The sequence below is a fragment of the Scopulibacillus darangshiensis genome (assembly GCF_004341035.1).
GTDB lineage: Bacteria > Bacillota > Bacilli > Bacillales > Sporolactobacillaceae > Scopulibacillus > Scopulibacillus darangshiensis.
Window position 1 is genome coordinate 64,929 of record NZ_SLXK01000005.1, and the last position, 57,671, is coordinate 122,599.

63 protein-coding genes (1 of these 63 only partly in view) are annotated in these 57,671 nt (G+C 41.6%); 26 read left to right on the forward strand and 37 right to left on the reverse strand.

Annotation, left to right across the window (positions count from 1 at the left end):
• The 6 genes from EV207_RS05525 to EV207_RS05550 all read right to left on the reverse strand — a co-directional run.
• Positions 1-340, reverse strand: the beginning of a protein-coding gene (locus tag EV207_RS05525) for a hemolysin family protein (RefSeq protein ID WP_132744485.1). 947 nt of this gene lie to the left of the window's left edge; the window shows 340 of its 1,287 coding nt (coding positions 1-340); the start codon lies at positions 338-340; its stop codon lies off the left edge, out of view.
• Between the two features lie 118 nt (positions 341-458).
• On the reverse strand, positions 459-701 hold the full coding sequence (locus EV207_RS05530; RefSeq protein ID WP_132744487.1) for a YkuS family protein: 243 nt from the start codon (positions 699-701) through the stop codon (positions 459-461).
• Positions 702-761: 60 nt separating this feature from the next.
• Positions 762-1,877: an N-acetyldiaminopimelate deacetylase gene (locus tag EV207_RS05535; protein WP_132744489.1), complete on the reverse strand. Its 1,116-nt coding sequence runs from the start codon at positions 1,875-1,877 to the stop codon at positions 762-764.
• Positions 1,878-1,901: 24 nt separating this feature from the next.
• On the reverse strand, positions 1,902-3,089 hold the full coding sequence (locus tag EV207_RS05540) for an aspartate aminotransferase family protein (RefSeq protein ID WP_132744491.1): 1,188 nt from the start codon (positions 3,087-3,089) through the stop codon (positions 1,902-1,904).
• A gap of 14 nt (positions 3,090-3,103) precedes the next feature.
• Positions 3,104-3,823, reverse strand: coding sequence for a 2,3,4,5-tetrahydropyridine-2,6-dicarboxylate N-acetyltransferase (gene dapD, locus EV207_RS05545; RefSeq protein WP_132744493.1), 720 nt, complete (start codon positions 3,821-3,823; stop codon positions 3,104-3,106).
• Positions 3,824-3,902: 79 nt separating this feature from the next.
• Complete coding sequence (locus EV207_RS05550) at positions 3,903-4,760, reverse strand: LysR family transcriptional regulator (protein WP_132744495.1); 858 nt, start codon at positions 4,758-4,760, stop codon at positions 3,903-3,905.
• Positions 4,761-4,931: 171 nt separating this feature from the next.
• Between EV207_RS05550 and EV207_RS05555 the strand changes: the two genes are divergently transcribed.
• Entirely contained in the window at positions 4,932-5,324 is a 393-nt protein-coding gene (locus EV207_RS05555) for a VOC family protein (protein ID WP_132744497.1), read from the forward strand.
• Here EV207_RS05555 and EV207_RS05560 read toward each other — a convergent pair.
• Both EV207_RS05560 and cbpB read right to left on the reverse strand, forming a co-directional pair.
• A complete protein-coding gene (locus EV207_RS05560; RefSeq protein ID WP_243646957.1) occupies positions 5,321-6,814 on the reverse strand; it encodes an MDR family MFS transporter in 1,494 nt (497 codons plus the stop codon). The genes EV207_RS05555 and EV207_RS05560 overlap by 4 nt on opposite strands.
• Positions 6,815-6,953: 139 nt before the next feature.
• Positions 6,954-7,421, reverse strand: coding sequence for a cyclic-di-AMP-binding protein CbpB (cbpB, locus tag EV207_RS05565; protein ID WP_341539793.1), 468 nt, complete (start codon positions 7,419-7,421; stop codon positions 6,954-6,956).
• 276 nt (positions 7,422-7,697) lie between these two features.
• Here cbpB and EV207_RS05570 point away from each other — a divergent pair, with 276 nt between their 5' ends.
• On the forward strand, positions 7,698-7,892 hold the full coding sequence (locus EV207_RS05570) for an aspartyl-phosphate phosphatase Spo0E family protein (protein ID WP_132744499.1): 195 nt from the start codon (positions 7,698-7,700) through the stop codon (positions 7,890-7,892).
• Between the two features lie 30 nt (positions 7,893-7,922).
• On the opposite strand, the gene EV207_RS05575 is transcribed toward EV207_RS05570, so the two are convergent.
• Positions 7,923-8,843, reverse strand: a complete 921-nt coding sequence (locus EV207_RS05575; protein ID WP_243646958.1) for a 5'-3' exonuclease — start codon at positions 8,841-8,843, stop codon at positions 7,923-7,925.
• A gap of 119 nt (positions 8,844-8,962) precedes the next feature.
• Between EV207_RS05575 and EV207_RS05580 the strand changes: the two genes are divergently transcribed.
• Complete coding sequence (locus EV207_RS05580; protein WP_132744501.1) at positions 8,963-9,160, forward strand: hypothetical protein; 198 nt, start codon at positions 8,963-8,965, stop codon at positions 9,158-9,160.
• A 166-nt stretch (positions 9,161-9,326) separates the two neighbouring features.
• On the forward strand, positions 9,327-10,244 hold the full coding sequence (locus EV207_RS05585) for a nuclease-related domain-containing protein (protein WP_243646959.1): 918 nt from the start codon (positions 9,327-9,329) through the stop codon (positions 10,242-10,244).
• Positions 10,245-10,708: 464 nt separating this feature from the next.
• Here the strand turns inward: EV207_RS05585 and EV207_RS05590 are convergent, their stop codons facing one another.
• From EV207_RS05590 to EV207_RS05600, 3 genes are all read right to left on the reverse strand, one after another.
• Positions 10,709-11,707, reverse strand: a complete 999-nt coding sequence (locus tag EV207_RS05590) for an inorganic phosphate transporter (RefSeq protein WP_132744503.1) — start codon at positions 11,705-11,707, stop codon at positions 10,709-10,711.
• A 16-nt stretch (positions 11,708-11,723) separates the two neighbouring features.
• Positions 11,724-12,344, reverse strand: coding sequence for a DUF47 domain-containing protein (locus EV207_RS05595; RefSeq protein ID WP_132744505.1), 621 nt, complete (start codon positions 12,342-12,344; stop codon positions 11,724-11,726).
• A gap of 203 nt (positions 12,345-12,547) precedes the next feature.
• Positions 12,548-13,120 carry a hydrolase gene (locus EV207_RS05600; protein WP_132744507.1) on the reverse strand — a complete coding sequence of 191 codons (573 nt, stop codon included), beginning with the start codon at positions 13,118-13,120 and terminating at the stop codon, positions 12,548-12,550.
• A 160-nt stretch (positions 13,121-13,280) separates the two neighbouring features.
• On the opposite strand from EV207_RS05600, the gene EV207_RS05605 reads away from it, so the two are divergent.
• The 3 genes from EV207_RS05605 (at position 13,281) to EV207_RS05615 (ending at position 17,306) form a co-directional block, all read left to right on the forward strand.
• Complete coding sequence (locus EV207_RS05605; protein WP_132744509.1) at positions 13,281-13,547, forward strand: sporulation protein; 267 nt, start codon at positions 13,281-13,283, stop codon at positions 13,545-13,547.
• Between the two features lie 151 nt (positions 13,548-13,698).
• The gene (locus EV207_RS05610; protein WP_207902924.1) at positions 13,699-14,169 is read left to right on the forward strand and encodes a MarR family winged helix-turn-helix transcriptional regulator; all 471 of its coding nucleotides are present in this window, start codon (positions 13,699-13,701) and stop codon (positions 14,167-14,169) included.
• Complete coding sequence (locus EV207_RS05615) at positions 14,166-17,306, forward strand: MMPL family transporter (protein ID WP_132744513.1); 3,141 nt, start codon at positions 14,166-14,168, stop codon at positions 17,304-17,306. The genes EV207_RS05610 and EV207_RS05615 overlap by 4 nt, the downstream gene beginning before the upstream one ends.
• 45 nt (positions 17,307-17,351) lie before the next feature.
• Here the strand turns inward: EV207_RS05615 and EV207_RS05620 are convergent, their stop codons facing one another.
• From EV207_RS05620 to EV207_RS22955, 4 genes are all read right to left on the reverse strand, one after another.
• Positions 17,352-18,728, reverse strand: a complete 1,377-nt coding sequence (locus EV207_RS05620) for a HAMP domain-containing sensor histidine kinase (RefSeq protein ID WP_132744515.1) — start codon at positions 18,726-18,728, stop codon at positions 17,352-17,354.
• Positions 18,725-19,417 carry a response regulator transcription factor gene (locus EV207_RS05625; protein ID WP_132744517.1) on the reverse strand — a complete coding sequence of 231 codons (693 nt, stop codon included), beginning with the start codon at positions 19,415-19,417 and terminating at the stop codon, positions 18,725-18,727. Before EV207_RS05625 ends, EV207_RS05620 begins: the two co-directional genes overlap by 4 nt.
• 29 nt (positions 19,418-19,446) lie before the next feature.
• Positions 19,447-20,706 carry a hypothetical protein gene (locus tag EV207_RS05630; RefSeq protein WP_132744519.1) on the reverse strand — a complete coding sequence of 420 codons (1,260 nt, stop codon included), beginning with the start codon at positions 20,704-20,706 and terminating at the stop codon, positions 19,447-19,449.
• Positions 20,707-20,812: 106 nt separating this feature from the next.
• Entirely contained in the window at positions 20,813-20,983 is a 171-nt protein-coding gene (locus EV207_RS22955; protein ID WP_165886841.1) for a hypothetical protein, read from the reverse strand.
• A 208-nt stretch (positions 20,984-21,191) separates the two neighbouring features.
• On the opposite strand from EV207_RS22955, the gene EV207_RS05635 reads away from it, so the two are divergent.
• Entirely contained in the window at positions 21,192-21,557 is a 366-nt protein-coding gene (locus EV207_RS05635) for a DUF3888 domain-containing protein (protein ID WP_132744521.1), read from the forward strand.
• Positions 21,558-21,614: 57 nt separating this feature from the next.
• Here the strand turns inward: EV207_RS05635 and EV207_RS05640 are convergent, their stop codons facing one another.
• The 5 genes from EV207_RS05640 to EV207_RS05660 form a co-directional block, all read right to left on the reverse strand.
• On the reverse strand, positions 21,615-23,381 hold the full coding sequence (locus EV207_RS05640; protein ID WP_132744523.1) for a CocE/NonD family hydrolase: 1,767 nt from the start codon (positions 23,379-23,381) through the stop codon (positions 21,615-21,617).
• Between the two features lie 63 nt (positions 23,382-23,444).
• A complete protein-coding gene (locus EV207_RS05645) occupies positions 23,445-24,134 on the reverse strand; it encodes an ABC transporter permease (RefSeq protein ID WP_132744525.1) in 690 nt (229 codons plus the stop codon).
• Positions 24,135-24,148: 14 nt separating this feature from the next.
• Positions 24,149-25,069, reverse strand: a complete 921-nt coding sequence (locus tag EV207_RS05650; RefSeq protein ID WP_132744527.1) for an osmoprotectant ABC transporter substrate-binding protein — start codon at positions 25,067-25,069, stop codon at positions 24,149-24,151.
• A gap of 19 nt (positions 25,070-25,088) precedes the next feature.
• Complete coding sequence (locus tag EV207_RS05655) at positions 25,089-25,742, reverse strand: ABC transporter permease (RefSeq protein WP_132744529.1); 654 nt, start codon at positions 25,740-25,742, stop codon at positions 25,089-25,091.
• A 10-nt stretch (positions 25,743-25,752) separates the two neighbouring features.
• Positions 25,753-26,898, reverse strand: coding sequence for a betaine/proline/choline family ABC transporter ATP-binding protein (locus EV207_RS05660; RefSeq protein WP_132744531.1), 1,146 nt, complete (start codon positions 26,896-26,898; stop codon positions 25,753-25,755).
• Between the two features lie 329 nt (positions 26,899-27,227).
• On the opposite strand from EV207_RS05660, the gene EV207_RS05665 reads away from it, so the two are divergent.
• The 4 genes from EV207_RS05665 to EV207_RS05680 are packed head-to-tail and all read left to right on the forward strand — an operon-like array spanning position 27,228 to position 30,153.
• Positions 27,228-27,770 carry a GbsR/MarR family transcriptional regulator gene (locus tag EV207_RS05665; protein ID WP_132744533.1) on the forward strand — a complete coding sequence of 181 codons (543 nt, stop codon included), beginning with the start codon at positions 27,228-27,230 and terminating at the stop codon, positions 27,768-27,770.
• 41 nt (positions 27,771-27,811) lie between these two features.
• The gene (locus tag EV207_RS05670; RefSeq protein WP_132744534.1) at positions 27,812-28,693 is read left to right on the forward strand and encodes a beta-keto acid cleavage family enzyme; all 882 of its coding nucleotides are present in this window, start codon (positions 27,812-27,814) and stop codon (positions 28,691-28,693) included.
• Positions 28,694-28,708: 15 nt separating this feature from the next.
• Positions 28,709-29,674 carry an L-carnitine dehydrogenase gene (locus tag EV207_RS05675; protein ID WP_132744536.1) on the forward strand — a complete coding sequence of 322 codons (966 nt, stop codon included), beginning with the start codon at positions 28,709-28,711 and terminating at the stop codon, positions 29,672-29,674.
• Entirely contained in the window at positions 29,674-30,153 is a 480-nt protein-coding gene (locus EV207_RS05680; RefSeq protein ID WP_132744538.1) for a thioesterase family protein, read from the forward strand. Before EV207_RS05675 ends, EV207_RS05680 begins: the two co-directional genes overlap by 1 nt.
• Here EV207_RS05680 and EV207_RS05685 read toward each other — a convergent pair.
• Together EV207_RS05685 and EV207_RS05690 are read right to left on the reverse strand one after the other, a co-directional pair.
• The gene (locus EV207_RS05685; protein ID WP_132744540.1) at positions 30,150-30,464 is read right to left on the reverse strand and encodes a hypothetical protein; all 315 of its coding nucleotides are present in this window, start codon (positions 30,462-30,464) and stop codon (positions 30,150-30,152) included. The two genes, EV207_RS05680 and EV207_RS05685, sit on opposite strands and share 4 nt — an antisense overlap.
• 339 nt (positions 30,465-30,803) lie before the next feature.
• The gene (locus tag EV207_RS05690; protein ID WP_132744542.1) at positions 30,804-31,805 is read right to left on the reverse strand and encodes a S8 family peptidase; all 1,002 of its coding nucleotides are present in this window, start codon (positions 31,803-31,805) and stop codon (positions 30,804-30,806) included.
• A gap of 370 nt (positions 31,806-32,175) precedes the next feature.
• On the opposite strand from EV207_RS05690, the gene brnQ reads away from it, so the two are divergent.
• The 7 genes from brnQ to EV207_RS05725 all read left to right on the forward strand — a co-directional run bounded on the left by brnQ (position 32,176) and on the right by EV207_RS05725 (position 37,805).
• Positions 32,176-33,510: a branched-chain amino acid transport system II carrier protein gene (brnQ, locus tag EV207_RS05695; RefSeq protein WP_132744544.1), complete on the forward strand. Its 1,335-nt coding sequence runs from the start codon at positions 32,176-32,178 to the stop codon at positions 33,508-33,510.
• A 280-nt stretch (positions 33,511-33,790) separates the two neighbouring features.
• Positions 33,791-34,564: a hypothetical protein gene (locus tag EV207_RS05700; protein WP_132744545.1), complete on the forward strand. Its 774-nt coding sequence runs from the start codon at positions 33,791-33,793 to the stop codon at positions 34,562-34,564.
• Complete coding sequence (locus EV207_RS05705) at positions 34,564-34,950, forward strand: GntR family transcriptional regulator (RefSeq protein WP_132744674.1); 387 nt, start codon at positions 34,564-34,566, stop codon at positions 34,948-34,950. The genes EV207_RS05700 and EV207_RS05705 overlap by 1 nt, the downstream gene beginning before the upstream one ends.
• Complete coding sequence (locus EV207_RS05710; RefSeq protein WP_132744547.1) at positions 34,947-35,636, forward strand: ABC transporter ATP-binding protein; 690 nt, start codon at positions 34,947-34,949, stop codon at positions 35,634-35,636. The genes EV207_RS05705 and EV207_RS05710 overlap by 4 nt, the downstream gene beginning before the upstream one ends.
• A gap of 19 nt (positions 35,637-35,655) precedes the next feature.
• On the forward strand, positions 35,656-36,615 hold the full coding sequence (locus tag EV207_RS05715; RefSeq protein WP_243646960.1) for an ABC transporter ATP-binding protein: 960 nt from the start codon (positions 35,656-35,658) through the stop codon (positions 36,613-36,615).
• Positions 36,608-37,561 (forward strand): ABC transporter permease, encoded by a 954-nt coding sequence (locus EV207_RS05720; protein WP_132744549.1) that lies wholly within the window; start codon positions 36,608-36,610, stop codon positions 37,559-37,561. The genes EV207_RS05715 and EV207_RS05720 overlap by 8 nt, the downstream gene beginning before the upstream one ends.
• Positions 37,562-37,706: 145 nt before the next feature.
• Positions 37,707-37,805: a YjcZ family sporulation protein gene (locus tag EV207_RS05725; RefSeq protein ID WP_132744551.1), complete on the forward strand. Its 99-nt coding sequence runs from the start codon at positions 37,707-37,709 to the stop codon at positions 37,803-37,805.
• 24 nt (positions 37,806-37,829) lie between these two features.
• Here the strand turns inward: EV207_RS05725 and EV207_RS05730 are convergent, their stop codons facing one another.
• The 8 genes from EV207_RS05730 to EV207_RS05765 form a co-directional block, all read right to left on the reverse strand.
• On the reverse strand, positions 37,830-38,282 hold the full coding sequence (locus EV207_RS05730) for a DinB family protein (RefSeq protein WP_165886842.1): 453 nt from the start codon (positions 38,280-38,282) through the stop codon (positions 37,830-37,832).
• 192 nt (positions 38,283-38,474) lie between these two features.
• Entirely contained in the window at positions 38,475-39,407 is a 933-nt protein-coding gene (locus EV207_RS05735) for an LCP family glycopolymer transferase (RefSeq protein ID WP_243646961.1), read from the reverse strand.
• Between the two features lie 239 nt (positions 39,408-39,646).
• On the reverse strand, positions 39,647-41,572 hold the full coding sequence (locus EV207_RS05740; protein ID WP_132744555.1) for an FtsX-like permease family protein: 1,926 nt from the start codon (positions 41,570-41,572) through the stop codon (positions 39,647-39,649).
• Positions 41,559-42,326 (reverse strand): ABC transporter ATP-binding protein, encoded by a 768-nt coding sequence (locus EV207_RS05745; protein WP_132744557.1) that lies wholly within the window; start codon positions 42,324-42,326, stop codon positions 41,559-41,561. The genes EV207_RS05740 and EV207_RS05745 overlap by 14 nt, the downstream gene beginning before the upstream one ends.
• A gap of 155 nt (positions 42,327-42,481) precedes the next feature.
• On the reverse strand, positions 42,482-43,516 hold the full coding sequence (locus tag EV207_RS05750) for a sensor histidine kinase (RefSeq protein WP_132744559.1): 1,035 nt from the start codon (positions 43,514-43,516) through the stop codon (positions 42,482-42,484).
• On the reverse strand, positions 43,513-44,187 hold the full coding sequence (locus EV207_RS05755) for a response regulator transcription factor (RefSeq protein ID WP_132744561.1): 675 nt from the start codon (positions 44,185-44,187) through the stop codon (positions 43,513-43,515). The genes EV207_RS05750 and EV207_RS05755 overlap by 4 nt, the downstream gene beginning before the upstream one ends.
• A gap of 51 nt (positions 44,188-44,238) precedes the next feature.
• On the reverse strand, positions 44,239-44,838 hold the full coding sequence (locus EV207_RS05760; RefSeq protein WP_132744563.1) for a Uma2 family endonuclease: 600 nt from the start codon (positions 44,836-44,838) through the stop codon (positions 44,239-44,241).
• A 54-nt stretch (positions 44,839-44,892) separates the two neighbouring features.
• The gene (locus EV207_RS05765; RefSeq protein WP_165886843.1) at positions 44,893-45,762 is read right to left on the reverse strand and encodes a Cof-type HAD-IIB family hydrolase; all 870 of its coding nucleotides are present in this window, start codon (positions 45,760-45,762) and stop codon (positions 44,893-44,895) included.
• Positions 45,763-45,923: 161 nt separating this feature from the next.
• Between EV207_RS05765 and EV207_RS05770 the strand changes: the two genes are divergently transcribed.
• On the forward strand, positions 45,924-46,352 hold the full coding sequence (locus tag EV207_RS05770) for a DUF2935 domain-containing protein (protein WP_132744567.1): 429 nt from the start codon (positions 45,924-45,926) through the stop codon (positions 46,350-46,352).
• A 54-nt stretch (positions 46,353-46,406) separates the two neighbouring features.
• Here the strand turns inward: EV207_RS05770 and EV207_RS05775 are convergent, their stop codons facing one another.
• Positions 46,407-47,231: a DUF2935 domain-containing protein gene (locus tag EV207_RS05775; RefSeq protein WP_132744569.1), complete on the reverse strand. Its 825-nt coding sequence runs from the start codon at positions 47,229-47,231 to the stop codon at positions 46,407-46,409.
• 143 nt (positions 47,232-47,374) lie between these two features.
• Between EV207_RS05775 and EV207_RS05780 the strand changes: the two genes are divergently transcribed.
• Positions 47,375-47,584, forward strand: coding sequence for a DUF3311 domain-containing protein (locus tag EV207_RS05780; protein WP_132744570.1), 210 nt, complete (start codon positions 47,375-47,377; stop codon positions 47,582-47,584).
• Between the two features lie 2 nt (positions 47,585-47,586).
• Complete coding sequence (locus EV207_RS05785; RefSeq protein ID WP_132744572.1) at positions 47,587-49,047, forward strand: sodium:solute symporter family protein; 1,461 nt, start codon at positions 47,587-47,589, stop codon at positions 49,045-49,047.
• Positions 49,048-49,121: 74 nt separating this feature from the next.
• Here EV207_RS05785 and EV207_RS05790 read toward each other — a convergent pair whose 3' ends face one another.
• Positions 49,122-49,748: a histidine phosphatase family protein gene (locus EV207_RS05790; protein WP_132744574.1), complete on the reverse strand. Its 627-nt coding sequence runs from the start codon at positions 49,746-49,748 to the stop codon at positions 49,122-49,124.
• Positions 49,749-50,163: 415 nt separating this feature from the next.
• Here EV207_RS05790 and EV207_RS05795 point away from each other — a divergent pair, with 415 nt between their 5' ends.
• On the forward strand, positions 50,164-50,760 hold the full coding sequence (locus EV207_RS05795) for a GNAT family N-acetyltransferase (protein ID WP_132744576.1): 597 nt from the start codon (positions 50,164-50,166) through the stop codon (positions 50,758-50,760).
• A gap of 21 nt (positions 50,761-50,781) precedes the next feature.
• Here EV207_RS05795 and EV207_RS05800 read toward each other — a convergent pair whose 3' ends face one another.
• Positions 50,782-51,621 carry an alpha/beta hydrolase gene (locus EV207_RS05800; RefSeq protein WP_132744578.1) on the reverse strand — a complete coding sequence of 280 codons (840 nt, stop codon included), beginning with the start codon at positions 51,619-51,621 and terminating at the stop codon, positions 50,782-50,784.
• Positions 51,622-51,914: 293 nt separating this feature from the next.
• Here EV207_RS05800 and EV207_RS05805 point away from each other — a divergent pair, with 293 nt between their 5' ends.
• Together EV207_RS05805 and EV207_RS05810 are read left to right on the forward strand one after the other, a co-directional pair.
• Positions 51,915-52,574: a hypothetical protein gene (locus tag EV207_RS05805; protein ID WP_132744580.1), complete on the forward strand. Its 660-nt coding sequence runs from the start codon at positions 51,915-51,917 to the stop codon at positions 52,572-52,574.
• Between the two features lie 56 nt (positions 52,575-52,630).
• Positions 52,631-54,163: a glycine betaine uptake BCCT transporter gene (locus EV207_RS05810; RefSeq protein WP_132744582.1), complete on the forward strand. Its 1,533-nt coding sequence runs from the start codon at positions 52,631-52,633 to the stop codon at positions 54,161-54,163.
• Between the two features lie 46 nt (positions 54,164-54,209).
• Here the strand turns inward: EV207_RS05810 and EV207_RS05815 are convergent, their stop codons facing one another.
• Complete coding sequence (locus EV207_RS05815; RefSeq protein ID WP_165886844.1) at positions 54,210-55,523, reverse strand: C40 family peptidase; 1,314 nt, start codon at positions 55,521-55,523, stop codon at positions 54,210-54,212.
• A 355-nt stretch (positions 55,524-55,878) separates the two neighbouring features.
• Here EV207_RS05815 and EV207_RS05820 point away from each other — a divergent pair, with 355 nt between their 5' ends.
• Entirely contained in the window at positions 55,879-56,388 is a 510-nt protein-coding gene (locus EV207_RS05820) for a hypothetical protein (RefSeq protein ID WP_132744586.1), read from the forward strand.
• 50 nt (positions 56,389-56,438) lie between these two features.
• Here the strand turns inward: EV207_RS05820 and EV207_RS05825 are convergent, their stop codons facing one another.
• Together EV207_RS05825 and EV207_RS05830 are read right to left on the reverse strand one after the other, a co-directional pair.
• A complete protein-coding gene (locus EV207_RS05825) occupies positions 56,439-56,849 on the reverse strand; it encodes a FixH family protein (protein WP_132744588.1) in 411 nt (136 codons plus the stop codon).
• Positions 56,850-56,858: 9 nt separating this feature from the next.
• Entirely contained in the window at positions 56,859-57,419 is a 561-nt protein-coding gene (locus EV207_RS05830) for an SCO family protein (RefSeq protein ID WP_132744680.1), read from the reverse strand.
• Positions 57,420-57,671: the final 252 nt, after the last annotated feature.

A 57,671-nucleotide genomic window follows, 5' to 3' on the forward strand; every position in this document is an offset into this window, starting at 1 on the left:
TAATCGTAATGACCACGAACGCCAATACCACAGATAAAGTTAAGGCGATAGCATCACTCAATGGGAAATAACCGAATAAAAGTTCAAGATAATGGCCTATGGTCGGTTCCCCTAACCAGCCGATCCCCAAAGCGGTCATCGTAATCCCTAATTGACATGCTGATAAATAGGCATCAAGTTTGTTTAATACCTTTTGTGCGGCAATTGCTTTTTTGTCCCCTTCTTCTGCAAGGGTATCAATTTTTGTTTTCCGGACTTTTACGATGGCAAACTCAGTTGATACAAAAAATGCAGTCAGTAATATTAAAACGATTAGCACTGCGATATTAATAATTGTCATTCACTCATTTCCTTATTTCCGATTAACTAAACTCGTCAAAGATATCGATATTATAACCTAACAGGGAAAACTTGTCATTGGGTAAATTAAAAAGGCAGCATTGAGCGCTGCCTTTAGCCTACCTTAATTGTGAATCAACGGCCTCGCATACCTGATTAGCATTTAACCCTCTAGCATCGATCACCGGACCTTGAGTCACCACATTTTGAATACCCATGACATTTTCGTCACCGCCTGTTATGACACAACAATCGCACCCTTGGGCATCATTATGTGTTTTAAGCGGGATAACTTGATAACCCTTGCCTTCCAGAGCTTCTTTAACATTGGTCAAAGATTGTTCAACAGCAATTTTTGCCATGATCACACCTCCTTGACCTTTAGCTTCCCAATTACTCTAAAAGGCTATTCCACAATTTTTCTAACTGTGTTCCCCGCTTGCCATAAATCCAAAAATAACCTCTATGGCTTTTGCAATCGCCTGCTCATCTGGCTTTAGCCTTGATGAATGCAGACCGTATTCGGAATCAACACCAAGCCAAAACATAAAACCCGGTATTTCTTTTAAAAAATAGCCAAAATCTTCCCCTGTCATCGCTTCCGGACAAACCGTCAGCCCGTGTCCTTCATTCTCGCAAAACGCCATAAACTTCCGTGTCAGCACATAGTTGTTATAAACCTGATAATAGTTCGCACCGTAATCCAAAGCAGCGCGGCATTGATAAGCCGCTTCTATGCCAGCTATATGAGCTTCAATTTGATCCTTAATGCTTGTCATTGATTCTGGGCTTAACGCACGGATCGTCCCTTCAATTCTTGCCTGTTCGGCGATAATATTTTGTTTCGTTCCTCCGGTGATCTTGCCTATTGTAATGACACCCGCATCAAGGGGGTTAAGCCTCCTTGAAATAATGCTTTGGATCTGTGTGACAAAGGCGCTGGCAGCAACGACCATATCATTCGCCAAATGAGGATAGGCAGCATGACCGCCTGTCCCCTTAAAATCAATAAATAACTCGGAAGTGTTCGCAAATAAAAGCCCTTCTTTAATAGCAATCGTCCCAGCCGGATATTCCGGAGCAATATGAAGAGCAAAGATCATGTCAGGCTTCCACGCACGAAAGGCATCGCTTTGGAGCATTGGCAGAGCACCGCCTGGTCCCTCTTCGGCAGGCTGAAAAATAACGATGACATCATCCTTTATCGGATGTGTTGTGAGCCTCTCCAATAAACCAAGGGCTATGGTCATATGGAAATCGTGGCCGCAAGCATGCATGCAGCCTTCATGTTCTGACTTAAAAGAATAACCGGTCTCTTCCTGAACAGGTAAACCATCTATGTCACAACGATATCCTAATGTCCTGTCGGGTTTTGTCCCAAATACTTTTACAAGAATGCCTGTCCGCCATGTTTTTACTTCTAGTCTGTCTTGGGGGAGATGGTTAATTTCATTCAATAGAAAGGCTTGTGTCTTGTATTCTTCAAAGCCAAGCTCTGGAATTTGGTGAAGTGCTCGTCTGATCCCGATATAATCCATTCAAATCAACTTCCTTAAGTGTAATTAAAGATATTTCTTTAATGCTGTGATGAATCGGTCAACATCCTCTTTTTCAAGTGTTAAAGGCGGCAACAACCGAATGATTGTTTTTTGGGTAAGATCAATTAAAATGCCTTCCTCGAGCATTTTCAAACGGAGGTTACGGGCGGTCTCAGGTTCCCCATTAAGAACAATGCCAACCATAAAACCTTTTCCGCGCAGCTCATTAATGACATCATAGTCAGCTTTCAATCTATTCAGCTCTGACCAAAGATATTCGGATACCCCTCTTGATTTTTCTAGAAGCCCATCTTTCACCAAAAGATCGAGCACTGTGTTTCCTAATGCCGAGCTTAACGGTGAAGGGGCGAATGTTGTTCCGTGGTCACCCGGACCAAATAAATTTGAAAATTCGGGTTTAGCGATGACACCGCCGAGCGGCAAGCCGCCGCCGACCCCTTTTGCAAAGAGAATGATATCGGGCTGAATACTTGCTTGTTCATATGCAAATAATGTCCCGGTTCTTCCCATGCCTGTTTGAATTTCATCCATGCAAAGAAGAACATTTTCCTGTTTACAGATTTCTTGGACTTCTTGAAGATACTCTTTGGATAGCGGATAGACACCAGCTGAGCCAAGAACCGGCTCCATTAGCACAGCGAGCGGTTTTTCTTTCATAGCCGCCTTTAATTCTTCAATATTCTCAGGCTCAATTTCAATTATTTTATAATCAGGAAGCGGAAAATCTTGATAGACATGGGGTTGGCGCGTTAGTTTAAGCGCTCCAAGTGTTCTGCCGTGGAACCCTCTTTTAAGCACAACAATGCCATCACGTTCGGGAGCCTGTTTCATGCGATATTTATGAATCAGTTTAATCGCTGCCTCGGTTGCTTCAGCACCTGAATTGGTGAAGAAGACTTTCCCCCCTGTTGTCGCTTCCGATAACCTTTTTGCGAGCGTTATCGCAGGTGGATTCAAGTACACATTGGAAATGTGCAAAAACCGCTCGCCTTGTTCTTTCAACGTCTGAACAATTTTGGGATGTGAATGCCCGACCACATTGACTGCAAGGCCTGTGAACAAATCAAGATAGGCCTTACCGTCTGTATCATATAAATAATTACCCTCGCCCTTATGGATGGCGATGGGTAATTTTAATGTCTGGTATGTGGGCATAAGAAATTGCTTGTCAAGTTCTGCCCATTTCTCCATTTTTGCTTCTCCCCTTAGTCTTCGATTAATTGACGCAGTTCTTGCTTAATTTCTGTTTTAGAACGGGTTTTGTCATCCATTTGCTTAATAATGCGCGCAGGTGTTCCGGCTACAACCGCGTTTTCCGGCACGTCATTTGTTACCACCGCGCCCGCAGCGACAACAGCACCCTTACCTACAGTCACACCTTCTAAGATAACGGCATTTGCTCCGACAACAACGTCATCTTCAATCATGACCGGCTGTGCCGAAGGGGGTTCAACCACACCAGCCAAAACAGCACCAGCTCCAATGTGACAATTATTTCCTACTGTCGCCCGGCCGCCGAGGACCACATTCATATCAATCATCGTGCCTTCTCCGACAACTGAACCAATGTTAATGACAGCACCCATCATGATAACAGCGTTCTTGCCTATTTCAACCTGATCACGGATGATGGCACCCGGCTCAATTCTTGCCTGTACTTTTTTCAAATCAAGCATTGGGATGGCGGAATGTCTGCGGTCATTTTCCAAAACGTAGTCTTCTATTTTATCTTGATTTGATTCGAGAACCGATTTAATGGTTTTCCATTCGCCAAACAAAACACCTGAATTGCCGGTTATAAACGTCTTAGTCTCTGCGCCGAAATCAATAGTTTCTAAATCACCTTTTATGTATACCTTAACAGGTGTTGATTTCTCACTGTTCTGTATAAAAGAAATAATTTCATTTGCGTCCATCATTTTCATAGTTATTAATGCCTCCTGAATTTTTTAGTAATTTGTTATCATGTATCGTATATTATCGAACTTTTTCCCTAAAGTCTAATCATTCCCTTAGCATATCGATGAATGCCTTTACCTGTTTGTGCTCGAGTGCTTCCTCATGGCACAAAAGCCAGTTATCCCGGGTTAGGGGTTTGCCGTATTTATCCTGAAGGGGAATCTTATACACATTATCCCGTTCGGTCAAGCTAATGGATGGCAAAATGGCATAGCCAATGCCGTGAAGGGCCATTTGTTTGCATGTTTCAATTTGATCGACAATCATGGTTCTTTGTGGCGGTTTGGCAAACTGATGATGCCACCATTCCTGAATCTCTTGAAAATAAGTCGAATCGCTTCGGAATTGAATATAAGTTTTATCACTTTTACCCAGTTCTTCTATAGATGACATGCTCTTATCGACAAGGTGGAGAGCGTCTGAAAAGAGATGGATTTTTTCCCCGCGCCATTTTGGATCGCCTCGGATAATGCCAATGTGGCAATCCGCTTCATACATGTGCTGAAGGATTTCACTTGACCACCCTGTTACAAGTGAAATTTTGACGAGCGGGTGTTTTTCAACAAAACGCTTTAACACTTCCGGAAGCCAATATTGTCCAATGATTGAGGTAACGGCAAGTTTTAGCGTACCATATACCTCGGTATCGTTAGAGGCAATTATTTCTTTGACATCCTCTTCTCGGCTAAGTGTTTCACTGGCGTACGCGGCAATTTTTTCCCCGGCAGCGGTCAGTGCCAGACCCCGTTTTGACCGCACAAATATTTTGGTGTCCCAATCCATTTCGATACTATGGAGCCGCTGGCTTAAAGCGGGCTGGGAGACAAATAATCTTTCAGCCGCTTTCCGCATATTGCCTTCTTCGGCTAATACTGAAATAATTTGTAAATCAGACCGTTGCATGTCTTTTCCCTCTTTATATCTTTTTCTTCTATAAGTTTAACTTATTGCAATTAATAAAAACAATCAATTTTTCTTTTTACTAAAATTCACATATGATAGGAATTGAGAAAGATAATGACCTCGTTCTTTATTATTCAGCTTATTTTCGAATTTATTTAGGAGGCGATTTAAATGTGCGCGTTAATCAAAGCGATTGATCATGTGCAGGTCTGTATTCCACCAGGGAATGAGAACAAGGCAAGAAAATTTTATTCCGATATATTAGGCCTGCCGGAAATAGAAAAACCGGACGCTCTCAAACCTAAAGGCGGTCTTTGGTATCAAATCGGTCCTCTGCAGCTCCATATCGGCGTTGAAAACATGACGCGAGAGTTAGGTAAACGGCATGTCGCTTTTGAAGTTGTTGACATTGAAGAAGCCCGGACTTTACTTAATCAAAAAAGCATCCCGATAAAGAACGAGACCCCTATTCCAAATGTCGACAGATTTTCATTCCGAGATCCTTTTGGCAACCGGATTGAATTATTGCAAAAAGTGATTGTTCATCCAAAGAAAAAAGCCTAGGCTCTTTTCTTTGGAATGATTAATATTAATAACAAAGAAATAACGGCAAAAATAAATACACCCATGTAAACATGATGAAGGGCTCCTGTTAACCCCTCTCTTAAGAGGTTCATCGCCGGCGCGCTCAAATTGGCATCACCGCTTTGGCCTAACAATTGATTTGCTGAATCGATCGATAAATGCTCTCCGGCGCCTTTTTTATGAATAAAGGACTTAAGCTCTGAGTTAAGGATGCCGCCCAGGAATGCCGCGCCAACAGCACTTCCCATCATTCTCATAAACATGTTCGAAGCGGTTGCGACACCGCGCAGCTCCCACTTAACACTATTTTGTATTGACACAATAAATGTCGTACTTATCATCCCCATACCGACACCGATGATAAAAGAACCGATTCCGGCCCATAATGGGCCCTTGGCCGGATCCAAAAGAACAAAGAAAACTCCTCCAATAACCAGTGCATAGCCGCCGATGACAGCCAAGGTTTTATACCCATACTTTATTAACAATTTCCCTGTTACTGTTGAGGCAATCGGCCAGCCAATTGACATGGCTGTTAAGGTAAAACCGGCGACCACCGCTGATTTACCCATAACTACTTGAACAAAGGCCGGCAGGAAGCTTGACAGGCCAATTAAAACAATACCCGAAGTTAGGTTGACACAATTAGCAATGGCGATCAGGCGGTTTTTCCAAATTGACAGCGGCACAATCGGCTCCACCGCTTTCCTCTCTTGTAAGATAAATAGAATCATAGCTAATATGAAAATAATAACAAGCAGGATCGTTGGCGCTGACAGCCATGACCAAACGACCCCTCCTTGAATCAGAACGACCATCACGGAAGATATGGCTATAAACAACAATATTGAACCTTTATAATCAATTTTGTGTTTTGCCTGATTCAGATTTTCATGAAAGAAAAAGATTGTCCCAATCAGCGACAAAATACCAAGAGGAATATTCATCCAAAAAACCCAAGCCCAATCAAGATATTCAACGAAAACACCGCCTAAAGCGGGTCCAATGACGGCAGAAATACCCCAGACACTTGAAAGGTACCCCTGAATCTTTGCCCGTTCCTCCATGGTATAAAGATCGCCGACAATGGTCAGAGCGATCGGCTGAACCGCCCCAGCTCCAAAACCCTGAATAAATCGAAACAATATTAACAGCTTCATTGAAGGGGCGAATCCCGCCAATAGGGAACCAAGCAAAAATACAATCACACCAAATATAAATATTGGTTTTCTTCCAAACAGATCAGCCAGTTTGCCATAAATAAGAATCGTTAGGGCATTCATTAATAAATAGGCGGAGAAAACCCAGCTGTATAATGAAAATCCTCCCAGATCTCCAACAATATCCGGAATCGCTGTTGCAACAATAGTCCCCTCGATAGCCGCCATAAACATCCCTAATATTAGGGAAAGAAGGACAAGCGGGCGATTCGTTTGTCTCTTTTCCCCTTCCTGCATTGCTTGATTCATTTTATATCTTCTCCCGATCATCTCTAGTATGTTTGTCATTATATCAGAAAGATGTGTAAAGAAAAGCGCAGGCGCCTTGTTCAGCCTCGAAAAGCAAAGTAAAAAAAACCTGCCACATGGCGGGTTTTTTTAATGACCATTAGCTTTCAAGGCAGGCGGATTCTTTATTCTTATTATCCCTTAGGTAATGATTTAAGTATTTCAACAGCGCACTCCTAGTTAGGATCCCTTGATAGGCACCGTACTGATCCTCTACGCATAAAAACGTATGGTCAATCGATAACTTGATAGCATCCAGGAAGCTTTCGTTAGTCTTAAGAACAGGCGGCGTGTCATTCATTACTTCCCAGACTTTGTGCTCGCTTAATTTTTCAAATTCAATCCGTTCCATACCAAAAATAGAGTCCAAAATCAGCGTCTTGCTGACCACACCTCTCAATTTATATGAGGGGTCCAATACAGGAATCGCTGAATACCCTGTTTTCACCAGGACCAATAAGGCATGTTCCAAGGGGTTATCAACTTGGACATGTGCGACTTTATCGCCTGGTATGATCAATTCCATTATATCTTTATTTAAGACATCATCCATCGTAACCTTTTTCAAAAAAAATCCCCCTAATACTGCCTTTCTTTGCATAAGTAAGCGCTTTATATCCCTTAGTTTATCATAGTCACCTTTTATTATGATTGTGTCAAATGGATTAAAACTGCCATCTTTTAAATTATTGTCGAAAAAGATAATCAAAACCTGAAATTTTTTTGTCGATTATTGACAATTATGGGCGAAAAGCTTTAACTTTTTGTTGGTTTGTACGATAATATTATCAACTATTCAAATTATTGATAAAAAGCTTTTAGGGAATGAGAAGGGAGCCCTCTAATGCATCAGACTGATATCGAAAAAAAACGACAGCAGCTAATTAATATGGTTAATCAATATGGTCTTACTTCAACCAAGGCCCTGCTTTGCAGTCAGGAACTTGATCAGCTCCTCCAGCACTATCAGCAAAAAAAGCTTAAAAGCATGCAAAGTGGCAAACCATGTTCACCTTTTATAAATTCCGCCAAAACATAGGGCTTCTGTCATAACAGATCTTTTGGGTAATCAGTTTACCTTACGACCGGTTGCGATCCTTATATGTGCTTCCTGTATTGATTGATGGACCTCATGAAGTTCCCCCAATAATGATTTAAATTCAACAATATCAAACATGTCATTAACTCGCTTGACATCCATGTGCCATACAGCTTTTTCTAATTCAATTTTCACCGGAGCGTTACATGCAATTGTAGCAAGCTCTTTTGATAATGCCAACATTTCTATACCCTTTTCCAGTTTTCCTCTAACGCCTTTTGATAACACGCTTTGATTTTTTAAAATGTCATTTACGTTTCCAAAATCGTGAAGCAGCTTCAATGCTGTTTTTTCCCCGATCCCAGGCACCCCAGGATAATTATCACTTCGGTCGCCCATCAGAGCTTTCAAATCAACAATCTGTTCAGCCGTCAGGCCTTTCTCTTCAAACAGGACTTCTGAGGTATACCTTTTGAAATTACCAAAGCCTTTTTCCATAATAATGACGTGAATATTATCATCGACGAGCTGAAGGGTGTCGTGGTCACCAGTAAGGATATCAACTTCCATAGCCTTACTGTATGTCTTGGCGATTGTCCCCATCACATCATCAGCTTCGTATCCCTCAAGGCTTACATTTGCAATACCAATACTTTCAACAACATCTCTCGCCAGCTGAAATTGTGGAATAAGGTCTTCTGGCGGGGCAGACCTGTTCGCTTTGTATTGATCAAACATCTCCTTGCGGAAGGTTGGCTTCTCAGTATCCCAGCAGCAAATGATATGTGTCGGGTTCACAACCTTCATCGCCTGCCACATATACCTGATAAGCCAATGCACACCGTTTGTGGGCACTCCCAGTTCTGTTCTCCGAATAGAGCCGCGGTAAGCTGTGGCAAAATATCCCCTAAAAAGCAGCGCCATGCCGTCAATTAACATTAACTTTTGCATAAAATAGTCTCCTTGGTCAATCATTCTAAAGATCATTATACATGATAATCCCCTGTTTAAAAACCCTTTACAGGAACATTTGTTCCCTTTAAAATGAAAATAAAGTGGTGGTGATAGGATTGGTTCGTTATACCGTGATGGAAAGACAGTGGGTTGCCGGACAGATGCAGCTGATTATAATGGATTGGCGTGATGCCAAAATCATTACCCTCACATTAGACGATCTTGAGGACCCTTCCGCCGATCCGGCTTTGAAGGAATTTTTGGATGACAACATCGGGAAATTGAAGGGAGCATGTTGGAGGGACAGCCTTTAAGGGAAGCATAAGAAATTTGGAAATAAACGGTGATTAATAAAATGCCTAAGGGGCTTTAAGCAAAGGGTATTTTAAAACTTTTGCATAAAAGGAGGTTAGTCGAGGGCAGGCACGCCCTTCAACGGTGGTATTTTATAAAATTTTAAAATGGAGGGAATCAAGAAAGTTGGATCAAAAAATGCTTGTTAAACCGCGCTATGAACCACTGGAATTAAAATTGTACAGATACCTACATGCCCGAACAAGTTTATCGGCCAAAGATTTGAACTACTATCGAGGCCTTGCGAAAGGGTTTAAGGGCGAGCAAAAGTTTGATATGCGGCTCGAAAAATGCTCCAATGATTGGCTTATTCTAAATGACTTATTATTTGAAAAAAGCAATACTGTTTTTCAAATCGATACGATAGTGATATCTCAAGAGGTGACCTACCTTTTCGATGTGAAAAATTATGAAGGTGATTTTTATACCAAAAACAATCAGTGGTACACAATATCGGGAGACGAAATAAAGAATCCATTACTTCAGTTGAAACGGAATGAAAGTTTATTCCGGCGATTACTACAAGACCTGGGCTCTAACGTACCGATTGAAGCATATCTCATCTTCATACACCCCGAGTTTCACCTATATCAATCCTCACCAAACTTGCCCATTATTTTTCCAACACAGTTGAATCGATTTTTGAACAAAATAAACAAGAAACCATCAAAATTAAATGAGGGACACTCAAGGCTTAGCAACCAGTTATTATCTGCCCATTTAAAGGAGTCACCTTACACAAAACTTCCCGTCTATCATTATGATCAACTCGAAAAAGGTGTACCCTGTGCTAACTGCAACACTTTTCTGACCGATTTCAATAATGACACCTTAATATGCAAAAAGTGCGGATGTAGGGAAAATACAGACGCTGCCATTTTAAGATGTGTGGAAGAGTATAAAATACTTTTTCCTGATAAAAAAGTGACCACAAACGCCATCCATGATTGGTGTAAAATTATTTCATCGAAGAAAACCATTCGCAGGGTGCTTTCGAAGAGGTTTGAAGTTGTCTTAAAAGGCAGATCCTCTTACTATCTCTAAAAACCATCACTCTTCCAATTGACATCATAATTAATACCTGTGTATAAGCTGGCATTGGCCTTTTACCGGTATCCAATCACAAATTAAAACCTATTCGTTACCGCTGACGCTTGTTTTCCCGGCCCTCGGGCACGATTAGCTCTATTCGTTACCGCTGGCTCCTGTTTTCCCGGATCTCGGGCATGATTAGCTCTATTCGTTACCGCTGACGCCTGTTTTCCCGGCCCTCGGGCACGATTAGCTCTTTTTCGTTACCGCTGGCGCCTATTTTCCCCGTTCACGGGCACAATCCAAACGTTTGCGTGCCCGCAACTTTCCTTTTTCCCCGCCGATGGGCTATTTTCATGCCCGCGCTCACCCCTTTTTCTCGGTTTACCGCCCAACCTCTCTAGCCCCAGCCACAACAGCTATTCTCTCCCAAATAAAAAAAGCCTGCCAAAGTGGCAGACCTCGAACTGGAAATATTAGGAAAATAATGCTAATAATTGATAAATAACAGCAGCTAGCACGGCGGTAATAGGCAGGGTAATAACCCATGTAATGACAATGCTTCTTGCAGTGCCCCATTTTACCTTTTTAACGCGTTCTGAAGCGCCGACACCCATGATCGAAGATGAGATAACATGTGTTGAGCTCACGGGTAAATGGAGAAAAGTAAAGCCAAAAATGATTATTGCTGAAGATAGATCAGCAGCGGCGCCATTGACAGGTTTTATTTTCATAATTTTACCGCCAACGGTTTTAATAATTTTCCAACCGCCGATTGATGTACCGATAGCCATTGCCACCGCAGATGAGATACGCACCCACATAGGAATATCCATTGATGAATGGTAATTAGCTGATATAAGCGCCAGCGTAATAATACCCATTGCCTTCTGCGCATCGTTTGTTCCGTGTGTAAAGGATTGCAGAGCAGCTGTAAATATTTGAAATATCCGAAAACCCTGATTCGTTTTCGATAAACTGAAATTTTTGAACACATAACCAAAGATGGTCATGATAATGAATCCGCCTGCAAGTGCAATGATTGGCGAGATAATTAGGGCTTCAATAATGCCGAAAAAGCCATGATAGTTAATCGCTCCGAAGCCTAGTGCAGAAATGCCGGCACCTGCCAATGCTCCGATAATCGCATGTGAAGAACTGCTTGGAATGCCGAAATACCATGTGACAAGATTCCATATTATTGCGGATATTAAGGCGGCTAGTACAATTATCGAGCCGTTTTCAATCGTAAAAGGGTCAATAATCCCCTTGCCAATCGTTTTGGCTACCCCGGTAAAAGTTAATGCGCCGATGAAGTTCATTGATGCAGCTAATAGGATGGCAACCCGCGGTTTCAATGCTCGGGTGGACACCGATGTTGCAATAGTATTAGCCGTATCATGAAATCCATTTATAAAATCAAACAGCAATGCAAAAACAACGATGAGTATAGTTAAGATGAGCAAACTATCCATAAATCAGAGCTCCCTCTTATGCGTTTCTCATAATGATGGTTTCTAAAGTATTGGCGACATCTTCACAGCTGTCGGCAATTTCTTCAAGCATTTCGTAAAGCTCTTTATATTTAATAATGTTAATAGGATCTTTTTCATATTCAAATAAATTTCTGATGCTGTCTTGCAGCAACTCGTCACATTCCGATTCATAATCATTGATTTTAATCACATTGTTGCGGATGTTAAAAAGCTTCTTCTTATTAAGCAGCGTAGTCGCTTCAGCGATTTCTTTAGATGCTTCAAGCAAAATATCAACAAATTTAACCATATACTCGTCAGCACGAGTTAAGTTGTATATTTCAAATCTTGTTGACCATTGTTCAAATCCATCAAGGACATCATCCATCTTCATTGCCAGAGCGAGAATATCCTCACGCTCAAGCGGAGTAATGAACGTTTTGTTAAGCGCGACGATCAGCTCGTGAATATACGTATCACCCTTTTTCTCATAATCCTTCATGACCCTGGAAAACTCACGAAGATCATCGAGATTTTTAATTTTAAAATCTACAAAGTATTTTGCGGCTTCCTCCAAATTTAAAGCAATAGTGGAAAGCATGCCCAAAAACTTATCATTCTTTGATGGAAATAACACGAAAAACCCACCTCACAAATAAAAGTATTAATTCATCAGCCTTTTTAATTTTAGCAAATCGTGTCGAATTTACAATTGATTTTATAATCCTTTACAAATACTTAACAATCATCCACCTTGTAATTGGGCAACATAAGAAGTTATGGAAATGCTGCTCATAAAAAAAAGGACCTTACTAGTATTAGCAAAGCCCCTTCACCCTATCATAATTCATTTAAAATATCTTCTGTTTTGCGGACTCTGCCCATTTTAGGAAAAAGATATTTTTCCGTATGGTTATGTTCTTCCTTCGTTAATCCCGTCATCGCATCAATGACAAAAATTTGCCCGTAATTCCGTTGGAAAGCTTCCCTAGCTGTTGTTTCGACACCGATATTAGTTGCAATCCCGCAAAGTATAATGGTATCGATTCCCCGGCGGCGAAGCTGAAGGTCCAAATCCGTTCCGAAAAATGCGCCCCACTGGCGTTTAGTTACAACAAGGTCACCATCCTTTGGACCTAACTCGGGGACTATTTTTGCAAAATTTTCCGGCCTTTCGCCGGACGGTATTTTATCATTGTCAGTTTGCGGCTTCAAGGCATCCTGTCCATCAAGGAAATCGACATGCACAAGTGTGACAAACCCGCCTTTTTCCCGAAAAACATCGGCAAGCCGGACACTTTTTTCAAGCACCTCTTTACAATCAAACGGCTCCCCCTTCAAGCCGACAATCCCTTCTTGAAGGTCAATAACGACCAATGCCGTTTTTTTTACATCAATATTTAATGGTTTCAATTCCAATGTCCTCCTTAAATCTAGAAACTCATATCAAGTTTAGCATGACTAAGCCCCGCTGCCCCTTAATTTGCTCATTACATAAGCTATTTACACTAAGGTGACTAATGAGTGATAAAAAGGCAAAACCTAAGAAAAACATGATAGGAGGGTTTAATCAATGGCACAAATGTTTGATGATCATACATTAGATTATTTAATGGAATCCTTATCCAATTGGATTGATGATGATGTCAAAGCCGTGTCCCTTTACCGGCAGCTTGTTGCCGGACATTATCCGGACGAAAAGGCTTTTGTGGAATCATTAAGCGAGGAGGAACAACTTTATTTAAACGGCATTCTAACAAAAGAAATGGATTATGCGAAAACCGGTCAAGATGATGTTCGCTTAACTCAATTAAATGAGGTTTATGAAAGATTATTTTAACCCTGCGGCAAGATGAGGTTTGTTTCCTCTTCTTGCCGTTTTTTATTTTATGATTTTGCCCTACTTTTATGTTGACTGGGCGGTCAGTTCGTCATATAGTTAAACAAGTGAACTATTAAATAATTAAACTAAATATAAGGGGGTGATGGATATGGATAACAAAATCACGGAAAAGTTGGTTGAACGCTATGAAAGGGTCCAGTTTGCCGTCCACAAAAAGGCTCAACTCCTAATGCGTGGAGAAATCGGCGAAGAACTGACGACCGAGCAGCACGCCACACTTAGACACATCAAACATTTTGGCCCAAGCACTAGTACACAGTTAGCTGAAGCCTTTTTGGTGAAAAAAAGTGCGATAACAGCCATTATTAATCGACTCATTGATAAAAAAATGATCACAAGAAGACGCGACCAAAATGACCGCCGCGTCATCTACTTATCTTTAACAGACTATGGGGAAGAAATTTATAAGCAATGTGAAGACAAGATTCATGCCCTAGTCGGCTCATTCATCACACAATTTGAACCTAAAGAAATTGAGCTCTTCCTGAATACATTTGAAAAACTTGAAAAAATACTTGATAAGCAAATTTTAGACATGTCGGAGGGTGCAGAGAAATGAGATTCATACTTAAAGCAAAGTGGCTCGTGGTGTTGATTTGGGTAGTCGCAATCGCTGCACTAATTATAACTGCACCAAATATCTCAAAGCTTGTCCGTGAAAAAGGGCAGGCAGACATTCCTGAAGGCTATTCATCATCTACAGCCCAGCATATTTTAAAAGAGATGCATGAAAAAGAAGGAACAGGTAATACATCATCTGTTGCCCTCGTCTTTTATGATGATAACGGATTATCCAAAAAAGATATTAGCGAAACCAAAAAGGCAATTAAGGAGTTAAAAGATAAAAAAAGTGAGCTTGGCATTACATCTGTTACCACCCATTTTGACCAGCCGGATTTGAAGAAAGAGCTTGTCTCCAAAAATGGCAAGACGATTCTTGTTTCATTGAGCATTGATAAGAAAAACCGACAGGCGGCAGATGTTACCGATGCGCTTTATAAAGCGATTGATAATGTCCGCGTTGATCATTATTACACGAGCAGTTGGATGATTGATGAGGATATGGCCACAAGTGCTCAGGATGGCCTGCATAAAACAGAATGGATTACGGTTGTATTTATTTTAATCGTATTATTCTTTGTTTTCCGTTCATTGGTAGCGCCGCTCATCCCATTAATTGCGGTCGGCATTAGTTTTATTATCTCGCAATCAATTGTCGCTTTCTTTGCTCAGGCTTATGACTTTCCGCTTTCAAACTTTACCCAAATCTTTTTAGTGGCCGTCTTGTTTGGGATTGGCACAGACTATTGTATCCTGCTGCTCAGCCGATTTAAAGAAGAACTGCCGAAGCATGAGACGGTGAATGAGGCTATTATAGCCACTTATCGCCACGGCGGCCGAACTGTCTTTTTCAGTGGTCTTGCAGTATTAATCGGCTTTTCCACGATCGGCTTGTCAACGTTCAGCATTTATCAGTCTGCAGCAGGCGTTGCGATCGGTATTGTTATCTTAATTCTTGCATTGGTGACGGTTGTTCCTTTTCTTATGTCTATTTTGGGAACAAAGCTTTTTTGGCCAGCCAAAGGCTCACTCAAGCATAAGCAGAGCAGGTTTTGGGATAAGGTCGGACAATTCGCCCTCACAAGATCGCTGATTGCTCTGTTGATCGTCGCCGTCATCATTGTCCCCTTTCTTTTCAAATATAATGGTGATCTATCATTTAATTCCTTGAGTGAAATCGGTGACAGCTATCATTCGGTTAAAGGTTTTAATATCATCGCAAATAATTTCGGACCAGGCAAATCGATGCCGACCAAGATTGTTATAAAAAATGATGACAGGATGGATCAGCGTCCGTATCTTCAGACAATTGAGGCGATTACAAGGGAGGTCAAAAAGATAGATGGCGTTGATACCGTTCGCAGCGTCACCCAGCCAACGGGCAAACCGATTAAAGATTTTCTCGTCCCTTATCAGGCTAAAACACTAGATGAAGGCTTGACAAGTACCACGGATGCTGTCAACAAAATTGCCAGCAGCCTTGATGATGCAGCCGGCGAGCTTTCCAAATCTGAACCTCAGCTTAATCAGGCAACAGATGGGATCGATGATTTGATTGACGGCACATCATCACTCAAAGACGGTATAGTCAAACTCGGCAATGGACTTGATCAATTGCAGGCTGGTCTGGAGAAAAGTAATGAGGGGGCTAAATCTCTAACAAATGGACTTAAGAGCAGTCAAGCAGCCGCAAATGCCCTATTGAAAGAAAGCCAGAGATTATTAAAGGGTTATCAGGAAATGGGGAAAACGGTGACCCAACTGAATAACCAAGTGAATGAAAGCTACCAAAATATTAAACCGGAACTAAAAAATATTGATAAAAGTATAGCAACCGTGAACAATCATCTGAAAGATCTGGGCAAAACATATCCCGATATAAGAGATGATCCCGATTATCAAGCTGTGTCTCAAGCCGCCCGTCAAGCAAATGGCAACATTGAGGCGCTTGATCAGCAATTCCGGCAATTGACAACCGGTTTGAACGCCTTCTCTGCACATATGAATGAAGCGAATAGAGGGTTTGCTAAGGTTATTGCTGGCCAGAAGGCGTTAACAAACGGCCTGCAAAAGCTTGTGGATGGTATGAACAGCCTGCAAAAAGGCATTGAAACAGCAGCCGCCGGCCAAGGACAAATCAACAGTAAATTGCCCGATTTGGAAAATGGCATTAATGGCATCAATCAGGGCCAAAGGCAATTAAAACAAGGTTTCTCTCCGCTTGGTGACCAGATTGGCCAATTAACACACGGATTAAAGAAAAGTGTTGACGGTTTAAATAAAGTGTCTGGTGGTCTTGATTCCGCTCATGATTATCTAAATGAGCTATCGAAATCGAATAGCTCCCTTTCAGGCTTTTATATCCCTGATGAGGCTTTGGAAAACAAACAATTTAAAAACGCACTGGATGCCTATATGTCTGTTGATCGGAAAGTCACAACTATGGATGTCATTTTCAAAGAAAATCCATATTCAACAGAAGCTTTAAACCAAATTGATGATATCAAAGCTGCTGTCAAACGGATAACAGATGGTACCAAGTTGGAAAATGCCAAAGTTGGCATCGGCGGTGTCACAAGCACCTACGCTGATTTAAGAAGCATTTCGAAGGATGATTATTCCCGGACCATGATTTTAATGCTGATTGGCATTGGATTGATTCTTGTTGCTTTGTTCCGATCGTTTATCATGCCGCTTTATGTGATTGCTTCACTTGTCCTTATGTATTACACGTCGATGGGGATCGCTGAGACGGTTTTCGAAGATATAATGGGCTTTAGCGGCATTAGCTGGGCAGTCCCGTTCTTTGCCTTTGTCATGTTGATTGCGCTTGGTGTCGATTACAGCATTTTCTTAATGGACCGTTTCAATGAATATCGTGACATCCCTGTCAAGGATGCCATGCTTGAGTCGATGCGCAATATGGGCACAGTAATTATTTCCGCGGCAGTCATATTAGGCGGGACATTCGCCGCTATGCTGCCTTCAGGCGTCATGTCGCTGATTGAAATTGCGACGATCATTATTATTGGTCTCGTATTATATGCGCTGCTTATGCTGCCATTGTTCACACCTGTTATGGTCCGCATTTTTGGAAAAGCCAACTGGTGGCCTTTTAAGCGGCACGAACACTAGAATAGGAAAGCCAGACCCCCTCAGCTTAATCGGGTCTGGCTTTAATCATATATCTCCTTTTGGCAAGGTAACCGTTACTGTCGTGCCGTCAGCAGGGACACTTTGGATATCCAGTTCGCCGCCATGCAAGTGGATAATATCTTTACAAATGGAAAGGCCTAATCCGGATCCCTTGCCAAGAGCCTTTACTTGATAAAATGACCGCGTTAAATATGGCAGATGCTGTTCTTCGATGCCTTCACCTTTATCCTTTACAATGATTCCGACCTGATTGTCATTTTCCTCGAGCATAATATGAATATCTGTCTCTTTATAAGCAAACTTTATTGCATTATCTATGATATTGATAAGCACCTGTTTCAAGCGGTTTTCATCACCTTCAATAATGACACCATTTAATCGTTGGGATATCAAATGACACCCCTTTTTTTCCGCTTTAATTCTTAGTGAATCAATGGATTGGCTGATGACATCATCTAACCTGATCCTTTCTTTGTACAATCGGACTTTGTTTGCCTGAAATTTAGAGAAATCCAAAAGGTCCTCTACAATAGCCATTAATCGTTCCGTTTCATTTGTTATCACTGTCAATCCCTGCTTCATTTCCTTCCCGTCTATATGGGGATCAATCAGCATCGTTTCACCCCAGCCCTTAATCCCTGTTAAAGGCGTCCGCAGCTCATGGGATATGGATGAAATAAATTCATTCTTTAATTGATCTGTTTTTTGAATCTCATCAGCCATATAATTTAATGTTTTGGATAAGTCACCCAGCTCATGCTTGTACTCCACAGTCACTCTGTTCGTAAAATTCCCCTTCGCCATATGAGAGGCAACAGAAATGATATGTTTGATCGGATTAACAATAGATTGTGCCAAGCGCAGGCTGACCAGAAATACAAACACCGCAATACATAAGCCAATTAAAATGGCACCTAGGTATATATAAAAGAGAACATGGTCAACAGATTTTAACGATGTCATATAACGCAAAATATATAAGTCCTGATTGATTTTCACTGGAAAATAAACAGTCATAATCTTTTCGTTCGTGTTAGGCAGTCTTTCAACATGTGAGCTTGTTTTACCCTCTTTTAGCCGCGGATCAAGATTAATAGCCTTATCATCCTTAAATCCCGTTGTTGAAGAAATGATTTGACCGGATTTGTTTACTAACTGCAGCTCCGCCCCTTTGTATTTAAAGGTTTCCAGGACATAACTATAAGGAGCAACTTCCTCCTGCGATGTCCCATTTGCGCCAAACTTTTCGTATAAATCTTTGGACGTCTCCGCGTGTGAGATCAGGGTTTTTTCAATGCCATCATAATAATAGCGATGGATGGCGACTGCAAAAATTGTCTCAACCAGTATTAAAGTTAAGATAATAACTGCCATAAAATAAAGAACGACTCTGCGAATCATTGCCGTTCTCCATCCCACATATAACCTCTGCCCCAATGTGTTTTAATAAATTCAGGATGAGACGGATCGTCCTCAATTTTTTGGCGAAGCCTGCGGATATTGACATCAACAATTTTGGTGTCGCCAACGTAGGTTTTACCCCATACATCATCAAGCAGTTCATCTCGTGTCAGTGATTGATTGTTATTTTCCATCAGCCTCAGCAGAATGTCATATTCCGTCGGCGTTAATTCAATGGTTTCACCATTTTTTAATAGTCTTCCCTCATTTAATAAAAGAATGAACGGTCCCGATGACAAATTCTCGTCCTTATTTGTTCCCAGTTTCAGCCTCCGAATAAGGGATTTTACCCGTGCAACCATTTCTACTGGACTGAACGGCTTGGAAATATAATCATCTGCTCCTAGGGTCAGTCCATTCACCTTATCGGTCTCCTGAACTTTTGCCGTCAGCATGATGATCCCCATTTTGTCATTGACGGCCCTGACTCTTTTGCAGACAGTAAAACCATCTAGTTCCGGCAGCATCACGTCAAGCAGCATGATATGAACCATGGGCCCGGATTTAAGATAATCGAGCGCTTCTTCACCTGATTCCGCTTCGACAACATCAAATCCTGAACGTTTTAAATTTAATACTATAAAACTGCGGATCGACATTTCATCTTCAACAACCATGATTCGAACCATCAACTCACCTCATACAACAACCTTACCAATCAATCGATAACATGAATGGCATTGATATATTTTTTATACTTATCTATGTTGGGAACAGCGTAGACATATTCATCTGATTCCCCCGCCTTTATCCACTTTTCACTTTCGTGCCACTTATTTTTCTTAAACCAATACACTTTTAGGAGAGTCTCCTGCTTATTTTTTGTTATAAAAGTTATATGATGCTTAAGGCTGCCCCTTTTGATCGTGACATTATTTTGCCACTTTTTTGGAAAGACAATTGAAAGGGAAAGTCCGTAATTATCATAGCTTTCTTGAATGAGATGCAGTCCGGAAGGAGACCACTCTTTATATTCGGTTAAAAAAGGGACAAAGGCATATGCCTCATCTTCCCAGCCTTTCGGTGTCACAGAAAAGCCAATATCGATGATACCATCATGATTGGCGTCCTTACTTTCCATTGTGTTCGGATTAAATAGCTTATCATTTTCCTTGTATGACACGAGCTTTCCGCCTTTAAAATAAAAGAGATGGGTAAAACTGCTATGCGCCCCAACACCCGCGTCAATCACAAGCCCCTTTTTCTTTTCCGAGATGTTGCCAACTTTGACCGACAAGTAACCGTTGACGTTTGGATCAAGCTTAAGCGCAGAAAGCTTTTGCATTTTCCCATTATTATATTGATAAACGGCCGCGCTCGCTTCTTTACGCTTTTTATTATAAACAATGGTCACATCGTTCTGCCCGTCCTGATTCAGATCATTCACCACAACGTTCGAATACTTTGTTTTCATGATTTCCTTTAGCTTCTTATCCTTGAACTGGTAGACAGCCAATTTGTTATCCGGATAGGTAAAGCCGGTTTCGTCATAAGCATCATGCCTATAACCGACGAGCAGTTCCGGTTTGTGATCATGTGTGACATCTTTTAGAATAAAGTCATCTATGTTTTGACTATCTGATTTGTAATCAACTTCCTTTTTCCATTTATGACCCGTTTGTTTTAAAACAGCCACATGAACCGGTGAGTACCCGTCAGTATAAAAGAAAATAACTTCTTTATGACCATCATGGTCCAAATCAGAAAGAATGATTTTTTCCTTATGTTTTGAATCCAAAGGAGCGATCAACTTCGCTTTTTTTGGCATATTTTCTTTAACTGCTGTCTGAATAGCCGCCTTGTTTTCCGTTAAATGAGGCTTTTTGATCAGTGATGCTGGAGGTTCCGTCACACTGCACCCCGATAGTACACACACTAAAACACCGACTATGCCTACTATGATTGTCTTTTGAAACATCCTAGCGTCCCCTATCTTTACGGTTGCGATCCTAATATTTTACATAAAAAAAGAAACTGGCTCTAGTCAGGTAGTATAACATACGACATGATAGGGGATCGATGCTTTAATCATTTCCATTAACAAAAGTTTTTGAAATGCTGTCTTCGGGTGTAAAAGCGGTAAAGACATGACCCACAACAGTCTCAAATGAATGCACCAAATAAAAACCATAGAAACCCGAAGCTATTGTTAGGACCACAAGTGCGGATAAACCGATTACCATTCTCTTTTCCATTATTGCAACTCCTCGTCTGTCATCTTTATTAATTTCCTTTAACAAAAGTATAGAAATAATAGGGGCAGAAAGGGTAACAAAAAGGTTACGGAAAAATAGGGGGTCTGACCCCCAGGGGTCAGACCCCTATTTTAAATGAATATTTTATGGAAAATTAGACCAATCTATAAAGAGAACACAAACTTTATTTAAATAAAAGGTGATAAATATGATGAAGAAGCTTTTTGTTACTTTAGTGATTAGCCTTGTCATGTGTTCCTATCCATTATTGGGCATGGCAAAAGGCGAACCTGCCATCTCAGCGGAATCATATAAGGATACGATGCTCACTATGCTTACACCTTATATGAATCAAGCGATCGATGAGCATTTGGACCAACCAAAAAAACAATTTGTTTTGTCCGATGCGGAAGTGCTGGACGTCGACAGACTTCCTGAAGACGGCTTCGGTTTTAATGTGACGGTCCGGGTAACGACTTATGAAAGCCCGCATGACCCGCCATATGGCACTGAAACTATGACATTCTCCATTGATCCAGGTAACATCAAATTATTGTCGTTTAAACATGAATAATGGGGTCTGACCCCGAGGGGTCAGACCCCTCTTTTCAAAAGAAGAACATTCACAGGGTCAAGCCCTGTGAACATCAGGAATAATAGGGAGCAGGATATGGGATGGGTAGTTTTCGCAATGATGAATTGTCTGGTTAGCCATGAGAACTTCGGAGCTATTTATTAACGAAGAGCCAGTATTAGGGTTGGGTAGAAAGCGCGGGGCATTGCTTGATGATATCTCAACCCTAATACAATGTCCGGGAAGAAACACATTGCTTGTAGCCCACAAATCAATGTCATACTTCACGATTCCTTCTTCAAGCTCCGTTTCCCGGCTATTCCCATGCCTGTATTTTGCTCGGACAATACCATCTGCCAAATTAAAGGCTGTTCCATCAGGAAGAACATCCACGAGCTTAGCTGTAAAATCTGTGTCCTTTGCATCCGTCTTGGCCCATAGAACAACCTTAATGGGACCGGTAACTTCTACAGGCTGTTTTAAAATCTCGGAGGTAAACACAAGGACATCTTCTCTTTTTTCAACATGGCTTTGATCACGGGGTCCTGTCGTGTTGACGCCGGCGTATAGAGTGCCGCCTCCGTTTGTCGGAACAGGCTTATTAGGATCATAAACGAAATGATCGGCGCGTTCATCGCCCGGTTCCTCCATTGATAATCTTCCATCACCATGTTTTGTGTTGGCACGGCCGCCGCCATGGAAATAAAATGGTGTATACCTTGTTCTGCATAACGGCCATTCAGCTTCATCACGCCATTTATTTATTCCCATCACAAAAATTTTCACTGGCGCATCCTCAAAATTGCCAGCATCCATACCTTTGAGCCAATGATCGAACCAGCGCAAATGAAGGCTGGTCAAATCTTCTTTTCCGTCAATCCAATCTTCTGATGCGTGAACACCGAAAGACCTTTCGCCGATCACCGAACCGAAATCACCATGAGCCCATGGCCCGATGATTAATTTTTGATTGGCTTTTGCCAAGTCCCCATCCGCTTTTCCCTTCATATCAATATAATTTCTGATGGTCGGACCAAGCAGACTGTCATACCATCCGCCGACATGATAAGCGGGAACGTTAATACGATCATATTTGTGTTTTATGCTTGAGGCTTGCCAAAATCCCTCTTCTTCCAATGGACGTTCAAGAAACTCATAGAAAAAGTCGGCAACACCAAGCTCTCTCAAAGGCGGCCATTCATTTACAGGAAAGTGTTGATACAACTCGCCAATCCCGTTCAGGTATTCAGACCATTTTTCCATCGCTTTGTTGCAGGATGTTTTATCGTTATTTTTTCGTAACAGTTGATCTGGAGCGATTGATTCGAGTGCCCAGGTTTCAGATGATGCCAAAGCATAAGCACCGTTTTGATATAACACCGCATCTCTTTGATCGTTCAGTGTCATTGCCGGGAAAATCGCATGAAGATGGGGCGGCCGTTCTGTTGCCGCCATGAGTTGGGTAAAACCATAATATGATAACCCAAACATGCCAACTTTTCCAGACGAGTAAGGTAATGAAGCAGCCCATTCCACTGTATCGTAGCCATCTTCAGCCTCGTTCATAAACGGCTGAAAGTCCCCTTCCGAACGATATCTGCCTCTGACATCCTGGATGATAACAACATAACCATGACTGACAAGTCTATTCGTATCGAGATAGCGATGGGAATAAAAAGGAAGATTTTTATTATAAGGCAGTCGGGTCAATAATACCGGGAATTGCCCTGCGCGGTTCGGCCGGTAAATGTCGCTGTAAAGCATTGTGCCATCACGCATTTTACAAGCTATGTTTTTCTCTAAAATCATCTCATCATGTATCATATTTTCATCCCCTTATTATAGAAAAAATCCAAACGGCCCGAAAGCCGAATGGACTTATATTCATCACACCGTTTCAGTTGCGGTTTCACTTTGCTTTTTCGCCTTGGCCTTGCCCTTAGCCGGCATAAGCAATCGCTCAAACCATCCCATCACAAGATCGGCTGCAACAGCCATAAGGGCTGTTGGGATAGCACCTGCTAATATAATGGCACCTCCGTTAGTCGCGTTTGTACCGCGGACAATGATATCCCCAAGTCCGCCTGAACCGATAAACGTACCGATCGTCGCAATGCCAATTGCAATGACTAAAGCGGTTCTTAAACCCGCCATAATAACGGATAATGCAAGCGGCAGTTCTACCATCACAAGGACTTGAAATCTTGTCATTCCCATAGCATGGCCAGATTCAAGCAAAGCATGATCGACTTGCCTTATGCCCGTATATGTGTTTTTTATTATTGGCAGTAATGAATAGAGGAACAGCGCAACAACAGCGGTGTTGGCACCGAGACCCATGACGAGCATAAGTACAGCCAGCATGGCCAAAGCCGGGATCGTCTGGATGACATTAGTAATAGAAATAACCCAGACACTTAACCGGTAACGCCTGGCAATAATGATCCCAATCGGAATACCGATAATCGCTGCAAATAAAACCCCATAAGCCGACATTAGAAAATGCCTGAGAATTTGCTCCCAAATATAAGCTGAATTCTGAGAATAATATACAAACAAATCATGGAGCGTATCCATTCACTGTCACCTCCCTACTCGTTTTCAAAATAATGATGTTTCTCCAAGAAATCCTTTGCTACTATTGCTGGCTCTTTCATTTTCACATCTGCTTGATAATTCATTTCCTTCATTTTATCGGTGGAAATCTTCCCTTTCAGCTTTTTAAGAATCCCCGAAAGTTCAGGATGTTTCCTAAGCACATCATTACGGGCAACAGGTGAGGCATCATATGGCGGGAAGAAATGCTTGTCATCTTTTAAAGTCACCAAGTCAAAAGCTTTAAGCCTGCCGTCTGTCGTATAAGCTAAAACAACATCCATTTTATGGCTTGCTACTGCCTTATAAACTAAACCAATTTGCATTGGATATGTTTTGCCAAATTTAATGCCGTATGTGTCTACAAACCCTTGATAGCCGTCACCTTTTCTTTTCAGCCAGCTGCTGTCAACTCCCAAGCGAAGTTGTGAAGCAATAGGTTTTAGATCAGAAACTGTTTTTAGATTTTCCTTTTGTGCCAACTTTTTCGTAACTGTAAAAGCGTAGGAATTGGCAAAACCATAAGAAGGAAACCAAGTTTGATCAAATCGTTTTTGAAATTCACGCTGCACTGTCTTCAATGCTTTCTTAGGATCCTTAATGGCGTTCATACCAAGCACACCTGTCAAATCCGTGCCGGTATATCGTGTAGCAGCAATATCGACATCGCCGCTGATCATTGCTTTATGCATAACGGTAGAGGAGCCTAAGTTTCTTACCATATCAACATGCAAATCTGTATAGTGTGCAATCATAAGGCGATCAATATTCCCTATAATTTCTGATTCACTTGTTGACAGTGTGCCAATAGTTACTGTTTTCCCGGACGGTCCGCTAAGTCCCGGGAGTGAACAGCCGCTTAATAATGTTAAACACAGGATAATCGTTAATGTCCATTGCAGTTTTCTTTTCAGCACCTTCTTCCTCAACCCCTTTCTATATAACTTCCGGTGTTGTTTTAATCCCTTTTGGGGTCACGCGTTTTTCCAAACGGCCAAGAAGGAAATCAACGATTAATGCGAGTAATGTCGATGGGACGGCACCGGCAATAATATAATCCGGACGATATAAATTAAGCCCGTTAAATATATAATCTCCCAAACCGCCTGCACCGATAAACGACGCAAGGGTCGCCCAACCGATTAAATAAACAGTGGACAGACGGATGCCCGCCATAATGACCGGTATAGCAAGCGGCACTTCAACATGGATAATCCGTTCCCAGCTGGTCATCCCCATGCCTCGGCCAGCTTCAAGCAAATTCTTATTTACCCCTTTAACACCTGTATAGGTGTTTCGCAGGATCGGCAATAAAGAATAGACAAACAACGCGACAATAGCGGGTACTTTTCCGACACCAAGAATTGGGATAAAAAAGGCCAGTATCGCTAAACTTGGAAAGGTTTGAATTATGCTTACGACACCCATGATGAACCCAGCTGCTTTTGGTATACGTGTCAATGCAATGCCAAGAGGAACAGCAATGATGACGCCTAGAAGGACAGAGATCAAAGATATATATAGATGCTCCCATATTTTAATTAGTAATTCATTGCCGTTATTGGCTAAAAATTGTATCATATCATCCATCTCCTCCCTTCTATTGTTCGCTCGCGGCCAAGTTTTCCTCTTCGCCCCAAATGGTGTCATAGACAATATCTGCGAGATTTGCCCTTGTAACAATACCAAGGAGCATTTGCTGCTTATCAACAACTGGAACGTACTTTGTTCCTCTTCTTAAAATTCTGTGAATCGTATCCCGAAGCAGTGTGCCTTCTTCAACGGTATACATATCCTTCTCCAATACTTCACCGACTTGAACAGCCTTTTTGCGAAATCGATCAATAATTTCAATATCAATAAATCCTGACAATTTTCGTTCATTATCAACAACAAGCAATGAGTCCACCCGTTTCTCCTTCATTAGTTGGATGGCTTCGGACAATGTTTTATTCTCCGTTATTGTCGCTGGATTAGGATTCATAATCTGCTCGACCGTTTGGATATTTGGTCTCGCTTGAACCAAGCGGTCCTTCCCGATAAATTCTTCAACAAACTCATTGGCCGGTTCTCTTAAAATCTCTTCCGGGCTTCCAACCTGCACAAGTTTTCCATCGCGCATAATGACAATTCGGTCGGCGAGCTCAATAGCTTCATCCATATCATGTGTGACAAATACAATCGTTTTGCCAAGTGAACGCTGAAGCTTCTTAAATTCTTCCTGCAAAGAATCCCGTGTAATAGGATCCAAGGCGCCGAAAGGCTCGTCCATTAAAATAAGCGGTGGATCAGCTGCTAATGCACGCAACACACCGATCCGCTGCTGCTGGCCGCCGCTTAATTCATGTGGATAACGATCAAGATACTCAGGTGCCATATCAACTAATTTCAGCAATTCTTCAGCACGCTCAAAACGTTTATCCTCTGGCCATTTTAGCAATTTAGGAACGAGTGCGATGTTTTGCCGGATTGTCATATGCGGAAACAAGCCAATCTGCTGGATCACATAGCCGATTTCCCTTCTAAGTTCAACGGCATTTTTATCGAATATATTTTCACCGTTAATATAAATGCTTCCGTCTGTCGGTTCAATCAAACGGTTGATCATTTTCATTGTCGTTGTTTTGCCGCAGCCGCTCGGCCCTATAAAACAAACGAATTCCCCTTTTTCCACTTCAAGGTTCATATCATCAACCGCCTTTTTCCCTCCCTTATACACCTTTGATACATGATCAAATTTTAGCAAATGCCAGACACCTCCAATAAATTTACATACCCTTTTTTTTATCATAACCTCATTACCGTTTCCTTATCGCAGCGAGTAAAAAATCTTTTCTGCAAGGTCCAAATCAAGGTATTGGTTTCATTATAGAGTAAACTTTATAAAATATAAAATGCATAAACTGTACATATTTGACGGTAACTTTGTAAACTATTTATTGTATGAAGTTTATTTTATGAAATACTATTAATTCCTCCAAATTGCTAAGGTTTACATTCCCATCCGCTTTTTTTTATTTTAAATGGAATATGGTACATTAACTGGGAAGATTACTGTATGAAAGGATGATGCCTATGGATGAAAAATCGTTAGAAAAAATTAACCAAGCTAAAAACCAGTTTATTGATAAAATCACCGATAACATGCACACATACGGCGTTTCAACAACAGTCGGCCGAGTGCTCGGAATCATTTACATGAACAGAAAGCCAATGACACTTGACGAACTATCGGAAGAAACGGGAATGAGCAAAACCCGGATGAGCCAGGTTGTCCGTGAAATGCTTGACTTTAATATTGCAGAAAAAGTATTTGAAAAAGGTGTCAGGAAAGATCTATATAACGTTGAGCGTGACTACTATCAAACGTTCATTTCATTATTCACTTCCAATTGGAGCAAAGTTATTAACAAAAATAAAATGTTCGAGAAAAGGCTTTATCGGGAGTTAAAGGACATTCAGGATAACGATTCACTTGATCCCGAAACCGAGGAAATGGTCAATGACCTGTTTAAAGAAACAAAAGAATGGCTTGAATATTATCAGTGGCTTGACCGTCTCGTTGAGTTTTTTGAAAGCGGGGAAATCTTTGATCATGTGCCAAAAGCGCCAAAATAAACCCGAACAATAAATATTTTTTACTTACAGGAGGCATTACTATGCAAAAAAACGTCATTGTCACTTGCGCTGTCACCGGTGCCGGAGATACAACCAATAAAAGTCCCCATGTTCCGGTGACACCTAAAGAAATTGCAGAAGCTTCTATTGAAGCGGCAAAAGCGGGGGCTGCTATCGCCCATATCCATGTTCGCGATCCTCATACCGGGGGCATTAGTCATGACCCGGCTTTGTTCCGGGAAGTTGTGGAACGGGTGCGTGAATCCGAAACAGATGTCATTATTAACATAACCGCTGGCGGAGGGGGAGACTGGGTGCCAAGCGATGAAGACCCATCTGTCGGCGGACCCGGCACTGATATCCAAACTCCAGAAGAACGCCATGAGCCTGTAAAAGAATTATTGCCGGAAATTTGTACATTGGATTGCGGCAGCCTTAACTTTGGCGACCAAATTTATATTAGCCCAACGGATTGGCTGCGCAAACAGGCGCGACTCATTCAACAAAGCGGGGTTAAACCGGAACTGGAATGTTTTGATACCGGTCAAGTACGCTTTGCCAAACAACTGATAGATGAAGGATTAATCGACGGTGACCCGCTCTTCCAGTTTTGCTTAGGACTGCCTTGGGGAGCTGATGCAGATGCGGAAACCATGATCTATATGCGGGATAAGTTGCCAAATAATGCGGAATGGGCAGCATTTGGCCCCGGCCGCCTGCAAATGCCTATAGCCGTACAGTCCGTCTTGCTTGGCGGTCATGTGCGCGTTGGTTTGGAAGATAATCTTTACTTGAAAAAAGGTGAGATGGCAACAAATGGACAACTCGTGGATAAAGCCGTTTCCCTTATTGAAGGATTAGGAAGCCGCCAAATGACACCAGCGGAAGCACGCAAACATTTAGGATTAAGAAACCCCTCATAAGAAAGGTTGATGAACATGCAGCAAGATCAAACAATAAAACAAGTGACGATCGTCGGTACAGGCGTAATAGGAAATGGCTGGATTGCCCGCTTTCTTGCACAAGGGTTCGAGGTTATTGCAACCGATCCCGCTGAAGGTGCCGAAGCCCGCATGCGGAAAGCTGTCGACAATGCTTGGCCTGCCTTAGAAAGACTGGGCCTGGCTGATGGGGCTTCAATAGACCGGCTCACATTTGAACCGGATCTCAAAAAGGCTGTCGCTTCGGCTGACCTGATTCAAGAATGCGCACCGGAGCGGGAAGAATTAAAACGCCGCTTACTATCAGATATTTCCCATGCAGCAAAGCCTGACGCTATTATAGCTTCAAGCACATCAGGCTACAAACCAAGTCTGTTGCAAGAGACTTGCGAACATCCGGAACGCGTGATCGTCGCCCATCCCTTTAACCCAGTCTACTTGCTGCCGCTCGTAGAAATTGTAGGCGGCAAAGCTACTTCTGCAGATGTGGTAAAACGGGCCAAACAGTGCTACGAATCCGCGGGTATGAAAGCCTTAGTGATCTCCCACGAAATAGACGGTCACATTGCTGACCGTCTAATGGAAGCCATTTGGCGTGAAGCTTTGCATCTTGTCAATGACGGTGTGGCAACCACTGAGGAAGTCGATGCGTCCATAGTATATGGTGCCGGTATGCGCTGGGCACTTATGGGGCCGTTCTTAACGCTCCATCTCGCAGGAGGAGAACAAGGCATGCGCCACATGCTGGAACAATTTGGCCCGGCATTAAAATATCCTTGGACCAAACTTGAGGCACCTGAACTGACTGATGAGCTAACGGATCGCGTCGTTAATGGTTGTGAACATCAGGGGAAAGGCCACTCTATTGCAGAACTCGACAAGCGCCGGGATGATTTCTTAATTGAATTAATTGAATTACAGAAGAAGTACTGGCCTTTGGCTAATCTCAATGGTGAACTTTAATGAACAGGCCGCTCTTAGAAGAAACAGTAAGGACGGAATGGGTAGATTATAACGGCCATATGAACGATGCTGAATACGCACGCGTGTTCAGCATCGCTGTTGATCAATTGATGAATGTGCTCGGAATTGACGCTTCGTTTCGCAGCAAAAATCACTATTCTATATACACTTTAGAAACGCATTTATGCTATTTGGCTGAAGCACATAAAGATCAGACATTACATGTTTCTGCCCAACTATTGAACCATGACGACAAACGGCTCCATGTGTTTTTCATTATGGAAAATAGTGATGGTGAAAAATTGGCCACGAGTGAACAGATGCTGATGGGAATGGACATGGAAGCGGGGCGTCCCGCTCCATTTCCATCGCCGGTTAGCAGCCGCGTTCAGGAATTTGCAAAAGAAAGTGGAAAGAGCCCTTATCCCGATCAGGCGGGAAGGAAAATAGGGATCAAAAAAAAGAAATCCTCTCGTTAAATTGAGAGGATTCCTTTTTTTATAGATTGTCTTTCCTTAAAGGGGACAATCGGTGCTGCTTCGGAGAGACGGGAATACAGATACTTTTTGGTTTGTTTTGCATCGATCCCTTCTATAATGACAAGAAGTTCCTTTTCCTTTGTTGTCAATATAAAAGTCAATAGCTCTGTCATCCGGCTCATCTTGCATGCCTTACCTTTATGATAGAGATAGATATTTTGGAGTGACCGCTCACAAATAAAATAAAAATCAATTAAATCCACAAGCAACAATTGAGACGGGGCAACCTTTATAGACACGATCGTTTCCATGTTTAATCTCCTTTTATTGACCTGGTCTGTTAATGTCTATATTAATATTGTCACACAGACTCATGACTTTCTGAACCGGGTTATTTTGTCGAGCGGCCACTTTTTTAACAGAAACTTATCGTAAAAAATTAGTTTCTAATACTTTAAAAGATTGCGGGTACTTTATTCCGCTTACCCGCTTTAGCGATCATAAATCTCCATAAAGTATAAAGAAAACTTGGCTTATCGCCAGGCACTAAATGGCGAAAAGCCTTAGTTGCACTTATACTTTAATCAACTATAAAGAAAACTTGGCTTATCGCCAAGTTTTCTTTAAAAGAGTCAATTATCTAATGTTGTCTACACTCTAACCTTATTCGGAAAAGATTGTCCGCCGCCTGGCGTCAGCCGTTTGATGATATCATCGATTTTTTGGACGATGCCAAGCGCGACAATGCCGTTACCTTCCCCGCTGGCTGGATAACCGCATGTTACTGTATGTTTGACAAGCTGGGCATATATTTCGGGCTCAGTCAATGTCCGTTCAAATCTTTTATTGCTTTCATTGATCAAAAGAGCAATGGCACCTGAGACATGCGGCGTTGCCATAGAGGTACCGGAGAGCTTGGCATACCTTCCGCCAATGAATGTTGATAACACGTTCACTCCGGGAGCGACAAGATCAATTTCATCGTTGCTGTTTGAAAATGGAGCCAGATTGCGGGTCATATCTACCGCACCGACCTGAACCACTTCATTATAATCCCCTGGATAAGAGGTTTCAGGTGTTTCATTCCGGCCATCCCCTTCATTCCCTGCAGCACACACAACCGATATATTGTTTTCAACAGCTCGTTTGATGGCATCATGCAATTCGGGGACATCTTGAGGCCCGCCTAAGGACATTGATATGACACCGACCTTTTGATTTTGCGGCCCTTTCCAATCAACAGCATAATTAATCGCATCGATAATCCATTTAAATTGGCCGCTCCCTTCCTCTGTTAAAGCTTTCAGTGCAAGGATACTAGCCTCAGGAGCAACACCCACGACACCTTTTTTGTCAGCATTCGCCGCGATGGTTCCACAAACATGAGTGCCGTGACCGTTATTATCTTCATAGTTGCTTTCATCTTGACCATAGTCAGTTGTAAAGTTCTTGCCATCAATGACTCTTCCTTTTAGATCAGGATGATCGCTCTCACAGCCCGTATCAATGACCGCCACAACGACACCCTTGCCCTTCTCGGCAGCTTTCCATATGTCCGGCGCCTCAATCAATTCCACGCCTGTTGGTACAACTTCCTGTGACTGTTCGACAACTTCGTCAACTTCAAATGGTATAAGCCTGACTTCACTCATGTTAACCCTCCTTCAATTTTTAGTGCACACCTAGTCCAAAGGTATGTTACCATGTTAAATTCAATTTTTCACTGAAAATTCCTGCGAGACTATCTAACTAAATGTTAAAATATACTAATTACTTTAGAGGGGGTCTTTGGCTTCATAAATTTTTTAGGTTTTTCCACTATATCCATCAAATGCTATTATTTTGGCAGCCAGAAAATTCGACATAATACGGGATTTGCAAAACATTTAAAAATGTTTTATGCTTGGTTTTGCTAAAGGGATTAATTTATGATGCGAGCCTATTAACCACCGCATATTATCTGAAGATTCGGGTACAAACGACCCATTCTAGCAACTAAGAACTCCATGGAGGTGCATCAATGTGAAACAACTATCTTTTAAAGATATATTTTTTATTGGGTTAATGGTATTCGCACTGTTCTTTGGTGCGGGCAATATGATCTTCCCGCCCGAGCTGGGAAAGGAATCTGGAACTGAGGTTTGGACAGCCATATTCGGCTTTCTTATAACTGGTGTAGGCCTGCCCCTATTAGGCGTCATTGCTATCGCCATTTCTGGAAGTAATCTGAGGGATCTTTCCAATCGTGTTCATCCGATTTTTGGCATGATTTTCACAGCCGTTTGTTATTTGGTGATTGGACCATTTTTCGCCATTCCGCGTACTGGAGCGGTCGCCCATGAAATTGGCATAACACCTTTTCTCTCAGATTCAGTGAATCCAAACGGCTGGCCCCTATTTATTTTCTCAATCATTTTCTTTGGTATCACCTTATGGCTATCATTAAATCCAACGAAGCTGGTAGATAGGATCGGCAAGATTTTAACACCTATCCTGCTGATTGTTATTGCTATCATTGTTATAAAAGGGATCATTGATCCGATTGGAACCCCGGGTGCACCTGTTAATGATTATAAAGGTAATCCATTTTTTACAGGTTTTCTGAACGGCTATCTAACAATGGATGCGATCGCTTCACTCATCTTTGGCATCATTGTGATTAATACCATTAAACAACTTGGCGTGACAAACAAAAAAGTCATTACTAGAGCCACGATAGGTGCAGGGGTTGTTGCTGCTATTGGACTTGCTCTTGTATATATTACACTTGCCTTTCTTGGTGCGACTAGCCGGGAAGCAGTCGGTCCAACATCGAACGGCGGGCAACTTTTGACAGTTGTTGCCAGTATATTATATGGTACAACTGGCCAGCTGCTGCTTGGCGTGGCCATTACATTTGCATGCCTGACGACCGCAATCGGCCTGGTCACATCTTGCGCAGAATATTTCAATCAAGTTTTGCCAAAAATTCCTTACAAATGGTTTGTTGTGATCTTTACTGTTTTCAGTGCTTTTGTCGCAAATATTGGCCTTACACAGCTTATCGCCTTTTCGACACCTGTGTTAACGGCCATTTATCCATTGACAATCGTCCTTATTGCACTTACCTTTATTAATAAACTTGCTGCTGTGCCAAGAGCGGTCTATGCAGGCGCTCTTATTGGCGCCGGCATCATCAGTATATTTGATGGTTTAAAACAAGCTGGGATCCACATCCCTGTTCTGGAATCGTGGCTGAGCCATCTCCCGCTAAATAATATCGGTATAGGATGGCTTATTCCTTCGATCGTTTGCGGATTGATCGGGCTCTTGCTTGTTAAGCTCCGTCTTGTTTCTCAAGTCGAAAGCCACGCCTAAAGAAAACTCGCCGATTGACGAGCCTTTGGTGAAGACAGAGGCGTGGTTGCACTTATACTTTATACCGCTTTTTCGCTTTAGCGAATTTAAACTTTCTTAAAGTATAAAGAAAAACTTTAACAAAACAATCTTATTTAACCCGCTGATGTAACGATCAGCGGGTTTTTGCGTGCTTACATTTTTTTACAAAAACTTTTTCAAAACTTTATTGACATCTCGGTTTGCAACAGTGTATTATGCTACTAGTACACTAGATCACACAAATTATTGGAGGTTTATTATGTCAGCTTGGATGCCAATGTTGAAAAAGGAATGCCGTGGGGGCAGGATACCATTTCTTATTGTATTGCTTGTTCTTACAGCTGCGGTGATCCTTTCCTTTTATTTTGACTCCCAATCATCAGTTCCTGATTCCGCCGTTTTGATCGCAGCTGGATTTATGCTAGTGATGGTTCATATCTTCTATCTTCCAGGCTATATGCTCGCATCTTTGTCAAGTGAAAACAAAAAGATGCATTTGTGGCTCCAGAGCCCGCTTTCAGGCAGCGCCCTTTTAGGTGCAAAAATCCTCAGCGGTTTTGGCTACTCACTGATTTCTTTAGCGATTGCCTGTTTGTTCACATTGTACGCTGCTTTTTTTGATATAAATATTCTTCAATTAAACGACAATTTATCTATGTCTATTGTTATCAGCACGGGGATTTTAATTGTCATTTATATTCTCTTGTTGGAGCTCTATATCGCCGTTTGGTCCACTTTCCTTTGGGTATTGGATCGCTTTTTGATCACGAGACTCGGCGGTTTGCGCTGGTTCTTGATTTTACTTATCCCAGTCATCTCTTGGCTTTTTTCCGTTATCAAGGATTCCTGGTTGTACAAAATATGTACGCAATGGGGAGCAATTAATACGGATATCTTCACATCATTCACACCTTACCTTGGTCAATACAACGGTACGGTCTATATTGGTGTGATTGTCTATCACATCATCATCGCGTCTCTTTTATTCGGACTGTCATCATGGCTATTAGATAACAAAGTTGAGGTGTCATGATGGGCGGGGCATTTAATACATCGACCCCTATCTATATTCAGCTCGGTGACCGGATTAATCATCAAATCATCCGCGGTGAGCTGTTGCCTGGTGATAAGCTGCCTTCTGTTAGGGAAATGGCGGTTCAGGCGGGTGTCAATCCGAATACTGTGCAAAGAACATATCGGGAGCTGGAGAGGATGGAAATTGTGGAGTCAAGACGCGGGCAGGGTACCTTTGTCACTGAAAACGAAGACATATTGGTAAAGTTAAGAGAACAATTGAAGGAGATGCATATTTCTCATTTTGTGGGCGATATGAAAATGATGGGCTATACAGAAAACGAAATGATTAATGGCTTAAGACATTATTTAGATGTTAACAGAGAGGAGGATGGTTTATCATGATATCCCTTGAAAATGTCTCAAAACGTTATTTAAATAAGATGGCAATTAAAGAAATTAATTTCGGCCTGGAACCCGGCCATATCATTGGCCTGATCGGCGCTAACGGCAGCGGAAAATCAACAACTTTGAAACTTATTGCCGGGCTAATACGTCCTACTAAGGGGAAAGTTCTTGTTAATGGAAGAGCATCCAATCGTTTCAACTGCAGGGACATCTCCTACCTTTCGGAATTAGATGTCTACTACTCTTTCTTTACAGTTGAAGAAACGGTTAAATTCTATGCTTCCCAATACAAGGATTTCAACACTAAGAAGGCTCAAGAAATCTTAACATTCATGAACCTTGATCCGAAGCAGAAAGTGAAACACCTATCTAAAGGGAACCGCGGCCGTCTTAAAATTGTTTTAACACTAGCTAGGGAGGCGCCGGTTATTTTGATGGATGAACCGCTTTCCGGACTTGATCCGATGGTACGTGACTCCATTGTGAAAGGCCTGATCTCATTCATTGACCTTGAACATCAGACCGTATTGATAACCACCCATGAGATCAAGGAAATTGAGCAATTATTGGACACAGTGGCCGTTATCAAGGATGGGCAAATTTTAGATATTCAGAACGTAGAGGATATCAGGTTCAGAGAAAATCTCAGTATTGTCGAGTGGATGACCAAATTATATCAATAGAAATTGGGGGAAAAAAGTGATGCAGCAACATCAAATGTTAAATAAGCCGGATGGCACGGAGCAACCCGCTGTCAAATTAGAAGACGTAAAGAAAGTGATCGGCGGCAAGCCGATTATCAAAGGGTTAAGCTTTGACATTTATCCCGGTGAAGTATTCGGCTTCCTTGGTCCGAACGGCGCAGGGAAAACAACAACCATAAGAATGATTGTCGGCCTTATGAGAATCACCGAAGGCAATATATATATTCACGGCAAGAGTGTTAAAAGCCATTTTAAAGATGCCATAAGACATGTCGGTGCGATCGTAGAAAATCCTGAAATGTACAAATTCCTGACTGGCTATCAGAACTTGATCCACTATAGCAGAATGGTAAAAGATATTTCCCGGGAACGAATCAATGACATTGTTGAGCTGGTCGGGTTAAAGGATCGGATTAATGATAAGGTGAAAACCTATTCACTCGGAATGAGACAACGATTAGGTCTCGCCCAAGCGCTCTTGCACTCCCCTTCTGTACTTATTTTGGATGAACCGACCAATGGGCTTGACCCGGCGGGGATCAGGGAAATTCGTCACTATATTAGACGTCTGGCAGAGGAAGAAGGGCTCGCTGTCATTGTATCAAGCCACTTATTATCAGAAATGGAGTTAATGTGCGACCGCATAGGCATTATCCAAAATGGAAAGCTTGTCGGTGTGCAAAATGTTCATGATTTCGTTCAAGGCGACAGCCAAAGGCCTATCCGTTTTTCAGTTGATGACGGGGATCAGGCGGCACAGATCATCCGTGAAACATTAGATTTTGAAGTCATTAACCATGACAATGATATTGTGGAAATTCAGCTGGATACCGAGCAAATTCCTATTGTCGTAGAAATCCTTGTTGAGAAAGGGATTAAGCTTTACGGTATCATCTCAGCTGCCAAAACATTGGAGGATAAATTCTTAGAAGTGACAGGAGGAAGAGACATTGTCTAGTTTTTTTCAACTCATACAAAATGAAAATATGAAAATATATCGAAAAGGCGCAAATCGGATCATGGTGCTGATGCTGCTTGGTCTCATTATTGCCGGCGGCCTCATTATTAAGTTCAGCGGGCCGGACAATACTGATGCGCATAAAGGCAATTGGAAACAAGAGCTGGTTCAAGATAATAAAGATATGGAAAAGCAATTAAAAGAAATGCCGGCCCAAAGCCAAACCTATTTTAAAAAGGAAATTGCCATTAACAAATATCGCATTGCTCACAACCTCCCTCCTGCACAAGGTGAAAACATCTGGGGATTTGTTAAAGATATGATCGGTCTTATTATGGTCATCAGCATCTTTACAATTATCGTCGTCGGAACGAGCATATCCAGTGAATTTAACTGGGGGACAATTAAGCTGTTATTAATCCGGCCTGTGAGCAGAACATCGGTGATTTTCGCCAAATACATCTCTTCATTAATGTTTGCAATTGGCATGCTCATTTTACTCGGTATTGTATCGTGGCTTGTAGGAGGGATCCTGTTCGGTTTCGCTGATATTTCCCAGCCATTTCTACAATACACTGACGGCAAAGTCACGGAAACAAGCTGGGTGATGTATGTTCTTAAGCAATATGGTTTGAATTGTGTCCAGCTCATTATGATGGCCACTCTTGCAGGGGCGATTGCGGCCATCTTCCGCAATGGTGCTTTATCAATCGGCCTGACCATTTTCCTAATGATGGCCGGCTCGACTATTACCGCGTTTCTTGCAAAATACGACTGGGTTAAATACGTCCTTTTTGCCAATATGGACCTCTCCCAATATTTAAATGGCACACCGCTTAATGATGACATGACCCTTGGATTTTCAGTTATTGTTCTAGTTGTCTATTATGTTATCTTCATGATCTTTGGCTGGCTGTTCTTTACAAAGAGAGATATTGCCGCTTAGAAATAAAAGTAAAGGGCCAGGATCGGGTCTTTAGACCCAGTCCTGGCCCTTTCATTATTTTATTATTCTCTTCAGTAGTCTAAATCCCCCGCTCTTTGCCCCTTTTAACCCCGCCTTGAATCAAAAGAGTACAAGGCGGCATACAATGTATAAAAAGATTAAAGGAGCGGGTATTATGGGGACATTCATTATTATTTTGGTGCTGTTTATTTTGTTAGTGATTGTCGGTGCTATTCTATTCTAAGTATCCTAAAGCCGGGAATCATTTTTACAGCGACTTCTTCAAACCGAGGATCGTGCCAACATGCATGGCTTCGTGCGTCGGTGCAAAGGCGATCATTTCTTTGACAGTCTCCATCCCTTTCAATGGCGTAACTAGCTTTTCCTCCAATCGGCCTGTTAACACTTCCTCCAGTTTCATGGGCTGTGCTTCAAGTTTGCCGCGCAACTCTGTCAATGTCGGCGGTGCATCCTCCCAATCAGCAGGACTTGTCCCCTTATTAAAATATGCCACGTAGGAATCGGGAACGGATGAGGGTTCGCCTGCCAAAGATAATAACAGCCTGTCATGGATAACCAAAATATGCCCAAGATTCCAGCGAATATTATTCGAAAACCCTTCCCTCATTTTGTCGGCTTCTTCTTCTGTTGTCTCATCAAGGATTGCTAATGTTCGATTCCGCCAGAAATTCAATTGCTTAAATAATAATGCCTCGTTCATTTTAATTCCTCCCCTAATATAACTTAACTTCATTCTATCAATCTCTATGCTAAGTTACATGTTCTATGCCTTAAACCGCAACATCTCTTTTTATGAAAAAGCTCCATGTACAACATAATAAGCAATAAGCATACATATGGAGAACCCCATAGTCATATCAGGAAATGGGGCGTTTATTGTTCATTCACTTTTTTAAGATCCTATACTAGTTTTCCCAACATCGGTTCCTGTTAATTCAAGCTGATTTCTTAATTCATTTGAAACATGATGAATAACTTTATCGTTTACAATATAATACCATAATCCATCTATGATCTTCCCGCTGCCGTCTAAGTGCAGTGATTCAACACTTTGAAGGGCATCTTTATCGTTTTGATATATGGCTTTCATGTCATTGAGAGTGAGGTTGGTCTTAACATTATCACCTATAATATTTAGGACATCCGGCAAATCTTTTAAACCTGAGAGGCTTAATTCTTTTTCTGCTACGGCTTGTATGACATCCCTCTGCCTTGCTTCCCTGCCGATATCTCCGCGCGGGTCCTGCTTTCTCATTCTCACATAGGCAAGCGCCCGCTTGCCATCCAATTGATTTTCACCCTTTTGGAAGCTGTAGCCGCCGTAACTAAACGAAAAATCACTGTTTACTGTGACACCGCCCACGGCATCAATGAGATCTTCGAGACCTTCCATATTTATTTTGACATAATAATCAATCGGAATATGGAATAAATTTTCAACCGTTTTAACCGATAAATCGGCCCCGCCATAAGCATAAGCAGCATTAATTTTATCCATTCCCTCTCTGCCGGGAATCGTTGTTCTGGTATCGCGGGGTATGCTTAATATTTTCACAGACTTTTTCTGCGGGTTAACCGTAACGACCAGCATGGCATCCGACCTGCCCGTATCATGTTTGCGTTGGTCAACACCGAGCAGCAGGAAGGAAATTGGTTTTGCCGGTTCTATATGTTTTTCTTTTTGTCCAGGATCTTGATCCTTTAACGGTTCATTCATTGACTTAACCGTTTTTCCCAGTGAATGATACATATAATAAGCATATCCCGTTGTTCCAAATATCAATAAGCCTATGATCACAGCCCCAATAATGATAATCTTTTTCACGTAAAAATCCCTTTCATTTAATATATTTATTTAAAGGTGTCAAACAGTTCCGACATATAAGCTTCGGCATTTTTTGCTATTTAACGACTGTCGGGGGTTTATCCCTTATCCCTAATAACCATCATAAAAATTAATCATGAGAAAAGGGTTACAAAAAAGAAACAATGTCGAACAAGAAAAGACATTAAAAACAAAAAAGCCGCATACAGATGACGCCTCATGCGGTTTTTCCGGTTGTTTTACTTCCCTTGGGTTACGAGCTTGAAATAGGAATTCACCGTTAGGAAATAATACATGATATAGATGACCGTGTAGACCCCCATACTAATGAGGACCGGGGCAAGGATATTTCTGCCCATAAGGTCAGACAATGCTGATAAGGCAAACGCGCTGTGCAGGATGCCAATGCCGAGTGGCATGCTAAAGATAAATAGCATTTGTTTTGCAATAGAATGTCTGATTTCCTTTTTTGTGACACCGATTTTCTTTAAAATATCATAGCGCTCTTTGTCCGCGGCTGCTTCCGTTAACTGTTTGAAGTAGATAATGCTTCCGGTTGCAAGCAAGAACACTAATCCAAGGAAGGCGCCAAGAAACATTAACATCCCGTTGCCAGCCATCATATCCTTATACGGTCTATAAAAATCGGTAAACTCAGCTTTCTTAGGTAATATGCTTGCAAGCCTTTTCGTTAATTCTGCAGAGTCTGTATCATTTTTGACTTGCCATTGCTTAATTGTTTGCACCTGTCCGGATCGGACCAGCTTTTGGAAGAGCTGATCACTCACCACAACAGGAAATCCTGCTAAATTGCTATTGATAACATTATAGTCCTTGAAACCGACAAAATGCAGCTTCTCTCTTCCATCATTTGTCTTGATATCAAGCGTTTTTCCTCTGTAATGAGGTGAGAAGGTTTTACTGTATTGATTGTCCAGTGCAACCGCAGCATCACCTTTTAAATGCAGCGAACCTTTCTGACCCAGCGTTTTCGCCAACTGATTAAAGGCTGAATTTGAAAGGAACGTAGATCTTTTCCTATCCATAAAATACCCATTCGGTGCTTTATCCCAGTCTATATTAATTTCTTGTTTTATCACTTTGGTCGAATACAAACTGGCAGGCTGGTGGTCACTCTGATGATTAATAATCCCGTGAACCTTTTGATCCAATGGTTTTCCTTGAGATATATAAGCATAGCTGAAAGGGTTCATGGCGTTTGAAAGCTGCTTGGCGTTATAAAACATACTATAGCTCGTGCCAATTGCACAAAGCGTTACGGCGCTGAGCAGTGCGATGATCGTCAGAATTCGGGCGTTGCCCTTTATCCGGTATAACAGCTGTGATGTGCCGATAATATTTATCCCTTTATAATATTGACTTCTATTTTTCTTTGAAAGCTTAATCATATAAATGGTCAAGGATCTGAACAATAAAAAAGTCCCAAGCGTGACGCTTGCCAGAATAATAAGTGCCGTCATCAATATATTGCTTAACCATAGCTTCGATGTCAGTGTTTGGGTTGAGATGAAGTAACCTGCGGCAAGGAAAATAATGGCTAACAAAGCAGCAAAGACTGAAGCCTTCGGTGCAGACTCGCCTTTTTTCTCAGCATGGAACAGGTCAATAAGTTTGAAACGATAAATCAATCTGTAACCTTCAAATGAGGTAATCAAGATAATAATGGCAAACACAATCACAGTTTCAAGGATGGCTTTTCCTGAAATCATAAACGCCACATCGACAGCAAATCCCATCATTTTCATCAGCAGCATGACAAAGAATTTCGATAGCAGCGTGCCGAGGACCACCCCGATAATAAGGGCGAAGAGCCCCATGACAAAATTCTCATAAAACAGCATTTTACCAATTTGCCTTTTTCTAACTCCCAATAATGAATAAAGAGCAACCTCTTTTTTGCGCCGGCGGGTGAAAAACGCATTGGAATACCATATAAAAATCCCTACAAAGATGATTAAAACAATTGAAGCGCCTTTAAAAGCGGTGCTGATCTTCATTGTAGAAGCCTCGGCAACCTGGTCATTGTATTGCAAAGATACAAAAGTGAAGAAGATGACAATGCTGAAAATCATTGAAGCAAAATAGAGAAAATAGTTATAAAAGTTTCTTTTTATATTTTTCCTCGCGATACTAAATAAGGTCATCCATGCCACCTCCCAAGGCCGACAAAACATCCAAGATTTTTTGAAAATAATCCTTTCTGGAGGTCTGCCCCTTTACTAACTCAGTAAACATGGCACCGTCTTTAATAAATAGCACCCGGCTGCAAAAGCTTGCCGCAAAAGCGTCATGCGTGACCATCATGATTGTCGCATGTTCCCTTTCGTTCAACTGGCTAAGGCTTTGCAAAAGCGCTGTTGCCGATTTTGAATCCAGTGCTCCCGTTGGCTCATCGGCAAAAATAAGGCTTGGACCGGCAATAATTGCACGGGATGCTGCTGTTCTTTGCTTTTGGCCGCCGGATACCTGGTAAGGGAACTTGGCTAGGATCTCCTCAATCCCAATTTTATGGGCAATATTCTTTACCCTACGATCGATTTCTTTAGCACTAACCTTTGCAAGAGCTAAAGGCAAGACAATATTTTCTTCTATGGTCAGCGTGTCAAGCAAGTTGTAATCTTGGAAGATAAATCCCAGCTTGTTTCTTCTGAATGAAGACAACTGGTCCTCTTTCAAATTGTCAATTCGGCTGCCGTCGATAAAAATACTGCCGGCGGTCGGCTGATCGATCGTTGATAATATATTCAGCAGCGTGGTCTTTCCTGAGCCCGAAGGCCCCATCACACCGACAAATTCACCTTCCTTAATCTCCAAATCAATATCATCCAAAGCTGTAAACACATTCCCTTTTTGGCCGAAGACCTTTTTCACATGCTGGGCTTGTAACATGGCTTTCATTTATGACTCCTCCTAAAATGAGTGTTAATCATGATAATACTTATAGATTTTTACTACGCTTTTCATTTTAGTTCATGCCATTTGCCCATTCCATTTCATAACCTTACAAATGGGTGTTTTAACCTTACAGATTTGTAAGCCAAAGAGGGAACAATTTATTTAGCCACTTGGTAAAAGTCAAGTGCTTTCGGAAAATGGATGGTGACGGTGGTTCCTTCCCCTTCCTCAGATATAATGGTTAGCTCATGCCCAAGCTTCCGAGCAAGCTTTTTCGAGAGATACAGTCCCATCCCTGTGGAATGGGCAAACTTCCTGCCTAGGGCACCAGTAAACCCCTTTTCAAACACCCTGCCGATGTCCTCGGTTTTGATCCCAATCCCGTTATCCTTAATGGCAAGCCGGATTTCACTGCCATTTTCTTCGGCAATGAATTGAATCTTCCCGCTTTGATCGGTGTATTTTATTGCATTAATGATGATTTGATCGATGATGAACGCCAGCCACTTCTTATCACTCAAAACAGTTTTATCGACATTTTCCAAATCGACATTTATCTTTTTGCTGATAAACATTTTGGCATGTTTCTTAATGCTTGCCTTGACAATAGCATCAAGCATAAATTCACTTATAAAATAATCCTTGGAAAACGTGTCAACTCTTGAATAATACAACGCCTGCTCCACGTATTGATCAATTTTAGCCAATTCATCTTCAAGCTTGTCCAGCGCTTCTTCCGGCGATCTCCCACTGTGATGTTTGATCATCATCTTACTTGCCGAAATAGGTGTTTTGATATCATGAACCCAGGATATGATAAACTCCTGATTTTCGACTTTTTCGTTATGTAATCCTTGGATTTGAGTTAACTGCTCCTGATAAATACGTATTAAAACTTGATGTATTAAAGCTTGTTCATGGGTCAGCGGCTCAGGCAATGCCGCGGGAACTTCAACAGGGAGATCATTGTTGGTCAAATCCTGAAGTTCAGCTACATATTTTCTTCGCCTGAAAAAGCCCAGCAGTAAATAAATAAAGAAAAAGACAATGGTGACGGTATTGAAATAAATGATATTGCCCAGACCGGTGCTGAAATGAGGATCAAGATAGACAACGAGAGAAATGAAAACCATCATAATGACATAGAAAAGAATAAGATATTGCCGGTCCTTGAGAAACTGCGATAGTCTCATAATATAATGTATCCTTGCCCTTTTTTCGTTTGAATAAAGTCTTTTAACCCCGCCTCAGTCAGCTTCTTTCTGATTCTGACGACATTAACGGTCAATGTATTTTCATCAACAAAACTTTCATCCTCCCATAAACTCCTCATGATATTATCACGGGTGACCACTTTCCCGGCATTCTTCATCAATAAGTACATGATTTTAAATTCATTTTTGGTTAATTCAATATGCCCGTTGTTATAAAGCAGGGTACTGTCCTTCAAATTTAATATCGCACCGCCCCATTCAATGACACTTGCCACCGTGTCAGTGTAAGAGTATGTCCGTCTCAGCATGGCATTAATTTTAGCCATGAGCACATCCGTATCAATTGGTTTTTGAATAAAATCGTCCCCGCCCATATTCATCGCCATAATCATATCCATCGGCGTATCCCTAGATGAAAGGAAGATAATCGGCACCTTGGAGACCTCCCTAATCTTTTGACACAAGTAGAATCCGTCAAATTCGGGCAGATTAATATCCATTAATACGAGATGCGGCTGACAATCAATGAAGGACTTAAAGACATCGTGAAATGAATGAGGCAAATATCCCTCAAACCCCCACTTTTTTATATTGTCAAAAATAATGTCTCTCATTGTATCATCATCTTCAACAAGAAAGATTTTAAACACTTCTTGCACCTCCCTGCAAAAAAAGCCTGCCGGGACGAAAGGCAGGCATATCTAATCTTGATCATTATTCCCATTTTTCAGTTCAAAAACATCTGCTAAATCAATGGTAAAGTCTTGGAACAAACCAATATCTATTTTGTCTTTACCCGCATAAATATCCGGCCGTCCGTATTTCCCTTCATCAGTCAGTGTAAAAATGGTGACGATGTTTTCTTCAGGATAGACAAGCCAGTAATATTGAATTTTCATACGCTCATACAAGTAAAATTTCTCCTTCAGATCCTTTTGCATCGTCGAAGGAGATATGACTTCAATGACCAAGTCCGGGCTCCCTATACAGCCTTTATCATCCAATTTCTTTGGATCACATATCACGACTAGATCAGGCTGAACAACCGTTGTTATTTCATCGTCCGTTTCATTGCTGTTAGGAAGACGAACATCAAAAGGGGCCTGATAAACGTCACACGTTTTTCCTTTCAAATAAACCGAAAACTCTGTAGAAATATTCATGAGAATTTTTTGATGCCGTCTAGACGGTGCAGATGACATATTATATGGTACGCCATCGATCAGTTCCCATCTTTCCTCAGCAGGCCAATTCCTATAATCACCATAGGTGAACGTCGTTTTCTCGAGCGGCCGGCTCATCCCTATCACTCCTTGGCATTTACATTTATTATACCATGGTGTCCATAACAGCAGTCATGTTCTCTCCGGATTCAAAATATAGTTCCGAATGGCATAGGCGACACCATTGTCATCGTTCGTTAAGGTAATGATGTCACACATCTCCTTGATATCCTTTTCGCCATTTCCCATAGCGACACTTAAGCCCGCCTTCTGGAACATGGAGACATCGTTGAAATTATCGCCGATCGCCGCCGTTTGTTCCATTGAGATGCCGAGATGATTAGCCATCGCCATCAAGCCGTACCCTTTTTGGGCATCGATGTGGTTAATTTCGAGGTTATCAATACCGGAGGAAGTAAGACAAATCTCCTTTTCGGCTTTAAGATCACTCGCTAACCGCTCCAATTTTTCCTTTTGAAAGGATTGAATCAAGAATTTATATATAACGATGTCATGTTGGAATAATCCCACCGCGTTCTCAAATGGGTGGACATCGGCTAATGTCTCATAGCGCCTGACAATATCTCTGTATGCTTCCTCTTCAAAGGAGAAATCCATATGCTTCAATTGCTCAATTTCATTCGTTAATCGGTCCGTACCGTTGGTAAGCACATGAACCCCCTTATTGGTTGATATTCTATAAAAGGCGTCATTAACCTCTAATATCTCATAAATCCTCTTTGCTTGTTCCGAATGCAATGGACAGCTTTTGATCAATTGATGATCATCAGTGAATACTGCTGCACCGTTGCTGGAAATAGCCGGGCAGCGGAGATTTGCCTCGGCGAGAAGGGCGTCAATCTGGGATATCTGCCTGCCAGAGGAGATCGCGACGGTTACACCTTCCCTTTGCGCTTCCCTAATAGCCTTGGCGTTTTCTAGACTAATCGTCCCGTCACTTGTTAATAATGTTCCATCCAAATCAATTGCGATGAGTTTCATAAAAATAGCCTCCATTCAATGCCACGATTTTACCACATTTTCATTTTACTTTTCATTATAATGTTCTAACCGGGCATGCGGTACCCATGGAAATTCAAGTTCTCTAAAAGTAAAAATTTGAATAGGCTCTAATAATACAAAAAATGAAGGGGATTGGTGTCATGCAATATTATTATGGTGGTCAATTGCCTCTTAGGGTAATGGATGAAGCTGAATTTTGGAAGCTTCAGGAGGAAGAGCACACCGTTGTCATCCGTGAGCTCGTCAAAGGCCTTGAATCGAAATATGTTGAGGCACTAAAACAGTGGGAAATACTGCTTTCAGAAACACACAGCCAAATTGTCCGTTTCATTGAAACTGCTGTCCGCTCAAATGGCTCGTTCTCCCAGGAGCTCTACCGTGATCTTATGCAATTGATTGTCTACTGCCTCAATCAAAGCGAAAAGTTTATTGCCTTCTGTAATGAAATGATGCGGGAAAGTGATCCAATCAAAAATAATCCGACAGCCCGGGTTGTCATGAGGCATATTATCGACGAATCCGAATATTTTATTGGCATTGCCCAAACCATTTTGTATCAAAAAGCATGAATCACATAACCAAACCTTCCCGCACCGCAATAGGGAAGGTTTTATTGCTTCATATTAACTCATGCTTGCCGTTGTTACCCGCGGTTTTGTCGGATCACATGATGGCGGCGGCGTGCCGTCAGATTCCGCCAGCTGCATGAGATAATAACATTCCTCCCTTGCCATATGATCCGCCATTAATGGTGTGAATGTCCCTAGAAGTTCTTTACTGAGGCCCCATTCTTCCAACTCGGCCAAAAAGCCGCGAAATACTTTAAGCTCAAGCCGCACATCAGAATTGTATCGTGAAAGGGCCGGAAATTGGTAGATATTTGTGCGCAGATAACCAGCTATTTCAATCGCTTTCAAATAAAAGCCATGAAAATCCTCCTCAAATGCCTTTCCTTTTTCCTTTAATTTTCTTTCCGTCACGTCCAAGGAGCTTGTTATGATCCCTGCATGGGCTCCGGCATCTGACACCCATAGCAGGTGGTGATGGATCGGATGCACCTTTGGCGGCACCTTCCCTTCTGCCAAAAAACTTAGGATTCGCAAATACTCATCAAGTTCATTCACCATGTGGTTGATGAAAGTTTCGGCCAGACCAATCGATATATCACCGGTAAGCTGCCTCCTTAGCAAGTTAAGTTTAAATACCCTTAAATCACCGGCGGCCTTCTCTGCCGCTTTCGTCAGCTGATTAAGAGCATCCCCGGAAAGCTCTCTTCTGGATTGGTGGAGAGCTTGATCAAATGCATTAATAAATTGGCGGGCGACTCTTATGTCTTCTGTTTCATTAGGTGATAGAGCGTGATAGATGAATCTGGCATGATCGCCAAGGACCTGAAGCCAAAAACGATGCTCAAATAACACCGTTTCTTGATATGTTCCCTGAGCCATTATAATCCCCCTTAAAAATATGTCTCTTAACTTATATGTTTATTTAGTGCTCATATTTACTTTGTTTTCTAAAAAAAGGACTAACATCTCGATCCGAAGAATGATAAAATGTAGAATATTCGAATTCTAAGGGGGTTAATCGATTGAATCGTATATTTGAAGTTATTTTATTTCTCATCCCTTTTATTGCCCAGCTCTTGCTCCTCCCTTGGGTTAATAAGGCGGATCCCTTTGTTATCGGCTTGCCGTTTTTCTTTTTCTGGTGGCTGCTTTGGCTCTTGGCAACACCATTTTTTACACTTGCGATCTACAAGCTTCGCAAAAATCGGTCAACTAGAAAGGAACAAAGATAATTATGAGTACGTCTAATCTTGCACTTTTAATAACAGCAATCATTGTTTTTATCGTCATTATTATTGGTTTTATATCCGGTTCAGATAAGTCATCACGTGAATCGATTGAACAATGGTCAATTGGCGGGCGTAATTTTGGAGGTTTGCTCATTTGGTTTCTAATCGGTGCTGATATTTATACCGCCTACACCTTCCTTGGTTTGACCGGCTACGCTTATACCTTGGGCGCACCTGCTTTTTTTGCTTGCGCTTACGCGGCTTTGGCCTTCCCTATCATTTTCTACTATATACCGAAGATTTGGTCCGTTGCAGCGGAATTCAAAATGACGACTTTAGCAGATTATGTCAGGGAACGTTTCGACAGTAAATTTCTTTCAGGGTTGGTTGCTCTTGTCGGCATCCTTTTTTTAATTCCATACATTGATCTGCAATTAGCTGGGATCCAAAATGTTGTGAAAGTCGCGGGACATGGAACAATCAGTCCCACCGTCATTCTCATCATCAGTTTTTTATTGGTAGGGACATACACCTTTTTCAGCGGGCTGCGGGCACCAGCATGGACCGCTTTGGTCAAAGATATCTTAGTCTGGGTTGTCATGCTGTTCTTAGTCATCTATTTGCCTATTAAATGGTTTGGGGGCTGGGGGGATTTCCTTCATGTCGCTGCGGAAAAATATCCTGAATACATGACGCTGCCGGGACACGGCGGCGGGCATGGGTCATTTTGGTTCTCTACTGCTGCATTTATTTCTGCTGTCGCCCTTTTTATGTGGCCGCATTCGTCGACAGGAGCCTTAGCGGCAAAAAGCGGTGAGTCTCTTAGAAAAAATGCGATTGCTCTTCCTTTCTATAATATCTTGCTTTTTTTCATTACCGCTTTGGGCATCCTTGCTTTGCTCGTTGTCCCGGGTCTGAAAGACAGCAATTCCGCCTTGCTTATCTTGATTCAAAAATCTCTTGGCGGTGTCGGTCAGGGGTTTTCATTTGCCACCATTATGCTGGCAAGCCTAGTACCGGCCTCAATCATGGTCATTGCAGCTTCGAATTTGCTTGCGACAAATATCATTCAGGACCTCTTTGCCAAATCAATGCAGCAAAAAAAGGTCACTTTAATGGCCAGGTTATTTGTCTTTCTGATCGTGCTTCTTGCCCTCATGTTCGGCATTCTGTTTCCGTCATCAATCATTAACCTTCAGCTTCAAGGAACTTCAGGGATTGTTCAGATCTTCCCTGCCGTTGCTGTAAGCCTCTATTGGAAAAAAATGAACAAGGTCCCTGTTACAGTTGGTTTGATCGGTGGTTTAGTGATGATTTTTCTAGCAGCACCGCTTCATTTACCAGGTTACAGCGGTTTTTGGGGAATCCTGGTTAACATCGCCTTGATTCTGATCCTGACGCCATTCTTCGCTGGTAAAACAGCTTCGTCAGATAACAAGGTTGTCCGTTTCCTTTTTGAAAATTAAGTCACCGGATAAAGACAGGGTAAAAGTTAATTAAGCAAAGAGCCAGCTTTGACTAAAGCTGGCTCTTTCCCATTCTATAGTTTCATCGGAACAATTTTGAAATGTGATGTATCCGCACACTGGCTGATTTTCCAATCCTCACCGCTGATCTCTACCGTTGTCAGGCTTGTTCCTTCTATATACGGTCCTTCCCACAACCGTTCTAAGGGTGTTTTATTAAAGTAGCTCAATATAATTTTTAAAACAATCGCGTGTGTAACAATCAGGACTTCCTGACCCTGGTATTCATTCAGAATATGTTTGAGCCACGGCAAGACCCTTTCTCTAACCTGATAGAAATCCTCACCATTTGTAGTTTTAAATAAATGGGGCTTTGTCCAAAACAAAAGTGATTTATCAGGGTCCTTCTTTTCGATATCACCCTTCAAACACCCTTCCCAATCACCAACATTAATCTCCAGAAAATGCTCATCCTGTACAATCTCTATATCTCGTGTCCCCCGAATGATTTCCGCGGTTTCCAAAGCACGTGCGCTCGGGCTTGAAATGATCAGATTGATATTTATATTATTCAGGCGTTCCGACAGCCATGACGCCTGCTCTCTGCCTCGTTTGGTTAATAAAGAATTTTGCCTGCCCTGCATTCGGCCTTCAACATTCCATTCTGTTTCGCCGTGCCGGGTTAAATACAACTTTGCCATTTAAAGCCCTCCTCGAAAAAGTAGAAGCAAGTACAACTTATTAATATCAGGCGGCAAACTGCCGCCAGCTAAGGTTCTAGGAAGGGTTGCAACATCATGGTGCAAGGAATCATACTTCCTTCTTTCAATTCTATTTTCAATTCTATTTTCATGAGATAAATTCCTTTTTCGATCCAAAAAATATTATTAAAGTACCATTAGCATTATACTTGACCATAAACTAAAATTCGTGAAACATACGGTGATCCCTGCATTCATTCTGGGACAAATATGTGACAAAATACGAGTCGAAAGTAGCAAATTCGCTGCTACAAAATACAATATTTTATTTATTCAAAAATGAGCAAAAAATATGCAGCGGTTAGTTCATTGTAGGGTATAATGATGTCATGGAAATCAGACAGGGGGAAGTATAATGAATATTGAAGCGGTGGAAGCTATTGAACTATCAGGAGAGGCTGTGAAAATCACCCCAATGACATTGGATCATGTGTCAGGTCTTTTTGAAGCAGGGAATGATCAGAGAATCTGGTCTTATATGCCAATGAACATCAAATCTGCCAAGGACATGGATAAGCTTGTTCACCAAGCTTTGCAGGATAAAAAGTCAGGGACTGCCTTCCCTTTTGCCATCATGGACAGCAACTCCAAAAAGCTTATCGGCAGCACCCGATTTCTAGATATCTCTGTTCCTAACAGAAACCTTGAAATCGGCTGGACATGGCTTTCACCGGCAGTATGGCGTTCCAAAGTCAATACAGAATGCAAATATTTACTTTTGAAATATTGCTTTGAAACCTTAGAAACGATACGGGTCCAAATCAAGACAGACGAGCGGAATACAAGATCACAACAAGCTATAGAAAGACTCGGTGCGGTTAAGGAAGGCATCCTACGAAATCATCGCATCCTCGCCGATGGCTTCTATCGCAATACCGTCTGCTACAGTATCATTGAAAAAGAATGGCCGGCGGTTAAAGCCAGACTCGAAAGGCATCTTAAAAGAAACTAGACACACCAAGTAACCAGGATGTCAACCGCTGACATCCTGGTTTATAAATGATTTAATTTCCGTTGCGACTTCTTCTGGCTTTTCTTCGGGCAATAAATGACCTGTATTCTCGAATGTCCGCAATGTCACTTCAGGCAAATCCCTTTTGAATCTTCTTGCTACAGATACAGGGACGACCCGATCTTCTATCCCCCATAATAAAAGGACAGGCTGGCGGATTGTGTGAAGAACGAGCGGCGTCAAGTCACCTTCGCGATGGCGCATCAGCCTGACAAGCGAACGATAAAAATCGATGTTTTTCAACGGGGCAAGATAACCTTCGACCATCTCATTCGTCACCAAATCACGGTTATGAACGACTTCCAAAAATGTCTGCATAATATCCTTTTTTCTAAAAAAGTACTGCAAATAATAACTCATAAATGGTAAATAAGACGCCCATCTTAGCCACAGTCTAAGCCTTCCCAAATAACCGGAAGCACTTAAGCCGACAACTTGTACAATTCTGTCAGGCGCTTGGTTTGCTGCGTACAAACTGATTTGTCCGCCCATTGAATGTCCCACCAAAACCGCCTTTTTTAACGCCATTGCATCCAGAAAGCCGATCACTAGCCTCGCGTAATTATCCAATGAATAGAAAAACTTAACTGATTTTTCACTTTGCCCAAAACCAGGCAAGTCCAGTGCGAAAATGGTAAAAGAATCACTCAAATAGGGAATCAATGTTCTAAAACTAAAGGCCGATGACAAATAGCCATGAACCATGACCAGCACCGGCCGTTGTTCTTTCAGGGGACAGCCATGATGCTCATAATATATCTCCACATCATTTATTTTTTTAAAAGATCCTTTGCTTTCCATCGCTTTCTTCTTCCTTTAGCACTGTTTTATTTTATTGATACAATCATGACGTTTATTTAACAAAAATTAAGGGTAAATGTGATATGTCCAAGCAGCTTTCGAACCCTTATATATACCATACCCCATTAATCGGCATAACCAATCATGTTTTACTTAAATTAGGACATCATAAAAGGAAACCATTTTTCCGACCGTTTTCTTTGAGTTTGACAATGACTTGTAATAAAATATTATTCGTTGTGTCTGGATAAGCAAGATCAATGTTTAACTAAAATTTGAAAGGGGAACGAATATTGAAACTGTACCAAGTAAGAAAAGGGCAATTCGTCTATTTTAACAATGAGCTATGCAGGGTTTATTCTGTCAAGCCTATGTATAAGCAATCCGTTCATCTCATTAGGCTTAGAGATCTGAAACAACAATTAACAAATGCCGCCAATGTTGAAAGGATCAAGCCTGAGCCGCTTGACAGCTTTCTTTTCAATAACAACATTTATACTTTACATAGGGACAAAAAAGCATCCGAGGGAGATTTTATTCTTATTACAAATCCAAATCCGGATTACCTGGACCATTATTTTTTAAATGCCATAGAAGTTGTTGCAACAGTTGAAAGCAAAGGTGTCATTACCAATAAGTCTAACGGAATCAGGCATAATGAGTATTTATTGATGGTTCCCGGCCGTGAGAGTGGCAGCCGCCCTATCGAGTATCAAGACATTGAAAAAGTTCACGACAGTGAAGCTATTAGTACTGATCAAGCTGTATCAAACTTTAATAACATTGAAGTTGGTGATGTGTACAGAAAACGGAACAGCGATACCGCAGTTGAAGCGATGGTTATTGCGATACAAGGTGAAACCATCATTTTGGGAGGGAATTTACAACTTCCAAAAAACGAGTTGACTGATCATGAAAAATGGGAGTTTTTATATAGCCTCAACCAAGATTAATGGAAACAAAGAGGTGCTATGTCGTGTTAATAGTAAGAGCCTGAAAGGTGGATTTGATGAAAAAAGTAACCATTGTATTTACGATTTCAGTTATTATTGCCGTTCTATTCGTCTTATGGGGAGCACTAGCTCCAGATAATCTTGCAAGGGTATCAGGTAATATCCAACAATTTCTGCAAACCAACTTTGGTTGGTTCTATCTCATTGTAGCAAGCGTTATATTGCTTTTCGCGATTTATTTAATTTTCTCTAAATATGGGAAGATAAAACTCGGAAAGGATGACGAGGAGCCTGAATACGGGCTAATTAGTTGGTTTGCTATGCTGTTCAGTGCGGGGATGGGAATTGGTATCGTTTTCTATGGTGTCGCAGAACCCCTGCAAGACTATATGAGCCCTCCTTACGGGGATCCCGGCACAAAGCGAGCAGCGGAAGACGCTATGCGGTTTTCATTCTTTCATTGGGGCTTTCATCCTTGGGGGATCTATGCTGTGATCGCTCTTGCACTCGCTTATTTTAAATTCAGAAAAGGCGCACCAGGTTTAGTGAGCGCCACCTTTTATCCCTTATTAGGCGAAAAAACAAAAGGCTGGGTTGGAAAGCTCATTGATATCATTGCTGTATTTGCGACGATTTTTGGTGTTGCAACGTCGCTTGGACTTGGGGCTGCCCAGATTAATGGCGGTTTACATTTTATAAACCATGGGATCCCTAACAGCATTGGTGTCCAATTTATTATTATCATTATCGTTACGGTATTATTTATGCTGTCCGCTGCATCCGGTTTGGGACGTGGTATTAAATGGCTTAGTAATGCGAATGTGACCGTTGCGATTATTTTGATGCTATTTTTATTATTTGCCGGTAACACGGGCTTTCTGCTCGATTATTTCACCTCAACCTTTGGACGCTACATCCAAAAACTGCCGGCGATGAGTTTGAATATTTCACCATTTGAAATACAGCATAGCAAATGGATGCAAAGCTGGACACTGTTCTACTGGGCTTGGTGGATTGCCTGGGCACCGTTCGTAGGGACATTTATTGCCCGTGTATCCAGGGGACGTACGATCCGTGAATTTATTATCGGAGTCCTTGTTGTTCCTACCATCTTTTGCACGTTATGGTTTTCTATCTTTGGCGGTTCAGGGATGTACTTAGAGCGGGTCATGAACGTGAATTTATCGGATGTCATCAATACTCAAGGCATCGAGGTATCGTTATTCGCTGTTTTGGCGCACTTCCCATTAAGTACTTTTACATCGATTTTAGCGATCATACTCATCAGTACATTTTTTATTACATCGGCAGACTCGGCAACTTTTGTTCTTGGGATGCAAACGACAAACGGGAGCTTGAATCCGCCAAACATCACGAAAATAGTATGGGGAATTCTTGTGGCGGCTGCCGCATTAGTCCTTCTTTGGTCAGGCGGATTGACTGCACTGCAAACAGCATCCATTATCGCCGCCTTCCCTTTCGCGTTCATTCTCATCTTTATGATGTTCTCGCTGATTAAATCCTTTAGGGAAGAATTCAAGCCAAGAAAACGAAAAGAACGCAAAATGGAAACAGAACGGATGCAATAAAAAAATAAAGCCACAGATGAGAACTCATCTGTGGCTTGTTTATTATTTAATTTCCGAGTACGCGCTGGGCATGGTTAAATTTAGGAGCCCACCAACTGTTGCTCATTGAAACTATTGCAACACCGGTGCTATCTTGAGCTCCGATAAATTGTCCACCGCCCATGTATATACCGACATGACCGTTTGTTTTATATGTGTCAAAAAAGACAAGGTCACCAGGCTTTAAAGCACCTTTGCTGTTGATTCTTTGACCAACATTCTTTAACGCTTCTGTTGATGCACCGCCTAGATTTATACCATTAGCTCTGAATGCCCAGCTCACAAAAGCAGAGCAATCAAAAACGCCATTAGCGATATCAGATGCAGAGCGGCCTCGTCCCATTTCATATCTGGAATGACCAATGTATTTTTTACCGGCATTGATAATCCCCGAAATGCCGCCTGTTGCGACATCATCAGATATTAACGTTGTTGAATGATCTGATTCATGTGACTCTGGCTTTGGGTTAGGTTTGCTCGCTTTATGTGATGAATGGTGAACACTTGACCTGCTGCTGTTATCCGATGATGCATTCTCATGTGTGCTGACTTTTGTGACTTTAGGTTCCTTATTAGTATCCTGAGCCGCTGCAGCAACTGGGTGCTTATCCGCTGTCTTCTCTTCCGAGAGAGCAGCCTCAGCGTCTTTAAGATCAGATAATCTATCATCAATGCTCGCCGCTTTGCTATTCAGAACATCGGCAGCCTTTTGTTTTTGTGCATGCATCGTTTCAATTTTAACAAGCATCCCTTGGAGATCATCCATTTGCGACACGGAAGCTTCTAGATTCTTTTGCAGCTTTGCCTGGTCATTTTCCAACTTTTTCTTATCGGCTTTTTGTTTATTAATAATCTTTTGGTCATTTTCCGTAATTTGCTTCATCGCGAATGCCCGCTCAATCAAATCACCAAAACTATCGGAATTAAAAATGACATCCAAAAAGCTAGTGTTGCCATTTACGTAATACGTTTTTGCTCTTTCTTTCAGGTAATTTTCCCTTTTCTTCAGGGCCTTCTTTGTTTTTGAAATGTCCGCTTTCAAATTCTTTATATCGTCCTTGGTTTCATTAATGTCAACTTGTTTTTCACTGACTTTACCAGTCATATTTAACATTTGGTTGTTAAGCTTATTAAGCTCTCCAGAGAGCTTCTGCTCTTGGGCCAAAACCTGGCTTTTGGCCGATTGTTGTGCTGCCTGTTCACTTTTCACACTATTAATCTTTGAACCTATTGATTCCTTTGCATATGTATTGGTCGGTGCCACCGTGCTGTATGTAATCCCAAGACTTAGCGCAATTGTCAATGTTAACTTCTTTTTCATCATTTCCTCCCCAAAACTCTTATTCCGTTTTAAGACCTTAGTCCTCTTTTTCGAGCTCTATGTTGTCTGAAAAAAATACACTATTCGAACTGCTTTATCGAATCTTATTATATCATTCAAAAGCCCTAGGACTAAGCCCTTTTATATTAAGAGTACATTTCGGTTCGTAACCCTTTTGTAATATTTTATCTAACAGGAATGAATTTTGTAGTTTTTTCACATGTCATCATTCTGTAATTTAGGCGAAAAATATCGTTTTTTGGGGGTTGGAATCCAAAGAATTGTTTTGTTGTAGGACAGCGTATCTGGTCATAAGTATGTAATGACCTTCCAAATTCGGTTTTAAGGAGCGGATATGATGCATTATATATTTGGTGCACTCATACTCATTGTCATTATTATGAATCAGCTGAGGGAAAGACCGATGACCGGAAAGTTATACCGCCTGCCAATTCTATTATTAATATCAGCAAGTTACGCTGTATCGAAAATGCCTGTTGTATCGGTTGGGGATTGGGTTATTTTATCATTTGGATTGTTCTTCGCTTTCGGTATCGGGTTGATTCAAGGGCGTTACACACATCTTACAAACCGGGATGGCGTGTGGTACGTTGCAGGATCGACATTGGCTATCCTCGTTTGGATCGTGTCTATTCCTATAAAATACGGGCTTAGTTTTGTTGAGCTGTCAGGTCTCCATCTCCATCCGCATTTAAGCGGGCCTTCAAGTTATATTATTTATCTGTTTTCGATTTCCGGGCTTTTACTGGGGAAAGTCACCATGTTAATGCTGAGACACCCTACCTTAGTTAAAAAAATGGGGAAAAACGAGCAAAAGTTAAGACAGCTCCGTGCCGCAAGATAAGCCATAGGCTGCCCACTCTAAGTGGCAGCCAATTTTTCTTATATAAAATTTTATGAAGACACATGAAGGACTTTCACAGGCATTGTATGGCTTCCACGAGCTGTAACGTGAGCGATAATATGATAGTCACCTGGAGCTTTAAAGGTATGCTTTAACATATAATGCCCTTCTTTTGTATGAACACCTTTATAAATACGGGACTTATTCTTTTGCCCATCTTTCCAAATTTCGAATTTTACCTCGTCCGCGTCATCTACATTTTCTTCCTTTTTTGTTACTTTAATTTCAACTTTACCAGATTCATTTACTTTAAAAGCATTTTTATCTGTTAAAATGTTGACCTTAAGTGGCGCAAGGCTGTCATCACCATTACCCTGATGTGATATCTGACTATCACTATTATTGCATCCGGCAAGAATGAATATCATCAATCCAATAATGAATACCATTTGCTTTTTCATGTCATACACCTACTCGTTCAATGCTTTAACATCTTTTATAATATCATCATAAGGAACATCACTATAGCCATTGTATTTTTGTACAATAGTCCCTTTCTGATCGATTAAAAAGATATTTGTACCGTGCGTATATTGGTCGTTCCCCTTCGCGGGCTTTGAAACTGCGGATTTAAAGGATTTCTCCGACAAACTTTTAATTTTATCAAAGCTGTACCCCGTTAAAAGATGCCAGTTGGAAAGGTCAGCTCCTTGTTCCTTTGCAAATTTTTTTAATACATCCGGGCTGTCTCTCTTTGGGTCAACTGTAAATGAAACAATTTGTGCCTTTGCTTCTGACTTTTTGAGCTGCTCCTGTAAGGCAGCCATATTACGCGTCATAGGCGGACAAACGGTTTGACAGTGTGTAAAAACAAAATCAGCAAGCCAAACCTTACCTTTTAGATCTGAAAGGCCAAAATCTTGTCCAGTTTCATCTGTCGCTTGAAAGTTTCCTACTTTCCAATTAAATGCATGGGGTTTTTCATGCCCGCATCCCGTTAATAGCGCTGATGCTAAAATTAAAACACTCATTCCAGAAAAAAATTTACACAAAAAATTCTGCACAACCTCACCTCAAATGAAGATATGATGGCTTTCTTTATTATTATAAATAAAGGTCAGAGTAGAAAGAAAGGTAACAAAATTGAACATTTTATAACAATTAACAACAACTTAACATTGCTGGATTTTTGAACAGGCATCATCCGGCCGCTTTGATGACCGTTCGAACCGTTTTTCCATTCACTCCCATGCCGGGCACACCATAACAAAAAAACCGGACAA

Bases quoted from the DNA above. Each gene is read 5' to 3' on its own strand.
- EV207_RS05775 (WP_132744569.1), bottom strand. From the start codon at position 47,231: ATGGCTCAGGGAACATATCAAGAAACGGTGTTATTTGAGCATCGTTTT.
- EV207_RS05535 (WP_132744489.1), bottom strand. From the start codon at position 1,877: ATGGATTATATCGGGATCAGACGAGCACTTCACCAAATTCCAGAGCTT.
- EV207_RS05725 (WP_132744551.1), top strand. From the start codon at position 37,707: ATGTATAAAAAGATTAAAGGAGCGGGTATTATGGGGACATTCATTATT.
- EV207_RS05740 (WP_132744555.1), bottom strand. From the start codon at position 41,572: ATGACCTTATTTAGTATCGCGAGGAAAAATATAAAAAGAAACTTTTAT.
- EV207_RS05625 (WP_132744517.1), bottom strand. From the start codon at position 19,417: ATGGTTCGAATCATGGTTGTTGAAGATGAAATGTCGATCCGCAGTTTT.
- EV207_RS05825 (WP_132744588.1), bottom strand. From the start codon at position 56,849: ATGAAAAAGCAAATGGTATTCATTATTGGATTGATGATATTCATTCTT.
- EV207_RS05830 (WP_132744680.1), bottom strand. From the start codon at position 57,419: ATGAGTGTTTTAATTTTAGCATCAGCGCTATTAACGGGATGCGGGCAT.
- EV207_RS05680 (WP_132744538.1), top strand. From the start codon at position 29,674: ATGAACAGGCCGCTCTTAGAAGAAACAGTAAGGACGGAATGGGTAGAT.
- EV207_RS05665 (WP_132744533.1), top strand. From the start codon at position 27,228: ATGGATGAAAAATCGTTAGAAAAAATTAACCAAGCTAAAAACCAGTTT.
- EV207_RS05645 (WP_132744525.1), bottom strand. From the start codon at position 24,134: ATGGATACGCTCCATGATTTGTTTGTATATTATTCTCAGAATTCAGCT.
- EV207_RS05605 (WP_132744509.1), top strand. From the start codon at position 13,281: ATGGCACAAATGTTTGATGATCATACATTAGATTATTTAATGGAATCC.
- EV207_RS05705 (WP_132744674.1), top strand. From the start codon at position 34,564: ATGGGCGGGGCATTTAATACATCGACCCCTATCTATATTCAGCTCGGT.
- EV207_RS05635 (WP_132744521.1), top strand. From the start codon at position 21,192: ATGATGAAGAAGCTTTTTGTTACTTTAGTGATTAGCCTTGTCATGTGT.
- EV207_RS05710 (WP_132744547.1), top strand. From the start codon at position 34,947: ATGATATCCCTTGAAAATGTCTCAAAACGTTATTTAAATAAGATGGCA.
- EV207_RS05685 (WP_132744540.1), bottom strand. From the start codon at position 30,464: ATGGAAACGATCGTGTCTATAAAGGTTGCCCCGTCTCAATTGTTGCTT.
- EV207_RS05590 (WP_132744503.1), bottom strand. From the start codon at position 11,707: ATGGATAGTTTGCTCATCTTAACTATACTCATCGTTGTTTTTGCATTG.
- dapD (WP_132744493.1), bottom strand. From the start codon at position 3,823: ATGAAAATGATGGACGCAAATGAAATTATTTCTTTTATACAGAACAGT.
- EV207_RS05750 (WP_132744559.1), bottom strand. From the start codon at position 43,516: ATGAGACTATCGCAGTTTCTCAAGGACCGGCAATATCTTATTCTTTTC.
- EV207_RS05555 (WP_132744497.1), top strand. From the start codon at position 4,932: ATGTGCGCGTTAATCAAAGCGATTGATCATGTGCAGGTCTGTATTCCA.
- EV207_RS05820 (WP_132744586.1), top strand. From the start codon at position 55,879: ATGATGCATTATATATTTGGTGCACTCATACTCATTGTCATTATTATG.
- EV207_RS05815 (WP_165886844.1), bottom strand. From the start codon at position 55,523: ATGAAAAAGAAGTTAACATTGACAATTGCGCTAAGTCTTGGGATTACA.
- EV207_RS05540 (WP_132744491.1), bottom strand. From the start codon at position 3,089: ATGGAGAAATGGGCAGAACTTGACAAGCAATTTCTTATGCCCACATAC.
- EV207_RS05675 (WP_132744536.1), top strand. From the start codon at position 28,709: ATGCAGCAAGATCAAACAATAAAACAAGTGACGATCGTCGGTACAGGC.
- EV207_RS05640 (WP_132744523.1), bottom strand. From the start codon at position 23,381: ATGATACATGATGAGATGATTTTAGAGAAAAACATAGCTTGTAAAATG.
- EV207_RS05575 (WP_243646958.1), bottom strand. From the start codon at position 8,843: ATGCAAAAGTTAATGTTAATTGACGGCATGGCGCTGCTTTTTAGGGGA.
- EV207_RS05715 (WP_243646960.1), top strand. From the start codon at position 35,656: ATGCAGCAACATCAAATGTTAAATAAGCCGGATGGCACGGAGCAACCC.
- EV207_RS05765 (WP_165886843.1), bottom strand. From the start codon at position 45,762: ATGAAACTCATCGCAATTGATTTGGATGGAACATTATTAACAAGTGAC.
- EV207_RS05810 (WP_132744582.1), top strand. From the start codon at position 52,631: ATGAAAAAAGTAACCATTGTATTTACGATTTCAGTTATTATTGCCGTT.
- EV207_RS05760 (WP_132744563.1), bottom strand. From the start codon at position 44,838: ATGAGCCGGCCGCTCGAGAAAACGACGTTCACCTATGGTGATTATAGG.
- EV207_RS05530 (WP_132744487.1), bottom strand. From the start codon at position 701: ATGGCAAAAATTGCTGTTGAACAATCTTTGACCAATGTTAAAGAAGCT.
- EV207_RS05620 (WP_132744515.1), bottom strand. From the start codon at position 18,728: ATGATTCGCAGAGTCGTTCTTTATTTTATGGCAGTTATTATCTTAACT.
- EV207_RS05670 (WP_132744534.1), top strand. From the start codon at position 27,812: ATGCAAAAAAACGTCATTGTCACTTGCGCTGTCACCGGTGCCGGAGAT.
- EV207_RS05770 (WP_132744567.1), top strand. From the start codon at position 45,924: ATGCAATATTATTATGGTGGTCAATTGCCTCTTAGGGTAATGGATGAA.
- EV207_RS05610 (WP_207902924.1), top strand. From the start codon at position 13,699: ATGGATAACAAAATCACGGAAAAGTTGGTTGAACGCTATGAAAGGGTC.
- EV207_RS05785 (WP_132744572.1), top strand. From the start codon at position 47,587: ATGAGTACGTCTAATCTTGCACTTTTAATAACAGCAATCATTGTTTTT.
- EV207_RS22955 (WP_165886841.1), bottom strand. From the start codon at position 20,983: ATGGAAAAGAGAATGGTAATCGGTTTATCCGCACTTGTGGTCCTAACA.
- EV207_RS05795 (WP_132744576.1), top strand. From the start codon at position 50,164: ATGAATATTGAAGCGGTGGAAGCTATTGAACTATCAGGAGAGGCTGTG.
- EV207_RS05615 (WP_132744513.1), top strand. From the start codon at position 14,166: ATGAGATTCATACTTAAAGCAAAGTGGCTCGTGGTGTTGATTTGGGTA.
- EV207_RS05570 (WP_132744499.1), top strand. From the start codon at position 7,698: ATGCATCAGACTGATATCGAAAAAAAACGACAGCAGCTAATTAATATG.
- EV207_RS05560 (WP_243646957.1), bottom strand. From the start codon at position 6,814: ATGAATCAAGCAATGCAGGAAGGGGAAAAGAGACAAACGAATCGCCCG.
- EV207_RS05690 (WP_132744542.1), bottom strand. From the start codon at position 31,805: ATGAGTGAAGTCAGGCTTATACCATTTGAAGTTGACGAAGTTGTCGAA.
- EV207_RS05700 (WP_132744545.1), top strand. From the start codon at position 33,791: ATGTCAGCTTGGATGCCAATGTTGAAAAAGGAATGCCGTGGGGGCAGG.
- EV207_RS05630 (WP_132744519.1), bottom strand. From the start codon at position 20,706: ATGTTTCAAAAGACAATCATAGTAGGCATAGTCGGTGTTTTAGTGTGT.
- EV207_RS05730 (WP_165886842.1), bottom strand. From the start codon at position 38,282: ATGAACGAGGCATTATTATTTAAGCAATTGAATTTCTGGCGGAATCGA.
- EV207_RS05745 (WP_132744557.1), bottom strand. From the start codon at position 42,326: ATGAAAGCCATGTTACAAGCCCAGCATGTGAAAAAGGTCTTCGGCCAA.
- EV207_RS05550 (WP_132744495.1), bottom strand. From the start codon at position 4,760: ATGCAACGGTCTGATTTACAAATTATTTCAGTATTAGCCGAAGAAGGC.
- EV207_RS05800 (WP_132744578.1), bottom strand. From the start codon at position 51,621: ATGGAAAGCAAAGGATCTTTTAAAAAAATAAATGATGTGGAGATATAT.
- EV207_RS05790 (WP_132744574.1), bottom strand. From the start codon at position 49,748: ATGGCAAAGTTGTATTTAACCCGGCACGGCGAAACAGAATGGAATGTT.
- EV207_RS05655 (WP_132744529.1), bottom strand. From the start codon at position 25,742: ATGGATGATATGATACAATTTTTAGCCAATAACGGCAATGAATTACTA.